A 56,180-nucleotide genomic window follows, 5' to 3' on the forward strand; every position below is an offset into this window, starting at 1 on the left:
CATTTCGGACACCTGCCTTCTCTCAATTAGTTTACACAATCAAGATTTTTGTGTCCACTTTTTCATACTAACACCAGTATCGAATTTCCCGCTGTAATGAAGCTTTGAATAATAGATATTTTTCTTTACATAATCCAACCCTTTTGTATGGATGTATTTTCTGATAAGTTCATAAGCACCGTTACGGTTGGAAATAAGACTCTCGATATCCTCCATCATTTTTTCCGCCTGTGTATCCAGCTGCATATTGAGCTTATCTTTGGCATACAGACGAAGTCCGATGATTTTTCGGTTATTTGATACTTTTATCTTTTCATATTCTATTTCAATATTGCTGATATCTTTTATCTCTTTGATAACAGGGAGCAAAATATACTTTTCAAAATCATAGAATCTGGAATAATTCTTTTCGATCTCAAGAGTTTTTTTCAGTTCTGCCAGAGAAATATCAACAAAATTATTTAAAATATTTTTCTGAGTAAGCATCATAAAAAAGTTTCTGCTTGTGGAATCGCTGAACTGAAGCAGGAGATTAAATCTGTATACTTTGAAATCATTGGATTCTTTATTGAATACCTTATAAAAATCCTCGGAAAATGTAATCTGATACTTGTTGTTTATTATCCGGTAAGAAGAAATAATGTAAAATACGCCGTCATATTTTATATAATCCAGTTTATTATAGCTGTACAAAATTTTCTTTTTCATAAAGTTTTCAAAAAAGTTTTTCATATTATTATTCTGATCAAGTTTTATGAGTTTTTGCAGTTCATTTTCAGAAAATTCCATATATTGACTGTTATTTAAGAGTATGTGTTTTACGATTTTTTTAAATATAATATTTTCATTTGTACTGAGTTTTTTGTTAAAAGAGATAAAAATATCCTCTTTATCAAAAATTTTTTTCATAAAATTTTTTAACTCCTCCCGTAAAAGATCATTTTTTTGATTTTGATAACGAAAAAATGAAATATTTTTATATATATCAAATATCATAGCATTATAAAATATAGTTGTAAACAGATAATTTTTATAAATATATAAATTTTGATAACGAAAAAAATAAAAAATTTGACATGATGGAATTTGGAGGTATAGTAATACTGTTTAAGACATGTCGGAGAAAATTTGAAAGGAGAAAAAAATGGCACTAAATATTTTACTTACAAGAATAGATAACAGGCTGGTACATGGTCAGGTAGGAGTTACGTGGACAAGTTCCCTCGGAGCGAATCTTCTCGTAGTAGTGGACGATGAAGCGGCTTCAGACAGACTGCAGCAGCAGCTCATGACAATGACAGCAGAGAATGCAGGTGTAGGAATAAGATTTTTTACTGTAGAAAAAACTATACAAATAATAGGAAAAGCTTCAGACAGTCAAAAGATATTTATAGTATGTAAAAATCCGGGAACTGTAAAAAAACTCATAGACGGCGGTGTACCTATAGAAAAGGTAAATGTAGGGAATATGCATCCCGCAGAAGGAAAAAAACAGATAACAAAAAAAGTCCATATCAGCCCTCAGGAAGAAGAAGAGATAAGATATATAGCATCAAAAGGGGTTTATGTATTTTTTCAGGAAGTGCCGGAAGAGCCTGTTTATGAAATAGGTATTCTGGATTAGAATCTGGTTTCGTCAGTATTTTAGTATTTAAATAAATTAATATAAAAGATGGTTTTTTAAAAACAGAAAGGGAAATTATGAATGAAATAACATTGATGCAGGGAATCCTCATAGCTCTTATGGGTGTTGTGGTAGGGCTGGATTCTTATCTTGAGGCTTTATTTATTTTCAGACCGATTATAGTTTGTACACTTACAGGTTTGATTTTGGGTGATTTAAGAGTAGGACTGCTTGCCGGCGGTCTCGTAGAATTATCATTTGCAGGGCTTACGCCGGTAGGAGGCACACAGCCGCCGAATCCTGTACTGGCTGCGGTTATGACAACAGTACTGGCACATTCTACCGGTTTTGACGTAAAGACTACCATAGGGCTTGCACTGCCGTTTAGTTTTCTTATGCAGTATATAGTTTTATTTTATTACTCTTCATTTTCATTATTTGTTGCTAAATTTGACAGATATGCGGAAAATGCAGATGTAAAAAGATATAAGCATTTATCGAATATAATTATGGTTATTGTTTCGCTGACATATGGTATCGTAATATTTTTATGCGTGTATGTAGCTCAGGAACCAATGAAGATACTTGTTAATTCTATGCCTGAATGGCTGTCGCACGGTTTTGAGATAGCGGGAGGAATTTTACCTGCTGTAGGATTTGGACTGCTGCTGAAGATAATGTTCAAATTCGAATATCTGCCGTTTTTGATCATAGGATTCATTATGTCTATATTTCTGCATTTTTCAAACCTTTTACCGGTAGCGCTTATAGGTACAGCAATAGCAATTTATAAATATTATGATGATATAAAACGTGAAAAAGAGCTGGAACAGATTTTGAGTCTCGGACTGGCAAGTAAAGACAAGGAGGATTATAGCGATGGAATATAAAAAAATATTGAATAACAGCGATATAAAAAAGCTGGCAATGAGATCCGCCTTGCTGCAGTCTGCATTTAATTATGAGAGAATGCAGGGAATGGGATGGACGCATGCGATGCTTCCCGCTCTTGAAAAAATATATAAGGATGATAAAGCCGGTCTGGCTAATGCAATGAAGGATAATTCTGGATTTATAAATACTAATCCAACTGCTTCTGCATTTCTTATGGGACTTATTATTTCCCTTGAAGAAAAAAAAGAAGACAGAAACCTGATAAATAGTTTGAAAATAGCACTTTTTGGACCATTGGCAGGTATAGGTGACGCGCTTTTATGGTTTACACTGCTTCCTATTGTAGCGGGAATATGTTCTTCGTTTGCACAGCAGGGAAATCTTGTAGGGCCTTTAGTATTTCTGATTGTATATATAGGCGTGTTTTTATCAAGAATATATCTGGTTAAGATAGGGTATAATATTGGTTCCAAGGCAATAGACAAACTGAAAAATGTATCAAAACACGTATCAAAAGCGGCAACAATTCTGGGGATAACTGTTATCGGAGGATTGATTGCCACATATATAAATATAGATGTACTGCTGAATATACCAATAAATGAAGGACATACAATTTCTATACAACAGGACTTTCTGGATAAAATTCTGCCGAAACTGGTACCGTTGGGATATACATTTTTAATGTATTATCTGATGAAATTCAAAAAGGTTAATCCGGTAACATTGATTATTACAACATTTGTACTGGCTGTAATATGTTCATTTTTCAAGATACTGTAGATTTTTCAGAAAGAAGTGTATATTATGAATAAAAATATTATTATTGTTACAGGTCATGGTCATTATGCCACGGGGATAAAATCATTTTTAAAAGAAGTAGCAGGGGAGATCACGAATATAGAGTTTTTGGATTTTCATTCGGATATATCCGTTGATGAGCTGAAAGAAACTTTTAGGAAAAAATCAGAGGAAAGGAAGGGTTGCGGTGTATTGTTTATAACAGATATTATTGGAGGGACGCCGTTTAATAAAGCTGTGGAAGTATCTGAGGGAAATCCGCGCATATCTGTGGTAGCAGGCTGTAATCCGGGTTCTATTCTTGAAGCCTGCCTTACTAAAGATGAGGTCAGTCTGGAAGAATTAAGTTTGTCAGCAGTAGAAAATACCAAAAATAATGTTGTTAAATTTGAAATAGAAATATTGAGAAATACAGAAAGCTGTGAAGACGGGATTTAGTAGAGCAGTTTATACACAGATTTTTATGATTGTAAAATGAAATGGAACTAAAGAAAAATGTCAAAAATACAGGGCAGTTTTTCTGACAGTTCCATTTTTATTATATGTTTCAAATGAAAAATTTTCAGCAGTAATATATAGGAAAGTTTATTGACTTAATATGATTTATAAGTTATTATCAAATAAAAGTAAAATCAGGTTTTAAATGGATAATTATGAAAAAGAAGGAGTGAAAATGAACTTTAGAATAACAGGAATAAATCATATAACTTTTTCTGTAAGTGATTTGGAAAAATCATGCGAATTTTATGAAAAAGTATTTGGGATAAAACCGTTATATAAATGGAAACAAGGGGTATATTATGATCTTTGCGGTTATTGGATTGCTTTGAATGAAGAAAAAGACATTCTGCGGAATGATATAAACTATTCTTACACACACATGGCGTTCAGCGTGCCGGAAGAAGATTTCGACATGATAAAAAATCATTTTGAAAAATACGGGATAGCTTATTCCAAAGGAAGAACACGAGATATAAAGGAAAAAAATCAGTTTATTTTCAGGATCCTGACGGTCATAAATTTGAATTTCACTGCGGGACAATAAATGACAGACTGGAATATTTTAATGAAATAAAGAAATAAATATAAAAAAGGCCGGATAAAATCGGAGCAGCTAAACTAAAGATATTTTAAATACTTTAGAAGTATCCGGTTTTAAACAACCTTTATTTTTATATAAAGCTAAATTTTTTTAGGATTTGCATATTGTATTTTTCCGTTTCTATAGATGGCCTCACCAATTTCAAATTTATATAAAAGCCAGGAGTACTGGAAAGTCTCCAGAAGACTGTTATGCTCACCGGCAAAAAATAAATAGGAGTTCTGAATATAGTCAAGTATTTCCTGCGGGGAATCGGAATATTTAGGGAATTTGAGATCGCCGGCAATATTAGTAGCAAGCTCTCCAATAGGTGTTTCTATATTTTTAAATAAAGTAATCCAGTTATAGTAAGAAGCATAGAGAGGTTCTTCAATTATTGCAGCCATGGTACACCTCCTTTCCGAAAAAGAATAAATACATTTATGATTGAGAAAGAGGAGGGGCAGGGAGAAAGGATGTTTGCCGGACCTCTGCATAACCGCAGAGGCCGTATAAAGGAATTTTAAGGGTGGGAAACAAAAACTTTTAGTTTATTACTGATAAATTCAATAGAAACATCTTCATTTTCGCCTTCTTCACCGTCAATACTTACATTAATATCTTTTTTGATCTTCTTTATTTCACATTTTTTGGCTGTAAGAGTTCTTACAAAATTATTATTAACCAGATTATTATTCATCAGGTCAAAAAGTATGGTAGAAAGATCAATTGCCGATTTGGTTTCTTTTATAATGATAATATTCATAAGTCCGTCAGACATGTTGGCAGAATTATCAAGTCCGTCAAAGCCGCCTGCACCTTCACCGTTAAGAATCACATATAAAATAGCTTTTTCCTCTATTTCAATATTATCATCGAGTTTCATGTGAACCCTGAATCTTTTTATATTGATAAGTTCATTAATACCGTTAATAAAGTAGGCAAGTTTGCCTATGTTTTTCTTCATATTTTTATCAGTAGAATAGGATACTTTTGTAAAGAGTCCGCCTGCATATGAAGAAAGGAATACGGTTTTCCCGTTTATAAGCCCGAAATCCACATTCTGAGTGCTTCCTTTAATGATATTATCTATCCAGTCATCAATATTTTCGCCTAAATGAAGACATCTTGCAAAATCATTACATGTTCCCAAAGGGAATATACCTATTTCAGGGAGGTCTACACCTGCATTATAAAGCTGTGTAATAGTTCTGCCCAGTGTTCCGTCTCCGCCGGAAAGTATAAGTATGTCGAATTCATGATTTTTCATGACATCTATAAGACGGTTATATTTTTTGTCTATACTGTATAAAGTAAGAGATATATCATTTTTCAGAAATTTTCTGGTGATTTTATCAAAATTTTCCAGAATAACTCTGCTGTTGCCGGAATTCGGATTATAGACCAGTAATGCTTTTTTCATGGAATATCACCCCGATAGTATAGTGTTTTACATTAATATTATAACATATTATTATATAAAAAAATAATAACTTAGTAAAAACTGATGCATGCCGTCCTTAGTTTAGTACAATAAATCTAAATTTCCCAGCCTATTTTCGTAAAAAATAAAAAATGCTTAAAAATCATAATTTTTCTGATTTAGAATAAAGAATAATTTTTATGCTGAAAATATACCAAACAATAAATATATACACTAATTTAAGAATATGATATAATTAGGCTGGATATTTTAAAAATAATTTTGGAGGACCATAATATGAAAAAAGTTAAGATAATTTCATTAATGTCAGTAATAATATTGTTGAGTTCTTGTAATTCTATTACATCAACATTTAATACAGCAAGTACAACATCTACTATGCCTATGGTAACAAACGACCTGAAAATGGAAGTGGCTAAAAACGTTAATACAATAACTGAGCTATATGCTGCAGGAAAAAGTAAAATAGGAACAGAAGGAGAGGAAATCGCAAGAAATAAAGCGGAAGTCCTTGCCAAAGATGCATTAAGAAAGTCGATCCGTTCAGAAGCTTATAAGGATATAAGACAGAAACTTGATGTTGCTAATTTGAAATCAGGAGATTTTAGTGATTACAGCGTTAATAATTATGCAAATGAAATAGCAGTAAGACTTTTGAATGAGTCCGAAAAGAGAGCGGAATTTCAGACAGGAAACGGTGAAATTGGTGTTATTTATGTAATATTAAAAGATAGAGTAAAATCAGAAACTGATACCTTCTTCCAGGAAAAGCTTCAAGGTGAGATTGACAGGCTTCAAAATATAAAAACAACAAATTAAGTTGACATTTTTCAATTTTTGTCATAAAATAATATTATAATGATTACAATTTTAAAATTATTTTAGGAGGAAGTATGGATTTTAATTTAAATCTTGGATGCATAGATGAAGGAAACTTGTCAGGAATTTCAGAAGATAAATTATACGATGTACTCGTGGTGGGTACAGGGCCGTCAGCAGTTGCAGCTGCAGTTTATGCCGCTAGAAAAGGGCTTGATACTGCAATGATAGGTCTTAAAATCGGAGGACAGGTTTTAGATACAAGAGAGATAGAGAATATCATTGGAACAGCTAAAACTACAGGTTCAGAATATGCAGAAAATCTTGAAAAACATTTGAAAGAATATTGTGTTGCCTTCAAAGAGGGAACATATGTGACAAAAATAGAAGAAGACGGAAAGAATAAACTTATTACTACAAGTGATAAAAAAATATATAAGTCAAAAACTGTAATTATCGCAACAGGTGCAAAATGGAGAGAGCTTAATGTTCCCGGCGAGCAGGAGTATAAAGGGAGAGGCGTTCATTACTGTGCAACATGCGACGGACCATTCTACAAAGGACTGGATGTAGCAGTAGTAGGCGGAGGTAACTCCGGTATAGAGGCTGCCCTTGATATGGCGGGAATAGCCAAGCATGTAACTGTGGTGGAATTCATGCCTGAGCTGAAAGCAGATAAGATATTACAGGATAAGCTGAATGAGAGAGACAATATAAAAGTTATCACAAATGTTGCTACTACAAAAATATACGGTGAAGATTTTACAAAAGGAATGGAATACAAGGACAGAGCTGATGAAAGTATACATGAATTGAATATTGACGGTGTATTCATAGAAATAGGACTTACACCAAACAGTGAATTTGTAAAAGATATAGTAGCTACTAATAAAGTCGGAGAAATCATAATTGATGAAAATAATATGACTAATGTAAAAGGGATATTTGCATCAGGTGATGTAACAACAGTAAAACAAAAACAAATAGTCATATCTGTAGGAGAAGGAGCAAAGGCTGCTCTGGGAGCTTTTGATTATCTTCTGAAAGAATATTAGAGGTTAGAATAAAAAATCGGTTTTTTTAAAACCGGTTTTTTATTTTATAAAGGCATGGTATAATAAAGTAAGGTTTGAAAAGTCTTTATTTGAAAATAGCTGCCTGTTTTTTATGGATTGGAATTAAATTTCGGGACTATTTTTAGAATTCTTATATCAATTATTTTTCTTTTCAGTTTAATTTCATTTTTAGCAAAGTACCTTCTAATAGGTGTCTGTTACACTTAATATACATAATAAAGTAAAAAGTGGAGGAGATATGGAAATATCAGTAATTGCCCCTGTATATAACGAGGAGGAGAATATTCACAGATTAATCGAGAATGTGGAAAAAGTCCTGAAAGGCAATTTTAATAGCTATGAAATGGTTTTAGTCAACGATGGAAGTACTGATAAAAGTAAGGAGATACTGGATAGTCTGGATAATGAAAATGTGAAGGTTATACATTTTGAGAAAAACTGCGGACAGACAGCGGCAACAGCAGCAGGGTTCAAGTATTCCCAAGGAGATATAGTAGCAACTATAGATGCTGATCTGCAGACTGATCCAGAGGATATACTGGTTCTTTATTCATATCTTGAAAATTATGATATGATAAACGGACGGCGTGCTACCAGAGAAGACGGAATGATAAAAAAAGTTTCTTCATGGGTAGGCAACGGCATGAGAAATATTATTACAGGTGATGATATAAAAGACACGGGCTGTCCTTTGAAGCTTTTTAAAAAAGAAGTAGTAAAATCTTATTGTTTATATGAAGGGATGCATAGATTTTTACCTACATTGGCAAAAATAAACGGATTCAGGGTAATAGAAGTGCCTGTGCGGCACTATGACAGAATGTTCGGTGAATCTAAATACGGAGTATGGAACAGACTTTTTAAAGGCTTGAAAGATGCCTTTGCAGTAAGATGGATGAAAAAAAGACATATAGATTATATAGTGCTTAATGAGGGGAGATAAATGGTTTTACGAAAAGACAAGTATATTTATCTGATAGCAGCAGCGGCATTATTATTGTATGTTCCGTTATTTCTCTTCAGGGACTTTACTCCTGTGAATGAATTAAAATACATAAATATAGCAGACCATATGCTTAAGTCCGGCGACTGGATAAAGCTTCAGTTCAACGGTGCACTTTATAGTGACAAACCGCCTCTGTATTTTTGGATAGTGGCTTTGATAAGAGTGATAACAGGTAAGTATACATTATTTTCTATAGGATTTATTATATGTGTACTGCCGGCAATAGTGACAGGGCTGGATATATACAGATTTCTTGGCGAAAATAATTATAACAGAAAAAGAGCTTGTACAGTTGTATTGATTTTATATACGATTTTATATTTTGCAGGATCTGTTTTAGTAATTCGTATGGATATATTGATGACTATGTTTATAGTAAAAGCGTTAATATCTTTTTATAACAAAGTCGAAAAGAATATCGGGAACCCTTATATTCCGTACGTTTATATGGGATTTGGATTTCTGGTAAAAGGACTGGCAGCTGTTTTTATACCAATCAGCGTTATTATAGTATATCTGCTTGTGAGTAAACAGAGCTGTAAAATCAAAGAATTAAAATTTGGAAGAGGAATTATTATTATAATTTTGTTTGCACTTATCTGGCTGATTCCTTTAGCAGTGAGTCTCGGAGTGAATTCTACCATAAACGAACTGCTGTTGAAACAGACAATGAACAGGGCTGTAAATACCAGCGTACACAAAAGGCCGGTTTATTATTATCTGGTCAGCCTGTTTCCTAACTTATTTCCATGGACGTTATTTTTCTTTGCATCTTTGGTAACGCTTATTTTTAAGATAAAAGAACAGGGGAAATTTATAGTTTTTATATTATGCTGGTTTATAATGCCTTTTATTATATTTTCACTGGTCAGCAGTAAGCTTAATATTTATCTGATACCTGTATATGGTGCAATAGCTGTAATTACAGAAAGAATACTCAACAGTAAATATGTGAAGATCAGAACAACAACAGGAATATTAACAAGTATACCTTACTTTCTGTTTCTGGCAGCAGCTTTTTCAGCTAAGAAGCAATTAGCAGAAATGGATCCTTTTTTATTCAGGCTGGTACTGTTTTACGGAGTGTTTTCCCTATTAACAGCAATAGCAGGAATATATTTCTTAATAAAAGGGAAAGTTTATAATTACGTCTGCAATATTGTCATAAATATGATAATCCTTCTGACGGTACTTACTGTGTCTGCACCGGTAGTAAATGAATATATCGGTTTTACCAAGTTTGCCGGAATCATAAAAGCGGAGCGGGAAAAAAACAACAGCCTGAAAATTTTTGGATATAAAGAAGGCGAAGCCGACAGAATGGCATATATAGTAAATGATGATACAATAAGTAATATTGAAAATCCTGATGAAATGAAGCAGATAATAAATAAAGAAAATGTAATAATTTTATTACAAAATAAAGATATGAAAGATTTACCTGAAAACTATGAATTGATATATTCAAACAGTAAATTTACCATAATTAAATATATCAGGAAAGAAGGAAGAAATGAATAATTTAAGCGGATATTTTACAATGGATAAGATATTTTTATATATCGGATTATTCGGACAGCTGTGCTTTTCTATGAGATTTATAATACAATGGATATATAGTGAAAAAGCTAAAAAAAGTGTAATACCAATAGCATTCTGGTATTTTAGCCTTTCAGGAGGAATAATACTGCTGATATATGCTATTTACTACAGAGATCCTGTTTTTATAATGGGACAGGCACCGGGAGTGATTATATATTCCAGAAATATATATTTGATACACAAAAATAAAAAAGAAGAAGCCCTGCAAAGTGAAGGGGAAAAAATAAAAGAAGTCCACAATAACAGCGGATATCATCTGCAGCAAATTACAGAGGAAATGAAGCTGAATTAATTTTATATCAAAAATTGTGTCAAAACATAGTTTAGTTTATGACACAATTTTTTTATTATTTATAAATTATAAAAATATATTTCAGTATCCAGTCCGTTATCCCTGTTTATTAATTTGATTTCAGCATTATGAAGTTCTATGATTTCTTTTATTATGGAAAGTCCCAGCCCCAGACCGCGGGTGTTTTTAATATCCTGTTTTTCTATGCGGTGATGTCTTTTGAAAATATTTTCTATATCTTCGTCGGAAATATGTTCTCCAAAATCTCTTATGGTTATTTTGATAAAAGTATCCGTACTTTCAACGATTATATGAATCTTTTCCCCTGTTGAATATTTTATGCTGTTGTCTATGATGCCTCGTAAAGCTTCGAAAATAAGGTTTTGATTCCCGTAAATAATGGTGTTTTCTTTACAGCTGATAATAAGTTCTTTATTTATCTTTAAAAGTCTGTAGTCATTTTTCAGCTTCCCCAGCAGCAGAGAAAGGTTTATTTTTTCATTTAATGTTTTCAGCTTTTCTGCCTGTGATAAAAACAACAGATTTGTAATAAGTTTTTCAATATTTGCGATCTCAGTTTCCATATTTTCCAATGCTTCATCAAGAAGAACAGGATCATCTTTTCCCCATTTCAGTATATCAAGGTATCCTTTCATAATAGCAACAGGTGTTTTTAATTCATGAGATACATTGCTGGAGAAATTTTTCTGATTCAGGAGTATTTCATGCATTTTTGAAAATAAGTTATTAATGACGTCTATCAAGTCGCCTATTTCATCATCCCTGATTTTTGGAAGTTTTATATTCAGATTTTTATCATTTATTTTTTCACTTTCTTTTATAATATAAGTAACAGGTTTTAGTATATTTTTGGTCATATAATAAGAAAATATTATTATAGAAACTGCAAGAAGTATAAACAAATAAAATATAATTCTGCTGGTCTGTATCACACGATCATATGAGAATTTTCTTATAAAAATAAATTCAATATTATTTATATTTTTTTCTTTAAAATGAAGAGCATATCTTTTCTTTAAAAGCCAGTTATTTTCCGGTATTTCGTTATAAGAAATATCCGAATCCCCCAGTTTTACTATATGGCCGTCAGGGTACTTTACAGAAATAAGAATTTCATCCTTATCACCGAATTCCAATGACTGATAAAAATTGGAAATGTGGCTTTGCGGAACTCTTTGAAGAGTTTCTGTGACGCCGTTGGCGATATTATCAAGTTCGTTATTTTCTTCCATGACATATTCGTTTATAATAAAAAACCATGTCACAAAACCAATAAGTAATGTACAGAAAAGTATTCCCATAGTATTAAAAATTATAATTTTATGAGAGATTTTTTTTATTTTTATTTTCATTACTGCTCCCTTTTAAGTGAATATCCGATTCCTCTAACTGTGACAATATAATTTTTTCCGAGTTTTTGCCGTAAATTTTTCATTGTTACATCAAGAAGATTGCTGCTGGCATTCCAGCCCCAGATTTCATTTATGATTCTTTCACGTTTAAGAAGTGTATTCTGATTTTCAAGAAATAATTTTATCATATCAAATTCAGTTTTACTCAAAGAAACAGGAATACCTGATTTGGTAAGAGTAAAATTATTCGTATCCATCTCCAGATCCATATATTTTAGGATATTAGACAAATCCTTTTTTAGATGAACATTTATTCTGGCTTCCAGTTCCAAAATGTCATACGGCTTAGTTACATAATCCACGGCACCTATAGTAAGAAGTTCCACCTTCTCTTCTATGTGGCTTCTTGCAGATACTACAATAATAGGTGTCTGGATAACAGAACTTATAGCCTTGCACACGCGGTTCCCTTCGATATCGGGTAGTCCTAGATCAAGTAAAATAAGATCTATAGTCTGATCATTCCCGGCTTTTTCTACTGCATCAAGTCCTGTATAAACATTCTCTACCTGAAAACCTTTATGTTCCAGTTGTATTTTTAATATTTTGGCTAATTTTTCATCATCTTCGACTACTAATATTTTTGACATGATTTCACCCTGTTTCTGATAAATTATTATATTACCTTTGTATTTTAGCATATTTTTCAATTAATTAGGAATATAATTTATAAATAAAAAAAGGTTCTTCCATTCAGAAGAACCTGATTCTTTACTCGGTTATATCATAACCCAGATTCAGATAATATCTTATTTTTTCTCCTTCAGCTTTTGAACCGCCGATATAGCTCGGCCCTAAAGGAGTTTTTATTCCTATTCCTATATCATAACTTTGCTTTGTAGTGTCACCGTCTATGGAAAATGCAGTATCAGATATTGCAGCATATGAAATACCTGCATCGACATAAATATATTTATTAATACTGTACTGCAGCTTTAGATTAGCAGTGGTAATACTCTGCCCTTTAAGGCTGTTTTCTTCAATTCCTCTGAATTCCAGCGAATGATCCCTTGTCTTATACCCTCCGAGTCTGGGCTGATATGTTTCCGGAATATCGTCTCCAGAAGCACTGAGATATTCAACAGTAGGGATAATAGTCAGTTTTTTTGTCAGCGGGAAAACTCCTCTTCCTAGAAAACTAAGTGAGCTGAAATCTGCTTCTGATGAATTCCCGTAAGCATATGTTGTGTTAAAATAATATCCTTTTGTAGGATAAATATATGAATTTCTAGTGTCGTATATAAGCTGGGCAGTATATACAGGGTAATGCATTTTCTGATTTTTAGAATTATCTTCATTCTTATAAACACTCGATTCCTCAAAACCGGCGCCTGCTATAAGAACAAGATTTTTATCCAGTTCGATACCAAAGCCCAGATTTACATTTGATACTTTATTTTCAAAATCAAATTTTCTGCCGTTATATTCCTGATTTTTTATAATATCATTCTTAATGTGAAAACTTGGCATTATAAAGACTTTAGAGTCAAGACCGGTACTTAATACAAGCTGCCCGTTCAGAGCATATTCCTGACTGAGGATTCCAACAAGGGAGTATCTCAGCGATGTAGAGTCAAAGGATTTATTTCCCTGAACACCTATTGAAATAGTAGCATAGTCCTCTGTATTCAGGTTTCCGCCGAGTGTAAGATAATTGCTTGCTTTTTCCTGAACCACAAATGTAAGATCGTCGTTTTCTATTTCATAATATACTGTTAAAAAGTCACCGTTGGAATATATTTTATTTACAATGCTGTCAATATCTTCTTTTTTCAAGGCACTTAAATCCTTAGGAATAAACTTGTTAAAGAATTTTTCGTTATATCTTTTATTTCCTTCGAATTTTACACTCTTTATAGAGTATGTATCTCTCCATGTTTTTCTGAATTCTTTTCTCTTTTCCTGAATTTCTTCAAATTTTGCCGGATCGCTGAGTTTTCTTATTTCATCAATGTTCTTTCGCGCAGCTGCTTCACCAAGGGCTATTATAACTTCCGCTTTGGAAAAATCAGGAGATGCGATATCAGCAACATCAGGCTCTATATATAAGTCCAGCATTCTGATTTGTCTTTCTACTTCACGCTTACCGCCTATAGTAAGAGCATTTTCGGTGATATTGACAAGATTCATCTTGTTCTCGTCAAGTTTTGAAAAACCTTCGCCGACATTTACTCCTATTGTGTAGTCTGCTCCCAGTACTTTTACTTCCTGAACAGGAAGATTTCTCACGATTCCGCCGTCAATAAGCAGTTTACCCTGATATCTTACAGGGGAAATAACAGTAGGAAGTGACATGCTGGCTCTTATAGCTATAGGAAGAGAGCCTTTGTCTATCATAACAGCTTCTCCGCTCTCAAGGTCAGTGGCGACCAGAGCGAATTTCTGAGGGAATTTTCTGAAATCATTAACATCTTCCACTCCGTACAGCAGATCATTTAAATTACCGCTGATACTCTTTCCGCCTATGGCACCGCTGGGGAAATTAACAGAAAATCCCTGAAACGGCAGTGCAATTGTATTTTTATCTTCAAAATAGTTTCTTATGGCACCTTTTTTGTCTCTGGGAATATTGTCCGTAAACATAGCAAACCAGTCAGTTTCTACTGCGAATTTCTCAATTTCCTCCACAGTATAGCCTGCTGCATAAAGTCCGCCTACGATACTTCCCATACTTGTTCCGGTGATATACTCAACAGGAACTTTTTCTTCTTCCAGTACTTTTAAGACGCCGATATGTGCGAGTCCTTTGGCTGAACCGCCGCTTAATACAAGTCCTATCCTTTTATCTTCGCTAAAGCTGTATGAAAAAAGAACAAGAAAGAGAAAAAGTCTCTTAATTGTACGTGTGTACCTGATATTTTTTTGCATAAATCCTCCAATCAACTAAATACAACAAAAAGAATACAGTATTTACCTAATTTTTCTATGATGATATTTCTTGGTTTTTAATCAATTTTACCTTTTTTCAGGTCTTTTTTCAATAGGAAAATATTAAATAAATTCAGAATTATATTAATAGGAAAAAATACAGAAGTTTTTAGAAAAATTATGATTTTTTTATTGTAGAAATATCATATTTAAAAATAGAAAATGACAGTATTATATTTTTTGATATTTATAAAAAAAATAGTGATTTATTTCAGTATTTACAGGTGAAATATTCTCCGAGGTTTTTCTGGAATAAAAATATATTGACAGGATAAAAAAAAAAAGTATACTATTAGTAAATTTTTTGTTTATTATATTTTTCTTTTTTCGTTTAGTGTAAATAGATTTATTGCTTAATTTTATGTTATTTATTTGCCGGAAGAAAAGATATTGAATATATGGGGATTTTGTATTTTTATAGTAAATAACAAGCTAAATAAAGGGATTATAATTTTAAAAAAAATAAAAGTCTAAAATGAGCTTGTTTATTTTTTTGAGAAAAAGTATATTTATACTAAACTTCTAGTTTAACAAAAATAATTATATGGTTTAGTAAAAATAAACTTTTAGTTTTTATAAAAGGAGATTACAGACTGTTATGGAAAAAATGCCTATAAAAAAAGCTCTTACAGATTATGTGAATAAAGGTTTTGTTTCGTTTGATGTTCCCGGACATAAAAAAAATAATATTAATACGGAAATGACAGAATTTTTTGGAGAAAATGTTTTGAAACTGGATGCGAATTCTATGAAATGTCTGGATAACCTCCAGAATCCCATGGGTGTAATCAAAGAATCCCAGCAGCTGATGGCGGAAATTTACGGTGCGGACAGGGCCTTTTATCTGGTGAACGGTACCACTTCTGGCATTCAGACTATGATTTTTTCAGCTTTGAAACATGGGGAAAAGATTCTGCTTCCCAGAAATGCACATAAATCAGTTATAAATTCACTGATTCTCGCAGGAGTCATTCCTGAATATCTTGAATTGGAATATAACAGGGATTTTGACCTGTTTACAGGAATATGTGTAAAAAAAATAGAAGAAAAATTTCGAAATGATGAAGATATAAAAGCAATATTAATAATAAACCCCTCATATTACGGAATATGCTGTAATATGGAAGAAATAATAAAAACAGCAAAAAAATATAATAAAATAGTTCTGCTAGACGAAGCACACGGAGCACATTTCAGATTTAACAGCAGACTCCCGAAATCAGCAATTGAACTGGGAGCGGATATGGCAGCTACAAGTCTTCATAAAACAGGAGGTTCTTTGACACAGTCGTCTGTCCTCCTTTTGAATAAAGGGAAAATAAGAGAGGAAAAGGTAGAAGAAACCATAAATATTTTTACTACCACAAGTGCGTCGTATCTTCTGATGTCAAGCCTTGAAATAGCCGGGAACTATCTCAAAAATAACGGAGAAAAGCGTTTGGACACTATTGTGGATTTTGCAGGTTATTTTAAGGAAAAGATAAAAGGATATTATGATGTTTTGGACATAAATATTCTTAATGACAGGACTGTGAGCGATTTTGACATAACAAAACTGGTAATAAACACTTCAAAATATAATATCACTGGATTTCAGCTATATGACATATTAAGGGATGAATACTGCATTCAGGCGGAATTAGCTGATTTCCATAATATATTATGTATTTTGTCTATTGGTGACACAAAGGAAAATATAGATAAACTGCTGAACGCACTTATTGAAATAAGCAAAACACTTCCAAAAAGAGTCAAAAAATCAGAACATAAAGATTTTGTAAGCATACCAAAACAGATTATAGCGCCGAGAAATGCTTATTACAAAAAGAAAGTGTCTGTGGAACTGAGAAAATCCATAGGAAAGCTTTCAGGGGAAATGATAACTGTTTATCCTCCGGGAATACCAATAATATCATACGGCGAACTTATAGAAGAGGAAATAGTGGAATGCCTTGAAAGACTGAGGGATAATAACTGTGTGGTAGACGGCATATCAGATAAAGAAATAAAAAATATAAAGATAATAGAGGAGGATTAAAAGGATGAAATTAGATACACTGGGAAGACATATTTTGGTGGAATATTATAACTGTAACGGGGATATTCTGAAAGATCATAAAAAAATAGAGGAATTGTTAAACGAGGCTGCGGTACTTTCGGGAGCCACAATAGTAACATCCACATTTCATCACTTTAATCCGTGGGGTGTAAGCGGTGCGGTGATAATATCAGAATCACATCTGACAATACATACATGGCCTGAATTCGGCTATGCTGCGGTAGATTTATTCACATGCGGAGATAAGGTAGATCCCTGGATTGGTTTTGAATATCTTGAGAAAATGCTTGGGGCAGAGAAAAGCGAATCATATGAACTGTCGAGAGGCAACACAGATAAGATAAAAAGACACAATCCTGCAATTACGGGAAATATTAATTTTAAAATGGAAGAAACAGAAGATCTTTCTGAAAGATCAGTAATATAAATATCTAACTAAGGAGGAAAAAAATGGAATTTTGGTATTCGGAATCTTATTCAGACAATGTAAAACTCTCTATAAAGGTGGACAAACAACTTCACGGAGAGCAATCTGACTTTCAGAGAATAGACTTTTTTGAGTCAAAGGAATTCGGAAGATTTTTTACGCTTGATGGTCTTATGATGGCAACTGAAAAGGATGAATTCATATACCATGATATGATCACACATACAGCACTTGCAGTTAACCCGGGGATAAGAAACGTGCTTGTAATAGGTGCAGGAGACGGCGGGACTGTGAGAGAGCTTACAAGATATAAAAATATAGAAAAAATCCACATGGTGGAAATAGATGAGAGAGTAGTAAGATTATGTGAGGAATATCTGCCGCTTACTGCATCAAAGCTGAAAGACAGCAGAGTTTCCCTTTATTTTCAAGACGGACTGGAATTTGTAAAAAAATCACAGGAAAAATATGATCTGATAATAGTAGATTCCACAGACCCTATAGGTCCGGGCGAAGGTTTATTTACAATGGATTTTTATACTGACTGCTATAATCTTCTTTCAGATGAAGGAATTCTGATAAACCAGCATGAAAGCCCATATTATGATAAAGACAGAAAAGAACTGATACGTACAAGACAAAAGATAAAAAAGATATTTGAAATAAGCAGGGTATATCAGGCACATATTCCTACATATCCGTCAGGACACTGGCTTTTCGGCTTTGCATCGAAAAAATATGATCCTGTAAAGGATATAAAGGCTGATGAGTGGAACAATATGGGGCTTGAAACAAAATATTACAATACAGACCTGCATGTGGGGTCGTTTGCACTTCCTACTTATGTAAATGAACTTATGGAAGAAGAATTATGAAAAAAAATATATCGACTTTCATAGGATTTGATTCGGATTATGATAAGGCAGAACTGGTACTTATGGGAATCCCGTACGACGGAACGGTTTCGTTTCGTCCCGGTACCAGATTTGCGCCTTCTGAAATAAGAAATAACTCTTACGGACTGGAAATATACAGCCCGTATTTTGATAGGGAGCTAACAGACTATAATTTATTTGATGCCGGGGATATAGAGCTTCCTTTTGGGAATACCCAAAAAATACTGGATATAATAAGAGAAAATGCAAAAAAAATTCTGAATGACAACAAAATACTATTTTCTGCTGGCGGGGAACATCTGGTAACATACCCGCTTATTCAGGCATATTTTGAAAAATACGGGGAAGATCTTCATATAATTCATTTTGATGCTCATACAGACCTTAGGGAAGATTATATGGGTGAAAAACTGTCGCATGCTTCTGTAATAAAAAGAATATATGATATCACCGGGAAGGATAAAATATATCAGTTTTGTATAAGATCAGGGGAAAAAGAGGAATTCCGATATAAAGATAAGGGTATATTTCAGGAAAAATTCACATTTTCCAGACTTCCTGAAATAATTGAAAAGCTGGCGGGAAAGCCTGTATATGTGACAATAGATCTTGATGTACTTGATCCGTCTGTATTTCCGGGAACAGGGACTCCTGAGCCGGGAGGAATAAATTTTAATGAAATGTTGAATTTGATAAAAATCTTAAAAAATGCTAAAATAGTGGGAGCGGATATTGTAGAATTGTCCCCGCACTATGACCAGAGCGGAGTCTCGACAAGTGCAGCATGTAAAATAATAAGGGAAATGATATTTGCTATATTAAAATAGAAAGTTGGAGATTTCTGTGAAAATCGGTGAAAAGCTCAAAAGCTTAAGGCAGGAAAAGCTTTTAACGCAAAATGAATTAGCAGATAGATGTGAATTATCAAAAGGATTCATATCACAGTTGGAAAGAGACCTTACTTCCCCGTCTTTATCCACTTTAGAGGATATACTGGAAGTTTTGGGAACAAATATAAGAGAATTTTTTAATGAAACACAGCAGGAAAAGATCGTATTCGCTGATGAAGATTTTTATGAATTTCAGAATGAAGAATTAGGATATGAAATAAACTGGATAATTCCAAATGCACAAAAGAATAAAATGGAACCGATTCTGATAACTCTGGAACCCGGAGGAAGATACAAACTTGAGGTGGCACACGAAGGCGAAGAGTTCGGATATGTGCTGTCAGGCGCTGTTAATATACATCTTGGAAATAAGAAATACAGGGCAAAAAAAGGTGAAAGCTTTTATTACAAGCCAAGTGTGGATCACTATATCTCAAATGTATCAAAAACAAGCATATCAAAAGTTTTATGGGTAGCCACTCCGCCGTCATTTTAAAAAAAGATTGACAAAGAGCAGAAAAGTTAATATTATATAAAACAATCGGGAAGTGAAGTAATTTGATCAGTAGTTTAATTTATTAGATTATTTTTCAAATGGTTGTTTTTATTTGTATATATAAATACATTAGGAGGATTTGGCGTGAAAAAATTTTTGATTGCAACTATGGCAGTATTTCTGATTTTCAGCTGTGGAAAAAAAGAAGAAGCAGCCGGTACTGAAAAAACAACTGAAACAAAAGAAACAGCGGTTTCGGAAAAAGAAGCACCTAAACAGGAAAAAGTTCCTAAAAGTGAAAGAGTAACTGTAGACGGTGTAGAAGTAACAATAGAAAATAAAAGAATAAAAGTAGGGGATAAATTAGAAGATGCAGAATTAATTGCCCCTGTTAATGAATTTAATAAAATGAAAAAAGTGAGACTTTCAGATGATAAAGGTATAAAATTAATTTATACTGCACCGTCACTGGATACTCCTGTATGTTCTCTCCAGACAAAAATGCTTGATGAAAAAGCCAAAGAACATGCAAATGTATTTTTTTATTCGGTAACTGATGATTTACCTTTTGCCATGATGAGATTTTGTTCTGATAACGGTATTGCTAATCTGAAGACTCTGTCTGATTTTCAGACACATGAATTTTCTGCTAAGAACGGATTTCTTATGAAGGAATATCAGCTGCTGACAAGAGCTGTAATAATAGTAGATGAGGATAATACAGTAAGATATGTGGATTACGGAAAAGAAGTTACAGATCAGCTTGATCTTGAGAAGGCAATAGATTTCTTGGAAAAAGAAATGTTAAAAAAATAAATTTTAGTGAGGTAAAAGATGAAAAAGTTAATAATGTTAATGATAGGAATGCTATTTTTGATATCATGTTCTGGCGGAGCACCCGGGAAATTTCAGGTGGAAGTAGCAGAAGGCGTTAAATTTCCTGATTTTCAGGTAAAGTCAGTTGACGGGAAAGAAACATTTAAAAGTACAGATATTCTGAAAAAAGATAAGAAAACTTTGTTTGTTATTGCAGCTGAATGGTGTCCGCACTGTCGTGACGAAGCTATTGAAATACAGGCATTTTATGAAAAGCATAAAGACGAAGCTAATGTAGTAGTCATATACAGCGCGCATAATTCAAGCCCTGAAGTGGTAGCAGAGTATCTGGCAAAGAATAAATATACTTTCCCTGCATATTATGATTATAATAATATATTTCTGGATGGTACAGGTCTGGAAGCGTTTCCTTTTAATGTTATAATAGGAAAAGACGGGAAGATAGCGGAAGTAGTGGACGGCGAACTAAACTACGACACTCTGGTAGAAAAATTAACTAAATAAATATATGAAAAGACTGCTTTAGGGCGGTCTTTTCTATCTTGGATATATTTTTAAATTTTAAAATCTGTGTAGGGTATTCATGAAATTTAATATTAAATACTCAAAAGAGAAGTGCTGTAATTCAGTATTTTTCTTCCTATTATTAATTTTGACCAATAAAACAGAGACTTTCAGCTATTAACTGTCAGTCTCTGTTTTTAATACTAAAAGACTCTGACTCTAAATATAATTTTACAGCATGCTGTACTCAATTTGCGGGACTATTTCAATTAATTTCAATTTATCATTTTGCAGCTTAAATATATAATATACACCACTACTTGCCTGATCGTCATATTCATAAACTGAAACTAAAAAAACATCATCTTTTGTAGATATTAATTTGTAAAAGTCTGAATCATCTGTATTTTTTCTGCTTATGAATTTAGCATACATTTCTAAATTAAATTCATACAAAGTATCGTTTATTTCTTTATTATAAGTAAAAGTATTTTCAACTTTTTGAGTATCTATTTCTATTTTATCTAAATATTTCAAATTATAGTATTTATCAGCATTATCATAATGCTTTAAGAAATTTTCCCTGTTAATTTTTTTAAAATTCATTTCAGCCGGAAAAGATATATAACTAAGTATTTTAGATTTATCGTTTTTTTCCACTGACTTCTGAAATTGTTGGAATTGCTTTAAAATTTTTATTTTATCCGCTGTTGTATAATTATTTCCATAAGAAATTGACATCATGAAAATCATTAACAATAAAAAAGTTATTTTTTTCATATTATACCTCTTTTCAATTTTTAAATTAAAGATAATCTGTATTTTTTAGAATAAATAAAAAATATATGCTTATTAATATATTATGTTTTATTTAATCATTTATACTGTATGCTTAAAATCCTGATGCCTCCATTTCATACATAACTAATTCTCCATTTACATATTTAAATTTCATTTCATTGAATTTTCCTGCTGCTGCGTCATATCCGTCTCCCCAGTCACAAGTAATAGTTAACTCTCCATTTTTATATTCAGGGTAAATAGTTATATATACATAATTTCCTAATTCTTCAAATCCTGTTTCATTAGGGACTTTTATTTGATTCTTCAAAAACTTGGTTTTTTGTTTATTATACTTTACATTTTTTATAATATATTTCATATCATTAAATGTACCTTGATTTTCAGCATTTGATAATTCCTCTGCTTTTTCAAATTTCATTATTGTCTTAAAATTATCATTTTTTTCATTTTTTATATAAGATTGTAAAGTTATGATACTTTTTACATAATCACTTTCTTTTTTATTACCTAAGGCAAATGTACACATAAAGCTGAACATTAATATCAATATTATTTTTTTCATATAATTCCTCCTTTTTTTAATAACCTAAGTCTTTTAATTCATTCAACATATTTTCAGCTTTAGGATGATTTTTCTTTAATGCTAAATTCGCGTAATATTTTGCATCTTCATATTTTTCCTGTTCTTTAGAGAGAACACTCATTCCATACAATCCTTCAACACTATCATTTGCTATTGCTTTTTTTAAGTATTTTTCTGCTAGATCATATTTTTTTTGATTTTTATAAAGAAACGCCAAGTTTAGTATACCGTCAATCTGATCATCAATATCAGCTGATTGTTTTAAATATTTTTCTGCTAAATCAAGCCTGTCTGTTTCTACATATAAAAAACCTAAATTACTTGCTGCTGCTGTGTTCCCCTTTTCTATAGCCATTTTCAAATATTTCTCTGCTAAATCATACTTTTCTTGCTCTGTATATAATAATCCTAAGTTGTTTAAAGCGTCTGTATCTCCTTTAGATACAGCCATTTTCAAATATTTTTCTGCTAGATCATATTTTTCGTCCATCAGATATGACATTCCCAAAATATTCGCCGCAAAGACATTTCCCCTTTCAATGGCTGCTTTTGCATACTTTTCGACTAACTCCATTTTCCCCTGGCCATAATACAAAAGCAATAAATAATTGTACCCTTCATCTGAATTGTTTTCTATTGCTTTCAAATAAAGCTTCTCCGCTTCATTTATATTTAACTGGGCTGTGTAAATTGTTCCTAAATTGAGCATTGCTTCTACTGACCCTTTATTTATAGCCTTTTTGTAATATTTTTCAGCTGTTTTGAAATCTCCTTTTCCCATGAAATCTTCAGCGGTCTTAATATTATCATTAGAAAATGACATTAATGAAAAACTTAATATCAAGATAAAAATCCAATTTTTTTTCATATTACCTCCTATAATTTTATTATCGATACTTTAAAAATTTTATCATGTTGATGTGAATTATATGTGAAGAAAAATTAACTGTAATCATAAAATAAAAAAATAATTTGAGTGTTCACTTAAACTTCACAATAGTGATGTATATTAAAACTAGGAATATTTTTAGGAGGTTACCCATGAAAAAAATCTTGATTACAATTTTGGTTATAATGCTTAGTTTTAATATAAGTTTTTCCGACAAAAGAGGCAATTCTAATCCTTATTATATAGATACTTTCGATGTTTATTATAAGGGAAGCAAAATCAGTGGAGCGAACGCTTATTCTTTCAAAATTTTAGATAACTGGTATGCTAAAGATAGCTTTAATGCTTATTATAATGGTAATAAGATCAGCGGTTCATATGGAAATTCATTTATAGCTTTGGATTATGGATATGCAAAAGACAATTATAACGCTTACTATAAAGGAAATAAAATTAACGGGGTATTTGCCAGTTCCTTTATTACTCTTGATCAGGGATATGCCAAAGATAATTACGGCGCTTATTATAAAGGAAATAAAATTAACAGTTCGCACGGGAATTCTTTTATTATTTTAGACCACGGGTATGCCAAAGATAATTATAATGTATATTATAAGGGAGAGAAAATTAATGGTGCACATTCTTTTTCTTTTAAAGTAATTAATAAGGAATATGCAAAAGATGCTTTTAATACATATTACCGCGGACAGAAAACAAACCGTTAAATATTTTCAGAATAATGTCAGTTATCATGTTTTTATATAAAATTAAAAAAACAGATATTATATAAACGGTCTGTCTGTCCTGCATTTGATAGTTCTGCCTTTACACGGCAGAATTTTTTATTTGACAAAAAAATGAAATAGTTGTATCATATTAACATAGGGTATGGGGGTATACCTAAAAGGAGGAAATATGACAGAGCTAAATGAAAAAAGACAGATTGTGCTTGAAGGAGCGCATAATGTAAGAGATATAGGCGGTTATAAAACTGAAAACGGCAAAGTAACGAAATGGAAAAAATTTATCCGTGCAGATGGTCTTGAAAGTCTCAGCAGATCTGATATAGACAAGCTCCTTGATTATGGACTTAGTATTGATATAGATTTAAGGTCGGAAATGGAATATGAGTCATGGGCGGATGTTTTACAGCATTGCAGCGAAGTGGAATATTATCAGATTCAGCTGCTGAAGGATCTGAAAATGTCTTCCGGTTCACTGGGAGGAATATATGTGAATACTGCTGATTCGTGCCAAAAAGACTTCTATAAAGTATTTAAGATAATGGCGGATAATCCGGAAAAAACAATTTTATTCCACTGCGCCGCAGGAAAAGACAGAACAGGAATGACGGCAGCCCTTCTTTTGATGCTCGCAGGAGCGGCGAAAGAAGACATAATAGCAGATTATACCGTAACTACAGAAAATTTATATTCTGTTTTGGATAGATTCGCCAGTGAAAATGATGAGAACCTGAAAGATTATCTCGGCTCAGAAGGCGAATACATAGAAAAGTTTATTAACCACATAGAGAAAAAGTATCACGGGGCAGAGGCCTATATGAAAAAAATAGGACTTAAAGAAAATGAAATAAAAACGTTAAAGGAAAGTTTTCTTGAAGATATTTAACATATAATCAGAACAGGAGGATAGAATGAAAACTGAATTATACGATGTAAAGGGAATGACATGTACAGCATGTGCAGGCGCTATAGAAAGAGGTCTTGGGAAGCTGGACGGCATAAAAGAGGCAAATGTGAATTTTGCCACTGAAAAATTAAAAGTAGAATATGATGAAACAAAGTATGACTTTGATAAGATAAAAAGTGAAGTAAAGAAGATGGGATACGATCTCGCAGATAATGAAAATACAAAGAAGGTTTCAGTATCAATAAGCGGTATGACATGTTCAGCATGTTCGGCAGCTGTAGAGAGAAGTGTATCAAAATTAGAAGGAATAAAGAAAGCATCTGTGAACTTTGCCAATGGTACAGGATATTTTGAGTATGACCCCGAGACAGTGAGCATAGGCAAAATAAAAGAGAAGATAACAGAAGCAGGTTACACACCGCTGGATGCTGATATGAAAGAAGAGGAAAAGGAAGATTTATATAATAAAGAGATTAGAAGTCTGGGAATAAAATTTATTATTTCACTTATATTTGCTGTTCCGCTGCTGTATGTGGCAATGGGGCATATGATGGGACTGCATCTTCCTGATTTTATAAATCCTGAATTCAATCCGGGGAACTTTGCTATTACTCAGGTAATTCTTGTAATTCCTATACTCATAGCGGGAAACGGATTCTTTATAAGAGGATTCAGAAATTTATTCAAAAGAAGTCCGAATATGGATTCTTTGATAGCGGTAGGGACTTCGGCAGCAGTATTATACGGGTTGTTTTCTGTATACCAGATATTTACAGGGCATGTGCATTACGCTATGGATCTTTATTTTGAATCAGCAGGGGTAATAATTACTCTTATACTTTTAGGGAAATTTCTAGAGGCGAAAACTAAAGGAAAGACTTCTTCTGCAATAAAGAAATTAATAGGACTGCAGCCGAAAAAAGCAGTAATAATGAAAGACGGCGAGCCGCATGAAGTTCTCATTGAGGAAATAAATACAGGAGATATTATCCTTGTAAAACCGGGAGAAAAGATACCCGTAGACGGTATAGTGGTAAAAGGTCATACCAGTGTTGATGAATCTATGCTTACAGGAGAAAGTATACCTGTGGGGAAAAAAGAAGATGACAGGGTAATCGGCGGAAGCATGAACAAAAATGGAAGTATAGAGTTCAAAGCTACAAAAGTAGGAACAGATACAATGCTTTCACAGATTATAAAGCTGGTAGAAGAAGCACAGGGATCAAAGGCTCCTATATCAAGAATGGCTGATACTATTTCGGGATATTTTGTTCCAATAGTAATGCTTATAGCAGTATTAGCCGGATTAGCATGGTATATAAGCGGTTCAGGGCTTGTGTTTGCTCTTACGATATTTATAGCAGTACTGGTAATAGCCTGCCCGTGTGCATTGGGGCTTGCGACACCTACAGCGATAATGGCAGGGACTGGAAAAGGTGCTGAAAACGGAATACTTATAAAAAGCGGAGAAGCTCTGGAAACTACGCATAATATAGACACAATAATATTCGATAAAACAGGAACAATAACACAGGGGAAACCAGTAGTAACAGATGTTATTGCAAATAATGAAAATATTTTTCTGCAATATGCGGCAAGTGCCGAAAAAGGTTCGGAGCATCCTCTCGCAGAAGCTGTAATAGCTTACAGCAAAGAGAGAAATATAGAATTATACAATACAGAAAAATTTGAAAATATTCCCGGTTACGGAATAAAATGTGAAATTAACGGAAAACTGGTATTTTTGGGGAATAAAAAACTGATGACTGAAAATGCCATAGATATAAATGAGTTTGAGAAAGATTTTGACAGACTCTCCGATGAAGGAAAAACAGTAGTTTTCCTTGCCGCAGACGGGAAAACAGAAGGAATAGCAGCGATAGCTGATGTAGTAAAGGAAAGCAGCGCAAAAGCAGTAAAAGAACTGCATGAAATGGGAATAAAAGTAGTAATGCTGACGGGAGATAACAGAAAAACCGCTGAATATATAGCGAAACAAGTAGGAATAGACGAAGTTATAGCAGAAGTTCTTCCTGATGAAAAATCAAATGCCGTGAAGTCTTACCAGAAAAAAGGAGATTTCGTAGCAATGGTTGGTGACGGAATTAACGATTCTCCGGCTCTGGCTCAGGCAAATGTGGGAATAGCAATAGGAAGCGGAACTGATATAGCAATAGAGTCAGCAGATATAGTGCTTATAAGAAGTGATATTCTGGATGTAGTTAATGCAATAAAATTAAGCAAAGCTACTATCAGAAACATTAAGCAGAACTTATTCTGGGCATTTGCTTATAATACTTTAGGAATACCGTTTGCAGCAGGAATATTTTATATATTCGGCGGACCGAAACTTGATCCTATGCTTGCAGCACTGGCAATGTCGCTGAGTTCTGTGTCAGTATTGACGAATGCCCTCAGGCTGAAATTTTTTAAAGCCGAAAATTATAAATTTAGAAAAAAAACAAAAAAATATAAAGGAAGTGAGAATTTTATGGAAAAAGAACTAAAAGTAAATGGTATGAGCTGTGAACATTGTGTAAAGAGAGTAAAGGCAGCTGCGGAAAGCGTGGATGGTGTAAGCTCTGTATCGGTGAATCTGGATTCGGGAACTGTAAAGTATAGTGCAGAAAAAGATGTTACAAAGGAAGTTATAGAAAAAATAAAAGAGGCAGGATATGAAGCAGAATAAGGAAACTGAGAATAAAGAAGAAAGAAAAGCAGAGCATACAGACGGCCTGAAAGATTCCCTTGTAAAAAGACTGAACAGAATAGAAGGGCAGATAAGAGGAATAAAGAAAATGGTAGAGGAAGATGTATATTGTGATGAAATACTCCATCAGATAATGTCTGCCAAAGCCTCATTAGACGGTGTATCAAAAGAACTTCTGAAAGCACATATAAACAGCTGTGTGGTAAGACAGATAAAAGAAGGCAAGGAAGAAGTAGTAGACGAACTAATGGTTACCATAAAAAAAATGATAAAATAATAAATAAATAGAATACAGAAACTGACTTGTGAATTTTGACCTTTTTTGGAAAAACAAGTCAGCTTTTTGCGTAAAATATTAATATTCAGAGAAAGCAGATCTGCAAAAGATTTTGTATTTCCGGCGTTAAATGTGATATAATATCTTACTTATCAATTTTAATTTTAAAAATAAAGTATATAAAATATATAATGAGGGAATGATACTATGTCAGTAGGAATATTTGATTCTGGTCTGGGAGGGCTTACGGTATTAAAGGAAATAAGAAAAATATTTCCAAATGAGGAAATTTTTTACTTTGGCGACACTGCACGTGTTCCTTACGGTGAAAAGACAAAGGATTTAATAGTGAGATATTCAAAAGAAATAACTGATTTTCTTTTGACAAAGAATATAAGCGCGCTTGTGGTAGCGTGTAATACAGCAACGGCACTTGCCATAGAAGAGCTGAAAGCTGATTATGACATACCTGTAATAGGTGTAATAGAAGCAGGTGTGAGAGGTGCGCTTTCAGTAACCAAAACTAATGAAATAGGTGTAATAGGGACGAAAGCTACCATAAATTCAGAGAAGTATAAACAGGAAATACAAAGTAAAAATAAGGATATAATAGTATATCAGAAAGCATGCCCTTTATTTGTACCAGTGGTGGAAGAAGGACTTCTTGAAGGGGAAATCATAGAGAGTATTATAAGACATTATCTCGGGGATTTTGATGACAAGGTAGACACTTTAATTTTAGGCTGCACACATTATCCGCTTTTGAAAAAAGAGATTCATAAGCTTTATCCTAATCTGAATCTCATAGATCCGGCGATGGAAACTGCTCTTGATCTTAAGAGAATACTAACAGATAGTGATGAGGCTGAAAATAAGACAGGACATACAAAATATTATGTATCGGATGGTGTACAAAATTTCAGAAATATAGGAAGTATGTTTTTGGAGGAAGAAATCGAGGACATAGAACTGATAAAACTTTAGTATCTATTTCTGAATATGTTTTAGAAAACAGAACATGAAAATAAGGAGTATATTATGTTTGAATATATAAAAGGTGAGCTTACTGTAAAAAAAATAGATTATGTAGCTCTTGAGGTAAACGGTGTTGCATATAAAATATTTATTTCGCTGAAAACTTACGATAAACTTACAGAAAATATTGAAAAATTATTTATCTACACTAATGTAAAGGAAGATGATTTCTCACTATACGGTTTTAAAACTGAAAGTGAAAGAGAGCTGTTCAAAGCACTGGTAAGTATAAGCGGAGTGGGACCTAAACTCGGGCTGGCAATACTTTCTACGTTTAATACAAAAGAAGTAATAGACATAGTAATCGAGGAAAATGTGAAGTTTCTTGTGAAAGTGCCGGGACTGGGACAGAAAAAAGCTCAAAAATTAATTGTAGACCTTAAAGATAAGGTGAAAAAACTAAATGTAATAGAAATATCACAGGACGGAAGCCATGATGCAGAAAGCAGTGTATCAGCTACAAAAGCTCTTATGATGAAAGAAGATCTGAAACTGGCACTTGAATCTCTCGGATATTCCAATGCAGATGTATCAAAGTGGATAAAAGACGAGGAATTGGAGAAATATGAGCGTGTAGAAGATGCCATAAAAGATATTTTACAAAAAATACAATCAAAATAAAATATAAGTCTCTGGAGAAATTCAGAGATTTTTATTTTAAAAAAACTTTTTATTGATTTTTGTTGAAATATATATTAAAATAAATAAAAAGGGAGGAATGATGAATAAAAGGGGATATACAATAATAGAGGTATTATTGTTTTTAGGGTTAGTGAGTATGTTTTTTTGTTTTACTGCTTATTCTATGGAAAAGAGAAAGAGAGCAGAGTCATTTGGAAAAGTAAAAACAGACCTTTCATTATTTATAAGGAAAATACAGAAGTATGGTTTTCAGAATGAAAGTGAGTATTATCTGGAATTTAGCTTTTCCGGGAAAAAAGTAATATTCAGGGAAAAAGACGGTGAAGTGATAGAAGAACTGAAGCTTCCTGAAAATATAGGGTATTTTTCCAATAATTCTGATAAAAAAGCTGATTTTTCCAGAAAAACTACCAAGAACGGTAATTTTGACAAGGGATTTTCTATATTTTTAACAGACAGGAATATGGGGAAAATATATTATAAAATATCTGTAAGCACTGTAAATACCATGAAATATCCTGTGATAAGCATATATAAAGCTAAAAAGCCGATGAAGTCCGAGGAAAACTATCTTGATTACAATCTGTGGAATGAGGAATTGTAATGACAGAACTGGTTAGGATATTTTTGGTTTTGGTATGTGCGGTATTTTTGTATTTGAATTTTAAAATAACAGGAATTATAGTTGTTCTCTTGATTTTGACAGTTTTATTTTACATTGTCACAAAGGAAAAGAATATTATCTATGTAATTTTATTCTTTATTTTTTATATTTATCTGAATTTTGTGACATATAACGGGAATATAAGCGGGGAAAAAAAGCTTTATGTGAAGTTTGACGGGAAAACAGGGACAGTATTGAGAATAGAAAACAGATATACTGATAAAAAAATATTTCTTAATAATACAGGTTATTCGTACGGTTATTACAGATTAATATATAAAATACAGCATGTAAAAGAGAAAAACGGAATATTTACAATAAATGGAAAAATAAAAGGTATCAAAGAAGGAAAATTGAATTTTGTGAGGAACTTTATGCTGCTGAAACTGGAGAATATTTTTGACGGCGAGTATGATATCGGTGTATTTGCCAAAGCGGCGGTACTTGGTGAAAAGGGAAGTATTGACGAGGATTTTAATAAAATGTTCAAAAACACCGGACTCTCACATTTGATAGTAATATCAGGGCTTCATATAGGGCTTATAATTATGGTTTTTCTGAAAATTTTTGATAATACGATACACTCTTACAGGATAAAATATATTTTCACGTGGATATTTCTCACTATTTACTGTTTAGTGGTGGGATTTTCGGTTTCTGTACTGAGGACATATATTACGGGAAGTATTATGATAGCTTCAAAAATATTTTTTGAGGAGAAAGACAGCAGAAAGTCTTTTTTTATATCCCTGATAATTACAATGACAATACTTCCTTATTCATTGTTTGATATATCATTTCAGCTTTCATACGGGGCAGTGGGAAGTATTCTGTTTGTATATCCTGTTTTTGAAAGACTGTATACTGCTAAATGCAGAGTAAAGGATAATCTGGCTGATTATATTCTGAAAACGGCACTTTTAAGTCTGGTAATACAGATAATGACATTTCCTGTATTTCTGTATAATTTTCAGACAATGCCTGTATTTTCATTTATGTGCAATGTAGTAGGAATACCAGTGGGTACTTTACTGATACAGCTGGTATTTATGACATTGCTTCTGAATATTTCCGGAGTGGAAATTTTTAATAAAATATTGCTTTTAATAATAAAATTCATATTTAATGCCTTTGAGACAATTATATATTTTCTGGATAAAATTCCGCTGCTGCAGATAAATGCCGGATTTGAGACACACTGGGTGATTATAATGCTTTATTACGCTGTAATTACAGCAGGAATATGGTTTTTAAAGTATTATGAAACAAAGCTATAAAAAACCTTTCTCATTAAAGTGAATTATTTTTGTCAGTTGCGGTCATTTCTGCTATAATGTAGAAAATATATAAAATTTTGGAGTGATAAAATGAAAAATATCATATTTGATCTGGGGAATGTGTTAATATTATTTGATCCTTCGGGATATGTAAATAAATCAGTAAGTCCGGAGAAAAGAGAAAAATTTCTGGATGTGGTATTCAAAAGCACTGAATGGGAAAAGCTTGATCTGGGGACTCTTTCTTATGATGATGCCAAAAAGATATTTAAAGAAAAGCTGAAAGACTGTGACAGAGAAATTGACATGCTGTTTGGCGATAATCTTTACAGCCTTTTGAAACCAATAACGAAAAATGCAGAACTGCTGAAAAGCCTGAAAGAAAACTATAATTTGTATATTTTATCGAATTTTCATAAGGAATCTTTTGAGACAGTAAGTTCAAAACATGAATTTTTTGGTTACTTTGACGGCGGGATTATTTCGGCGTATTACCAGTGTGTGAAACCTGATGAAAAAATATACAGACTTCTGCTTGATAAATATGATCTGAAGCCCGAAGAGACTCTGTTTATTGATGATATAGCCGAAAATATAGAAGCTGCCGGGAAAATCGGGATAGATACAATACACTTAACAGATTATAATGCTCTTTCAGACAGATTGAGAAATAAGAATATAATATTTTAGAACAGAGGAATAAAATGAAAAATTTTTATAAAAAATTTAAAGAGGCAAACCCGAATTCTTCCGGGATAAAACTTCTTTTTGTAATAGCATTGCTTGTCTATGCAATTGGAAATACATTCAGGTCATTTGAATTTTCCATAGATTATATCATTGTTTTTGCAGCATTTATTATAGCTGCTGTGTCACATGAGGTAGCACACGGATATGCAGCATATCTTTTCGGCGATGATACAGCGAAAAAAGCCGGCAGATTATCTTTTAATCCTTTGAAACATATAGATTTACAAGGATTACTGCTTCCTGTACTTCTTCTTTTATGCGGCGTAAAATTTTTGATAGGATGGGCGAAGCCTGTTCCTGTGAATTTTAACAGACTGCGTCCTTACAGAACAGGATTTTTTGTAGTGTCTATAGCAGGAATTTTTGTAAATTTAGTTTTGGCTTCAGTATCTCTTATTTTGTTGAAAACATTCTTTGCAGATTCGTATCATATTTTTTATGAAGATATAATGGTGAGAGGAGATTTTTTACATGAAATAGTCGTGAAGTTTTTTATCTACTTTTTCTTTATTAATGTCCTGCTCGGAGTCTTTAACCTGATTCCGATTACACCGCTTGACGGCGGAAGAATAGTATACTCATTTGCACCTAAGCCTGTAAAAGATTTTTACGACAGAATTGAAAAGTACGGGATACTGATAGTATTTGCATTATTATGGGCCGGTTTATTCAGTAATGTATTTGAAAAAGTATTTGATTTCTTGATAAAGCTGCTTGGAGGATAAAATGAATACTGTAAAAAATGAGACCATTATAGAATTTGAGGAAAAGAAATCCAGATTTATAGGTTATATAAAACCTGTGAGCAGTGTAAAAGAGGCAGAAAAATTTATTAACGGAATAAGGGAAATGCATCCTAATGCTACGCATAATGTTCCTCTTTACAGAGTAGTGGAAAACGGACAGGAATACTTTAAGTATAATGATGACGGCGAACCAAGCAATACTGCGGGAAAGCCGATGGCTGAGATATTGAACATCCTTGATGTATATAATGTGGCTTTAGTGGCAACGAGATATTTCGGCGGCATAAAGCTGGGAGCCGGAGGGCTTATAAGAAATTATGCCAAGACTGCCAAACTGGCTGTGAATGAAGCAAAAATCACAGAGTACAGAGAAAAAGTAGTTTTTATTCTGGATTATGATTATTCCATGACTTCGGAGATGGAAAGTTTTTTTGCAAAAAGTGATATAAAAATAATTGAACAAAATTATCTGGACAGGATATCGGTAAAAATAGAAGCTGACAAGGAACAGGCAGATGAAATAGAAGCTTTAAACGGTGTCATTGTAGTTAGATTATGATATTAATATATAAAAAAAGTGAAATGCTTATTCTGATTTCACTTTTTTATTTAGGAAAAATTTTATTGGTATGGTGTGTTCTGCTGTTGTTTCACCTGTTTTAGATATTCTGTTTTTGCAGCAGCTCTTTCGAGTGCAATTTCTTTATTGATTTCCTCTACTTTTGTCCAGTCAGGCTCGCTTTTAGCCAGTTCTTTTTCTATCTCAAGTCTTTTTTCATCTGTTTCGATCTGTTTTTCAGGATTAAAATCCGGATTTCTGCGGTCTTTCATGTGTCTGTTTCTGTCAGCGGCAAATCCCGGTCTCATATTTTCTATTACTGGTTTTGGTTTTGAAAAGTTCCCGATCGCAAAGCCGCCTGCGAATACAAGGCATAAAGCAGCTATTCCGGTCAGAAGGTATTTTTTGTTCATTATTACTCACCTCCTTTGTTAGTAGTATAATATCATCATTTTGTGTCAGCATGATGACAAAGGTTAATATAAGTTTTGGTACGTAGATTTAAGTATTCGAGGAGGAGCAGAGTTGATAAAATAAGTCTTATATGGAATAGAAAATTTCTGTTTTTTTATTTAAGAGAAAAAATTAAGTACAAAGTATTCAAGGTAAAATTTTTTATATATTGAAAAAATCAAACGGATAAACATATAAAAGCCGGAAGTAATTTGCCGGATATCCCAGTTTTTATTTGATTTTTTAATCTTCATATACTATAATGGTAAGAAGTGAAAATGAAATTTTTTAATTTATTCTGTTTTTACAGATTTTTGCCGTTATGTTAACAATCCGGGGATTTTTTCATAACAGGCATATATACAGTATATCTGAAAATCAAGGAGTATTGCAGATGACAAAAAGAGAACGTTTTAATAAGGTATTTCCTATCTTGGAGCAGAAATTTCAAAAGCCGATCACTGCTTTAAATTATGAAACACCTTATCAATTATTGATAGCCGTTATTTTATCAGCACAGTGTACAGATGTAAGGGTAAATATAGTTACAAAAGAATTATTCAAAATCGTAAAGGGTCCGAAAGATCTCGCTGAAATGAGTCTGAAAGAGATAGAAAAGCATATAAGGTCAACAGGTTTTTATAAAAATAAAGCTAAGAATATACAAATGTGTTCAAGACAGCTTCTGGAAAAGTATAACGGGGAAGTTCCCAATACAATGGAAGATCTGAGAGGACTTGCAGGTGTGGGGAGAAAAACTGCCAATGTTGTTTTGGGGGATATCTGGAATATACGTGAGGGTATTGTTGTGGATACTCATGTAAAAAGACTTTCTAACAGAATAGGATTCGTTACAAGTGATAATCCTGAGATTATAGAAAAAGAGCTTATGAAATTTATTCCAAAAAAATACTGGTTTGAATACTCGCATTATCTGATTCTTCATGGAAGAGACAAGTGTATAGCCAGAAAACCTAAGTGTGAAGTCTGTGAAATAAAAGATTATTGTAAATATTATGAAACAAATATAAAAAAAATTAAGGAGAAGTCATGAAGAAGAGATACTTTATTGTTCTGGCAATGTTATTTACCCTTTTACTTGCCGAAGGAGAGCCGACAGCTGGCAGCGGCGGGGGAGATACAGGAACGGAAACCGTAAAACCAAAATCAAAAGAAAAAACAGACAAAGAAAAAAATCAGGATGTTAAAGACAGTATAAATAAAGCAGTAAAAGAAGTACAAAATGAAAATACAGGGAAGCCTGCTGCTACAGATACTCAGGTAACAGATCCGGGAACTGACGTACCGAATACAAACGGGACAACAGGGGTAAATGGAACTGGAAACGGTGAAACACCTGCTGTTCCAGGAGACGGGACCCAGCCTGCAACTGTGGAGCAGCCTGCAGTTAAGGTGAAGCCTGCTGCTGTAAAAATAGATCCTAAGAAGCCGGTAAAAAAGGCAATTGATAAAGAGCAGGAAGGGCCTACTTTTTATAAAGGCGAAATTTTAAAATATATAGCAACAACAGACGGATATGTAATAAAAACAAATGGTTCTGATGTGGTTCACCCGATAGCGTCTATTACTAAGGTTATGAATATATTAGTTGCTCTTGATCAGGTAGATAAGGGGAATAAATCACTGGATGACAAAGTGTGCTTCGATCAGGCTACAGCCAATGTAGGAGGAAGCTGGCTGAATGTAAAGGCCGGAGAATGTTTTACATTAAAAGATCTTTTGAGAGCCGAAAATATATATTCTGCCAATAATGCAGCCTATCTTGTGGCAAAACACGTAGGAAACGGTTCTATAGATAAATTCGTAGAACTGATGAATGAGAAAGCTAAAGAACTGGGAATGAAAAATACTAAATTTAATACTCCGGCAGGGCTTCCCACTTCTATGACAGGAAGAGCGCTTGATACATCGACTGCTGATGATCTTTATCTTCTTGCTATGGCAGCCATAAAAGATACGAGAATAAGAGAATGGGCAAGTGAAAAAGAGCTTATTCTGGAGAACAGTCTGGGTGAGCAGATAGTTTATCCAAGCAGAAATCATTTACTTGAAAAATATGGAATATGGGGATTAAAGACCGGGTTTCATAATTTGTCAGGATATAACATAATAACAACGAGCAAAAGAGGAAATGTTGAGATAATAGCTGTGGTACTGGGAGAAGTAACAGATCCCGCCAGAACAAAGCTGCTTACAGAGGAATTTGCAGAGATAGAAAAACAGCTGACTGTAGTAAAAAAAGCCGGTACGGATATGGGCGGATTTAAGCTGAAAGATGGTAAAAAGAAAGAAATAAACGGTGTTCTCGCAGAGGATGTCTATGAAATAAAAAATAATCCTTATGAATATGAAACAAGAGACCTGAATATAAAAGCACCTGTACAGAAAGGAACTGTAATAGGCGAGCTGGTTATTAAAAAAGGCGGAAAAGAGATATCAAAGGTCAATATTATTTCAAATGAAGAAGTAAAAGAATTAAGCGGATTTGGTAAGTTTTTAAGATTTATCACATTTGGCTGGCTATAAAAATTAAGAAAGCAGGAATTTTCAGAAATTGAACTCCTGTTTTTTTATTTGTGAAAATATATTGACTTTTATATAATAGTGAAATATAATTCATTTATTATTTAATAAAAAATAAAGGAGTGAAAGCATGAAAAAGTTAGTAATGATACTATTGTTGTTTATCAGTGTGTTTTCTTTTAGCGATGAAGGTTTTACTGAGAATGAAAAAAATACTATTTTAAAACAGTTTACAGAATTTCAAAAAGCAGTAAAGAACAAAGATGTAAATACTTTGAAAAAATTTATTGACGGTTCTGTGTATGGTCTTGTTCTGAATGATGGTCCGGTTTACAGATTAAATACCGAATCTGTGAGTTATGATGAAATAGTCAAGTATAAAAATGAATTTTTCAAATCAATGAAAGAGATAACCCTTGTAAAAGCAGATTTGAAAAATAATGAAGTAATAAAGTATGCGAAGGGAGAAGATACAATAACCGGAGAATTCTTTATAATGGAAGAAGATAACTATATCTGGGGATCTAAAGGAGATAAAATGTTTGAAATTGCTGCTTCTTATGATGATCCTGAATATCCGTCCACTGCTGAGTATATTTTTAAAATGAAGGGTAATCAGTTAAAGTTTATCTCTGTATACAGTATGCCGTAAGATTAAATTTATTAATTAAAGAAATAAAATAGTAAATAAAAGGAGTAAAACTATGAAAAAGTTAGTAATGATACTATTGTTGTTTATCAGTGTATTTTCTTTTAGTCAGGAAAATTTTACCGAGAATGAAAAAAATATCGCTTTAAAACAGTTCGTAGAATTTCAAAAAGCATTGAAAAATAAGGATATAAATACTTTGAAGAATTATATCGATAATCCTGTGTATGGTTTTAACCAGATAGACGGAAAGTCATATCAGGATTATGAGGTGCCGGTGAGTCATAATGATATAGTTAAGTATAAAAACAGATTTTTAGATGGAATAAAGGAAATGGCTCTTCTAAAAGTTGACTTGAATTCTAATACAGTGAAAAAATATAATAAAGGGAACCTTGAGATAACAGCGGGATTTTCTACAGAGGAAAGCAATGAAAACTGGGGGCTTGACTCTGATGAAAAAACATTTGAAGTTTTCTACTCTTATGATGATCCTGATTATCCTGGTTATAATCGTTATGTTTTCAAATTTGAAAATAATAAACTAAAACTTCAGGCACTATATGTAGGGCCGTAACTGTAAAAATAAAAAAACTGTCTAAATTCAATATGAATCAGACAGTTTTTTATTTTATGGAAGTTCTACTTTTTTTACTAATTTTAATTCTTTATTTTCCAGCTGGAAAAAATATGTGTTGTAACCTGCACAGCCGTCTATAAGTTCAGTATCATCAGATTCAGTGAAATAGCTCGCAGTAACTACAAAATATTTCCCTGTATCCACTCCGTAATTTTCCAGGAAATCAGTGTCATCAGATGAAACAAACTTATTTGTTACTTCAAAATCACATGTTTTTGAATTTCCTTTTTTAGTGTACTTTGAGATTTTGTTTGTTTTAGTATCAACTTTTGGAAGAGTAAGGTCCTTCAGGCTTTTGAAAAATTCGCTTTTATTTTCAGAAGCAGTTTCCACATCTTCGAATTCATATGACAGAGGGAAATATACTGTCTCTGCCGTTTTGGGTAAATTTTTTCCTTTCAAAGCGCTTTGGAATACAGCGAACTGTTTTATGATTTCACGCTGTTCGGCCTTTGTATATGTCTCTGCAAAAGAAACAAGACCTAAAATAAATAATAAACATACTAAATATAACTTTTTCATCTTTATCTCCAATCTAAAAATAATTATTATAGATTATATAACAATATTTTTAAAAAGACAATCAATAAAGTAAATAAAAAAGAAGTAAGCTATAGAAACTTACTTCTTTATTAATTATTAGAAAATAAAACTTTAGATAACTTTGGACTTAAGTTATTTTTATTTTCCATTAGAATTTTTTTCACTTGATCAGGGTTTTTCCCTTTTAGTGTTTTCATCGCTTTTGTACAAACTCTTACTCTAACTTCTTTACCGTCTACATTTATTGACATAACTTGCAGATTCGGTCTCCATATTCTCTTAGTTGAACGATGTGAATGGCTGACTAAATTACCATGTCCGACTTTCTTTCCAAAAACTTCACATATTTTCATTTCCGTTCACCTCCTTTTATACAATCGAAGTCTATTATACCACTAAAATTTTAAAATTACAAGAAAAAAAATAGAGTATTGATAATGAAAGATCAGATATTAATAAAATTACAAAGCTGCAGAAAGATTTTTTTTTATAAAGTACTTAAATTTTTATATGTCGGGACATGATAAATTAAAATAGAAAAAGTATAGAAAATATGATATAATTTATCGGAAATCTTACATGTGGAATGTTATAGGAGAAAAAATGGAAAATAGAAGTTATGAAGTTTTGGAATTTCATAAAGTTGTTAATAAAATGATAGATTTAGCAAAGCTGGAAGCTACTAAAGAGAAGTTTCTGGATTTGGATATTATGAAAAATAAAGGTGAACTGGATAAGGAAATGGCTCTTTTGATAGAGTTTATTGATTTTTATAAATATGATGACGGACTGGAGCTGACAAATCTTTCTGATATAGGTAAATTCCTTAGAACGATAGATTTGATAGGATCCTATTTATCTGTAGAAGATCTGGCGGAGCTAAGAAAAAATATGGCTGTTTACAGAATTTCCAAAAGCCGTGCCAAGAATATAAAGGATAAATACGGGCTTGTATGGAATATTTTTTCTGATACTGAAGATCTGAAAGATATTGAGGATTTTATTTCCGAAGCAGTAGATGATGAAGGAAATATGAAAGATACAGCGTCATTAGGTTTGAGAGATTTAAGAAGACAAAAAAGCAACATAAATGTCAATATAAAAGAAAAATTTGATGAAATAATGAATAACAGGGACTTGCAAAAAGCGATACAAGACAAGATTATTACTAAAAGAAACGAACGTTATGTAATACCTGTAAAAACAGAGTTCAAATCTTTGATAAAAGGGATAGAACATGACAGATCATCAACAGGAAGTACAGTTTATATAGAGCCGCTGAATACAGTTTCGTTAAATAATAAACTCAGGGAATACGAGGCTAAAGAAAGAGAAGAAATCAGAAAGATTCTTATTCGTATTACAGAACTGGTCAGAAACAAAAAAGATGAGATAGCTTTGATAAAAGTCCTCCTTGAGAGAATAGACTTTATTAATGCAAAAGTTCTCTATTCTGTAGAAAATGACTGCCGTGTTCCAAAAATAGTAAATAAAGAGTATCTAAAACTGGTAGTAGCGAGACATCCCCTTATAGACAGGGAAAAGATGGTCCCTATTAATTTTGAGCTCGGGGACAATGACAATATAATGCTTATAACAGGGCCGAATACAGGCGGTAAGACAGTAACGCAGAAAATAGCAGGACTTCTTACAATAATGGCCTTGTCAGGAATTCCTATTCCTGCAGATGAAAAGACAGAGATCGGATTTTTCGGAAGTGTTCTTGCAGATATAGGTGATGAACAGAGTATAGAGCAGAATCTGTCTTCATTTTCGGCACATATAAAAAATATAAAAGAAATACTTGAATCTGCAAACAGAAGGTCGCTTGTACTGATAGACGAGCTGGGGAGCGGTACTGATCCTATGGAAGGATCGGCTTTTGCCATGGCGGTAATTGATTATCTGAATCAGAAAAATGTAAAATCCATAATCACTACACACTACAGTGAAGTAAAGGCGCATGCTTTTAATACAAACGGCATAAAGAGTGCTTCAATGGAATTCAATGTAGAAACACTGCTTCCTACATACAGACTTCTCGAAGGTATTCCCGGTGAGAGCAACGCTCTGATTATCGCGGGGAAATATGGTATAAACGAAGAGATTATCAGTAATGCAAAATCATACATAAGCGAAGAAAACCAAAAAGTAGAGCAGATGCTTATATCCATAAAAGAAAAAACAGATGAAGTGGAAAAGCTGAAAATTGAGCTGGAAAATGCAAAAGAAGAGATGGAAAGCAGAAAGCAGAAGTATGAAGCTGATATAGTAAATCTGGAAAACGAGAAAAATAAAATAGTAAAAGAAGCATATGATGAAGCTGACAAATATCTCCGTGAAGTACAGGCAAAAGCTAAAAACCTTGTGGATAAAATAAGTCAGGACGAGATGAAGAAAGAAGACGCGAAAGAGACACAAAGAAGTCTGAATATGCTTCGTGAATCTTTCAGGCTCGAAAAAGAACAGAATGTAAAGAAAAAAATAAAAACAAATAAAAAGGCAGATTTCCAGCTTGGTGAGGAAGTTTTTGTAAAATCGATAAACCAAAACGGAAAAGTCCTGAGAATAATTGAGGAATCAGACAGTGTGCAGGTACAGGCAGGAATACTGAAATTAGTGGTAAGCACAGATGATATACAAAAAATAGAAAAGAAAAATAAAAAGAAATTAGGCGGATTTGCATCATTAAAATCAACTAATGTAAAAGGAGAAGTAGATTTGAGAGGAATGACCGGTGATGAAGCAATGACTGAACTGGAGCTTTATCTGGACAGGGCAATGCTTACTGGATATTCGGAAGTATACATAATACACGGAAAAGGAACTATGGCATTAAGAACGAGAATACAGGAATATTTGAAAAAGTCTAAATACATATCGGAGTATAGAGATGCAAATCAGAATGAGGGAGGGCTTGGCTGTACTGTCGCTAAGTTAAAATAAAAATGAAATATTATTTTATTGTTCCTATCGCAGGACTGGGTAAAAGAATGGGGCTGAATATCCCAAAACAATATTATCGGATAAAAGAAAAACCGATTTTTATATCTACTTTGGAAGTAATAGAAAAAAGTAAACTTGTGGACGGTATATATATATCTGTAAACAAAAAAGATATCAAGCTCGTGGAGGCTTATCTGCGTGAATTCAAAATTACCAAAGTAAAAAAAATAGTGGAGGGCGGAAGCGAAAGACAGTATTCCATAAAGAATGCACTTGACCACATAGAAGAAGATGCCATAATAGCCGTACAGGATGGAGTTCGTCCCAATATAAGAGAAGAATATATAGAGAATACCTACGAAATTCTTATGGCAGAAGAAAATCTTGACGGACTTGTAGTGGGAGTTCCTGTAAAGGACACTGTTAAGGTAATTGATAAATACGGATTTATAGTAAGTACCCCTGAAAGAAAAACTTTATTTTCTGCACACACACCACAGGTATTCAGAAGTGCTATCCTGAAAGAGGCATATGAAAAAGCTGAAAAAGATAGTTTTTTAGGGACTGATGATTCATCCCTTGTGGAAAGAATAGGCGGAAGAGTGCAGGTTTACGAAGGGCATGCTGATAATGTTAAGATAACAACTAAAGAGGATCTTAGATATTTTGAATAGGTGGTAATATATGAAATTTTATAATACTTTGACTAATCAGGCAGAAGAATTCAGACCGATAGAACCGGGCAAAGTAAGAATGTACGTGTGCGGACCCACTGTGTATAATTATATACATATAGGGAATGCCAGACCTATTGTAGTTTTCGATATGCTGGCAAGGTATTTCAGACATAAAAACTATGTGGTGGAATATGTACAGAATTTTACTGATATTGATGATAAAATGATAAATAAAGCTAATGAAGAAGGAAAAACCGTAAGTGAAATTGCAGACAGATATATAGAGGCCTTCTTTGAAGACACTAAAAAACTGAATATTTCTACGGATATAATCCGTCCTAAGGCAACTGAATATATAGAGGATATGATAATAGCAATAGAAACTCTTATTGATAAAGGATATGCCTATGTGCTGAATGGTGATGTCTTATTTGATGTTACTAAATACAGTGAATACGGAAAGCTGTCTAATCAGAGACCTGATCAGCTTGAAGCAGGAGCAAGAGTAGAAATAGGAGAAAATAAGAAAAACCCTCAGGACTTTGTTTTATGGAAAAATAAAAAAGACGGGGAACCGTTCTGGAAAGCCCCATGGGGCGAAGGAAGACCGGGTTGGCATATAGAATGTACTGCTATGAGTCATAAATTCTTTGGTGAGAGCTTTGATATCCATGGAGGAGGTCAGGATCTTATTTTTCCCCATCATGAAAATGAAATGGCACAGTCAAGATGTGCTTACGGCGGAAACTTCGCGAATTACTGGCTTCATAATGGATATATACAGCTGGACGGAGAAAAAATGTCAAAGTCAAAAGGAAACTTTTTTCTTTTGAGAGATGTTTTGGAAGAATTTGACGGGAATGTATTCAGATGGTTTTTAGCAGGGACTCATTACAGAAAACCAATTAATTTTTCAAAGGAAGATATGCTTGCTGCAAAGGCTGCACTGGAAAAAATAAACGGAGCACTTTTACGGGCTAAGGATTTTATAATTGAAAATAATACAAAATATGATAATATATTAGAAGAGTCTATAAAAGAATTTACAGAAAAATTTGATCAGGCCATGGAAGATGACCTGAATACACCTTTGGCAATATCCCAGATTCATGAATTTTTAAAAGATATAAATAAATTTATTGATAATTATGGAAAATCTGTTATAATAAAAGAAGCGATTTCTGTTATTAATGACAGAATGAAAAATGTACTGGGAATAGAGTTAAAAGAAAGCAGTCTGGAAGATTTAAGTTCAAGTCTGTTAGACTTATTTATCTATATAAGAAAAGAAGCCAGAAGCGAAAAAAACTTTAAGTTATCTGATTTAATCAGGGACAAACTTGCTGAACTTGGAATAGAATTAAAAGATAATAAAGACGGGACAACGAGCTATATAATAAAATAATAAAAGGAGAACTAAGAATATGGGATTTTTTTCTAGAACATTCAATTTTTTTAGAATAAAAAAGAGTTTGGCAATTGATTTGGGAACAGCCAATACGCTGATTTACGACAGACAGAAGAAGAGGATAGTGCTTAATGAGCCGTCAGTTGTAGCGCAGGACAGAAAGACAAAAAAAGTTATAGCAGTAGGAAAAGAAGCAAGAGAAATGTTAGGGAAAACACCTGACAGTATTATTGCGGTAAAGCCTCTAAAGGACGGAGTAATAGCTGATTTTGACGTTACGAGAGAAATGCTTAGATTATTTTTACATAAAATTTACGGAAGATCGCCTTTTAAGCCGGAAGTGATGATATGTGTGCCTTTGGAAGTGACTTCTGTAGAGAAAAAAGCCCTGTTTGATTCAATTACCGGAGCTAAAAAAGTGTACATAATAGAAGAGGGAAGAGCAGCAGTTCTGGGATCGGGAGTAAATATTTCCGCACCTGAAGGGAACATGGTTATAGATATAGGAGGAGGTTCTACTGATATAGCAATTCTGTCTCTTGACGAGATAGTAGTCAGCAAGTCTCTGAGAATAGCGAGTAACACATTTGATGATGATATCATTAAGTATGTTAAGAAAAAATACAGCCTTCTTATAGGGGAAAGAACAGCAGAAAAGATAAAAAAAGAACTTGGTACTGCAATCCCGCTTGAAGAAGAAGAAATAATAGACATAAAAGGAAGAGACTTAATTACAGGACTTCCAAAGACTGTAAAGCTTTCTTCTAATGAAATATATGAAGCAATAAGAGATTCATTATATGAAATTATAAATAACACAAAAGAAGTATTGGAAAAATGTCCGCCTGAACTGGTTGTTGATATTTTGGATAATGGTATAGTTATGACAGGCGGAGGTTCGCTTGTAAGAAACTTTACTAATCTTATGGAAGAAGAGACAAAGATAAATGTATTCCTTGCTGAAAAACCGCTGGAATCAGTTGTTCTGGGCGGAGGACTGGCATTTGACAACAGAAATCTTCTGAGAACTCTTCAAATGAAGGAAAATACATAGAATGAGCATAAAGGATCTTAAAGATACTTTTTTAATAGACAGACTGATTAATGAGGCTGCTAAAGATAAAGAAAGTGCAAGTTATCTTTTTTATGGTGATAAAAGAGTAGACTTGCTTTTTTATGCTTTGGAGTTTTCAAAACTTTTTTTGTGTGAAAATTTAAAGGATAATGATTACTGCGGTGAGTGTAATGTGTGCAGAAGTATTGATAATTACACATATCCGGATATAGAGATAATAAATAAGGATGAGCAGGGTGTAAAAATAGACGATGTACGGGAAATAATCCTGAATGCCATAGAATCGCCGTATAAGGCTAAGAAAAAGGTTTATATCCTGAACGGATTAGAAAAACTGCGTAAAGAATCAGCAAATGCATTATTGAAAATAATTGAAGAACCACCGAAAAATCTTTACTTCATACTCCTTTCAAAGAGCCTGAACATAATTCCAACCATAAAATCGAGAGTTATGACTTTTGTAATAAAACCTCTTGATATAGAAACTCTGGAAGTAGAAAAGGAAGTCTACTATTTTTTTGACGGGAATGTAAAGGATATAGAACTGTGGAAAAAAGAAAAACAGGATATAAATTATAAACAGATTCCGCTTGAGGAGCTTTTTAGAAATATTGAGATATTTTATCTTTATAATGAGCTTACAGAACTGCTAATGAGAGTTCAGATGGAAAAAATATTTAATGATAAAAAGGAATTTATGAATAAGCCGGACTTTAAGACTTTTAAGGATTATACAAAGGAACTGATAGAAATATACGAAGATACAGAAGATTCTTTTGATGTGGAAAAACTTAAGAATAATGACGACTTCGCCCTTCATCTTCCAAGCATAAATCTGTATCTTAAGGAAATATATCTGAAAATAAAGATAAATTATATACAAAGTATTGAAACTCTTGGTAAAAATTATAAATATTATAAAAATTCCGAAAAAATAGAAGTTAATCAAAAAATCAACGATATTTTTACAAAAAATAAAAAAGATCTGAAGAATTTTTTAGACAGATTGATTTTTATAAGAAAAAATAAAATTAAAAATCTGAAAAAGATAATAGAAATAAAAAATAGTATTGATAATAATGTTAATATAAGAGCTTTAATTTCCAATTTTTTTATGTTTTATGAATAATACCAGACTTTATAATTGAATTGGTCATGAAGTACAGGTATGATTTGGCAATGAATCATCTGAAAATTTTGTATTTTCCATTTTTCAGCAGGGAAAATCCGGAATATCATTGTCTAAAAGTGCCGGGAAAGGAAGTCAAATGGTAAACAGAAAGCAGTTTTACGGGATATTTGCTGTGATTATTCTGATTTTTATTGCAGTTGTCTTTATTTCAAATTCCGGGGCAGAAACTGTTCAGGGGGACAGTCTGCAATATAAGGACGGAATATTTTTTACAAAAGACGGAGGAAAATACACAGGAAAGGTGACAGAAACAGAAGGATATAAGGCAAAAATAAACGGTATTCAGATAGCAAAAGGATTTGTCACGGTAAAAAAGGGTGTGTTAAACGGAAAGTTTGAATTTGTGTCATTTAATGAATTCTGGAACGGTGCAGAAGTAAAAGGTAAGGTTAAAAATGGTGCTGTAACAGAACTTAATATAAAAGATTCTGAAAGAACACTGACTTTAAATAAAGAAGAAGCGGAAAAGTATATCAGAGAAAAGGCCCATGAAAATCAAACTGCTCAAACTGCTGTTTTATCTGCACTTGGGATATATGAGAGTGCAGACAAAGAGGATTAACAACAGAAAAATAAAACTTTTTGAAATAAATGCTTGCAAAATTTGAGAAATTAAGATATAATGTTTGAGTATTATGGATGAAGGTCGCTTAGCTCAGTTGGGAGAGCACCTGCCTTACAAGCAGGGGGTCACTGGTTCGAGCCCAGTAGCGACCACCATTATTTTTTTGGGGGTGTAGCTCAGCTGGTTAGAGCGCTGGCCTGTCACGCCAGAGGTCGCGGGTTCGAGCCCCGTCACTCCCGCCATACAAGCCCAGATAGCTCAGTCGGTAGAGCAAGGGACTGAAAATCCCTGTGTCCGTGGTTCGATTCCGCGTCTGGGCACCATGTAGAATTTTTGATAATGGCGACGTGGTCGAGAGGCTTAGGCAGAGGTCTGCAAAACCTTGTACACCGGTTCGATTCCGGTCGTCGCCTCCATTATTTTAACAGGATAGATAAGCTATTCTTTTTTTATTTACAGATAAAAAAGGATTTATAATAAAGTAATGTTTGAAATATAAAATGCTTCCTTGACAAGGTAGGGATTTCCTGCCTGTCAAAGAAGCATTTTTTAGTTATTGAGTCTTTTTATAATATCAAGTGTTCTCTTCTGGAGTTCTTTCCCTGTGGTAGGAAAACTTTCGCCATCAGGATTTTCTTTTGCTACCTTGCAAAAGGCATCTGCCATCTGCTGTGTAGCAAAAGAAGCATTGGAATAGCATTTTTGTATAACATCATCTTTATAAAGCATTATTATGTCCAGTACGGAAATTTCACCATTCAGCTTTCCATCTGTGACATTATATATAAAATCAATGTCAGAGGCTAGAAGCTCTACTTTTCCGTCGACTATTCCGTTTTTTATTTCAGCTTTGAATCTGGCAGAATTGTTATTTATATCTGTTCCGCTGATTATACCTGTATATAATTCATTTTTATAGTAGACAGTGTTGTCTTTTATTTCCAGATTTTTATCAGGAAGCTTCACTGTTCTGCTGTTTGAACAGGTAAGTACCAGTAAATAAGTCAGGAAAATCAGTAATAATTTTTTCATTATAACCACCTTTTGTGTTTTATAAAATTTTTTTAATCATATAAATTATAGCATTTTGGTATTTGAAAGTAAAATTACAGGTTTGAGATATTTGACGGTTTCGAATATATTTAGTATAATACTATAAAAGCTTATAAGAGGTGAAATGAATGAGAAATGATGATTTTGATAATTACAGATCGGGTTCCCTTGATTATGATGAAATAAACAGAATTGTAGCTCAAAAGATGACAGGGTGTATACTTTGGATGGTTGTAGGGCTTTTAGTATCAGGGATAACTGGATTTTTCGTATTAACAAATGTTGAAATAATGAGACTTGTATTAGGGTCGAACTTATATTATGTACTGATTTTATTAGAACTGGGTCTTGTATTTATGTTTTCTATGATGTTAATGAGGGCTTCCGTTGGAGCATTGCGTGGAATGTTTTTACTATATGCTGTATTAAATGGAGTAACTCTGAGTGTAATAGGTATTGTTTATACAGGAGAATCAATTATTTATGTATTTTTAGGAACAGTAGTGTATTATGTTTGTCTTGCTGCATATGGTTATCTTACAAGAGACAATCTTGGAAGATATCTGCCTTATGTAATGGGTGGTTTAATTGCTCTTATAGTGGTATCTGTAATAAATATTTTCTTGAAAAATGATATGTTTTACTGGATAATGTCATATGCAGGAGTAATAATATTCTCAGCATTTACAGCAATAGACATGAATATAATCAGACGTAGATTTACAGCTTACGCTATGGAAGACAATACACTTTTAGACAGAATACAAATAGCAGGAGCATTAAATTTATATCTTGACTTTATAAATTTATTCCTATATTTATTAAGACTTTTCGGAAAAAAAAGATAGATTTTCTGATAAATACAGTTTTAGGCGGGTATAAACCTGAATAAAACTGTATTTTTTAATTATGATATTTTTTGGCAGGGAGATATTTCTTTAGCTGTTAGTAATTCAGAATGAAATAATAAAAAAAATAAATATCAAGCTACTTGAAAAAACATTAATCGGTGTTATAATTAATTAGAAGGAGTTAATTTTAGGAGGTAGATTATGAAAAGAATAATTTTGTGTCTAATATTTGTAATATCAGTAATTGGATTTTCTGAAGAAATTCAGCTAGAGAAAAAATATAACAAAAGCAGTACATGGAGTATTTGTGTTTCAAGTGATTCTACTGCTAAAAAAGACTGTAGTATCATATTTAAGGGAAATCCTTACAAAGAATTCAAAGTATTCAAAAATGAAGACGGGCATAATGGAATGTACATAAAATACAGAGAAATGATAATAGTAGATTCAAAAGAAGGGGATTTACAATTAATAGAAACAAAAACAAAGCCAATGCCGAAAAAAACAAGACCTGCTGAAATAGACCCAAATCTTGCTGATGTTAATACAGTGGCAGTTACGTCTGAGAACAGTGAACTAAAAGGACTTTTGGTTCCTGATGCACTTTCAGCTCTAAAAGCATATGGAAAGAATGTATACTATATCAAAATGGCCTTCATAAACTACACTGTTGGAAGTGAAACTGCAGAAGAATAATGAAAAATATGATAAATAAAAAACAGGACTGTGTCTGTAACAGTTCTGTTTTTAGTTTATTTTTGTTTATAAAGGTTGGCAGCCTTTTTTATTCTTAAAATAAATTCATTTCTTATATTTTCCGGTTCCAGAATTTCGCATTTATCAATGAATCCCATCAAAAGACGGTAGCTGTATTCATTGTCTGCAAACGGAATTTCAGCAGTATACCTGCTTTCCGTTTCTGAAAGAAAGCACTTTTCACCATACAGTTCGCTGAATTCCCCTCTTAATGACTTATCAACGGATACTTTCATTTTTATTATCTTTTCCTGGATAGGACCGTTTTCCGGATCAGATTCGGGAATTTCTCTGGGAATAAATGATTTATTAGTGATTTTTAGTCCGGATATTCGAGATAATTTAAAATATCTGAAATCTTCCCGGAGAATACAAAATCCCTCTACATACCAGTCGCTGCCTTTAAGTATAATTCTGTAAGGTTCTATTTTACGTGTGCTTTTTTTACGTTGCCTGTCTTCATATTTAAAAGTCAGGATTTTGTTTTTATCCATTGCAGACTTAATATTTTTCAGGTCAGAACTGACATTGTTTGAATTTTTCCACGGAGTAATATCTATAATTATTCTGTTTGTTTTCTGTTCTATCTCTTTTAGTTTTTTCTGTGGGATGATTCCTTTCAGCTTAATGAGGGCATTTGTAATTTCTGAGCTTGAAAAAGTAGAATTAATACTGCTCAGCCCTGTAAGAAGTGATGCAAGGTCTTCCGAAGTAAATAAGTTTTTTTCTATTTTAAATTCTTCAAGGATTCCCACACCGCCGTTAACTCCGGGATAAGTGATAATAGGAATTCCAGCTGCATTGAGCGTATCAATATCCCGATAAATAGTACGTGTAGTAACTTCAAAAATTTCTGCCAGCTTTGGTGCAGGAACTTTTTTTCTTTCCAGAAGAATAACAATAATGGATAGCAGACGTTCTATTTTCATAAATAATTCTCCTTAATTTTTATTACTATTATAAAACCATGACATAATGATGTCAAGTTTTTGTGATATAATATTTATATAAAATATTTAGGAGGAAGTAAATGGAAAAGGATTTTGAAAAGGAAAAAGAAGAATTATTCAATAAAATAGGGAAAACGTATAATATGGTTTTATCTACTTCGGATAAAGAAAATGTGAGTTCGCGTATGGTATCTTTAATTTCGTATAATGAAAAGTTCTACATTACATCAATGCAGAATGAGAAACTGGAACAGATAGAAAAAAATCCCAATGCAGCACTGTGTGCAGATACTATGCAGATAAAAGGGAAGGCAAAAGTCTTGGGTTCTGTTTCAGAAGAGAAAAATAATGAAATTATGATGGAGTATAAAAATATACTTCCTGCTTCATATGAGCGTTTCGCGTCGAATCCAAAGGCAGTATTAATAGAATTCACACTTACAGAGTCTAAATGGTGGAAAAATATACAGGTCATGGATGGTGTAATTATAGATTTTATAGATAAAAGAGCAGTTTCAAGAGTGTAAAATAAAAAGGCAGGTGTCGTAAAGCATTATAGACACTCTGCCTGATTTCTTATAGAAAAAGAACAACCGCAGTACTGCTGTCTGTAAAGATCATATTCTTTGCTGATTTCCAGTGATCTTTTGAAACCGTTATTCTTTTTAAAATCAGAATATAAAAATTTAACATTATATATTTTTTCAAGGTTCGCACCAATCAGATTAATCCTTTCAGCATTTTTGTGAGGGCTGATAGTAAGGACAGAGCCAAAGTAGTCAAAATCACCCTCTTTTGCCTTTTCTGCTGCTTTTTTTAATCTCATGTGGTAACACAGGGAACAACGTGAGCCGCCCTCGGCTTTGTCTTCATAATTGTGTATATTATCAAAAAATTCTGAAGGAGTGTATGTTTCGGAAATTATCTCTATTTTACCTTTGTAGACTTCTTTTGTAAAATCTTTTAATTCGTTAAATCTTCTGATATATTCACTTTCAGGGTGTATATTCTGATTGTAATAATATAGTGTAATATCAAAAGCAGATGATAAATATTCCAGTACATATGAGCTGCATGGTGCACAGCAGCTGTGAAGCAAAAGCTTAGCCTTTTTTCCGGCTAAGCTTTTTATAATTTCTTCCATTTTTTTATTATAATTTGTTTTATTCATGGTTTTTACCTCTTTACATTCTGTCTACAGTTTTAATTCCCAGAAGATCCAGTCCGGCTTTCAGAATATGTGCAGTTTTGGAAGCAAGAGTTATTCTTGAGTTTCTTAATGCAGAATCAGTCTCATTGGCAATATGTTTCTGATTATAGAAAGTGCTGAAAGTCTTCGCTGTCTCAAATAAATAATCTGCAATCAGGTTTGGTCTGTATGTTTCACCTGCTTTTACTGCTATATTCGGGAAATTCAGAAGCATCAGGGATAAATCTCTTTCTATATCAGATTCAAGAATAATTTCTGAATTTTCATTATATTCTGTGTTTTCTCCGTTAAGCTTTCTGAAAATAGACATAATTCTCGCATAAGTATACTGTAAATACGGCCCTGTATTCCCCTCAAAGCTCAGCACTTTTTCCCATTCAAATATAACAGGAGAAGTTCTGTTCTGGCTCAGATCAAAATATTTAATTGCTCCTATACCTACAATTTCCGAAATTTTTTCCTTTTCATCATCAGGGATTCCCGGATTTTTAATATCTATTGTTTTTCTTACTTCTTTTTTAGCTTCGTCCAATAGGTCGTTTAGTTTAATAATATTTCCTAATCGGGTAGAAAATATTCCATCTTTAAATCTCATGATTCCGAACCATACATGTACTTTTTCATAATCAAATTCATCACCAAGCATTTCAGCAATTTTGAATACCTGTCTAAAGTGATCCTGCTGTCTTTCATCAGTGATATAGATAGCTTTATCAATATGAAGAACTTCTCTTCTGTACTTTATTGTTGCCAGATCTGATGTGGAATACAGGAAACTTCCGTCTTTTTTCTGAACTATACAAGGGTGAAGTTTTGTATCCTCGTCAAAAAATACAACAAGGGCATCCTGATCCTCCTTGGCAATATTCCTAGAAATTAGTATATTTAGAATATCAGGCATCATGTCATTGTAAAATGATTCGCCGTTATATAAATCAAATGAAATATCAAGTCTTTTATAAATTTTGTCATATTCTTTAAGTGAAATATCAATAAACTCATGCCAGAGTTTATTATTTTTTTCATCTCCAGCCTGTAATTTTCTCAATTCTTCACGTGCAATATCCTCTAATTCTGGATTCAATTTTGATTCATCAGAGAATTTTACATAAATTCTTTCCAATTCCTCAATAGGGTCTTCTTCATAGTTTTTCTTATCCAGCCATCTGTCGTAGCCTACAATCAGTTTACCAAACTGTGTTCCCCAGTCTCCGATATGGTTATCAGCAAGTATCTCAAAACCGGTAAATTTCATAATTCTTTTTATGGAATCACCAATGATTGTACTTCGTAAATGACCTATATGCATTCTTTTAGCTATATTAGGTGATGAATAGTCAATGATTGTTTTCTTTCCATTATCAAGAAATGAAAAGTCATAATCCTCTTTACCTATTTTTTCAAATTCATTATTTATAAATTTACTTTTCAAAAATATATTTATAAAGCCCGGTCCAGCAATTTCGAGTTTTTCGATAATATCATTTTCTGAAAAATTATCTATTAATGTCTGGGCGATTTCTCTCGGATTTTTACCAAGTGTTTTTGAATTAACCATGGCAAAATTCGTAGCAAAATCTCCAAATCCTTTTTTGTTTGAACTTTGAATTTCTATGTCTGAATCAATATTAAAAATATTTTTAACATTCTCCTGTACCAGTTTTTCAAGCTGTTTATTAATAAGTTCCATAATTCACCCCAATGTTATATAATATAAGTAATTATACCAAAATATGTTCATAAAATAAAGTATTTATCAGAAAAGGAGCTGGCAATGAGGTTTGAGAGGGAATATTTTTTAAGAGATGCACTTGAAGTAGGACCAGAGATATTGGGACATTACCTCGTGAGGGAAATAGACGGCAAAATTATAAGGACGATAATAGCAGAAGTAGAAGCGTATGTGGGGCCTGATGATAAAGGTGCACATACTTATAAAAATAAAAGAACTGCCAGAACAGAGCCGATGTTTAGTGAGGGTGGCCATGCTTATGTATATTTGATTTATGGAATGTATAACTGCATAAATATTGTATGTCAACAGGAAGGAAAGCCTGAGGCTTTACTGCTCAGGGCTGTGGAACCTTTGAACGAGTTTGATATTCTTTTTAGTAACAGAAGTCCTGTAAAAAACATTCATAGTCTTAGTAACGGGCCGGGAAAGTTATGTTCGGCACTTCAAATAGACAGAACTTTTTCAGGGTATGATCTTATAAACGGGAAAGAACTTTATCTGGAGAAAAATAAAAACAGAGGAGATATAGGAATAGTTCGAGCTAAAAGAATAGGCATTGATTATGCAGAGGAGTATAAAGACAAACTTTGGAGATTTTATATTAAAAATAATAAATTTATAAGTAAAAAATAAATATTCGCACATTGTTAATTATGCGAATCATAATTAATTATACATACAAAAAATAAAATGTCAATCTATTTTTTTTGTATTATTAATATTTTTTAAATTGAATAATTATACTAAACTATTTGTGCTTGTAAAATCTAAGAAAAACTCGGATATTTATTTATGGAAAAGTTCGCATAATTAACAAAATGCGAACATTTATTAAAGGGGGGGAGATTCCAAGGGGTTGGATCTGGAAAAATGGACTTATGAAATTAGGGGGAGAAATAAAAAAAGGAATTATCTTAAATCTTTTTAGAAGATGATTCCTTTTTTGTTAGTTTTAAACTAATTTTTATTAATTTTTATTTTGTTCTTGTAAATGTTAATTCTGTACCATCTGAAGTAATCAGTTTTAACGTCTTTTCATCCACTACTTTATATGTAGCAGTTTCGGGAAGTACAGTAAGATATTTATATTCCTGCTCCATTACGTTTCTCGGACCATATAACTTAGTACTTGCAAGGTTCGAAAATGTAATGTTTTCACCATTTATCTCAAAGTTTCCGCTATAAGTATTTACACCTGAAAATCCTGATACCAGATTTTCTTTCTTGGCAAAATTAAGAGTGATTTCTCCTAAAGTTTTTGAGCCTATATATTGGTATATTAATGTTTCATTCTGAAAATCAGTTAATTTCCAAGAAGTTGACGATAAAGTTTTTATTTTTTTGAACTTTGTTGTTTTAGCTGACGATACAGTAAACAAAAACAGTACAGACAACATGATTAATAAAACTTTTTTCATTGTTTCCTCCTAATATAGATTATTAACAAAATTATATACTATATTGGAGAAAATTAAAAGCTATTTATTATAAAAAAGTATTTTTCTTTTGTTTATAAGGCGGGATTTTGTCATAAGGTATAGAGTTAAATAAAAAATACATAACACATACTATTTTTTCTTAATTATAAATATGTTATAATTTATTTGAAAAAGGCTGGGAAAAAATGAAGAGATTTATCAAAAAATATAAGCAGGTAAAATACAGATATTTCTGAAACGGAGGGAAATTATGAAAAAATTGATTATAATATTATTATTTATAATTACTTCAGGAATTTTTTCAAAAACAACTGATGAATTCTTACGTGAATTCGGAATTTTGGATAAATCAATAGAATATTATAATAAAGCTTTGAACATAAAAAGTATGAACGGTGGAATTCAGGAGATAAGAAGTGCATACAGAGACGCCGTAAAAGAAGATGAGCGAAACTATCTTGCACTTGACGAACTGGGGAATATTGCCAGAATGGAGGGCAATATAAGAGACGCGGGTAATTATTATCTGAAATCCATAGAGGTGAATCCTGATGGTTATGACTCATATAGCTATATAATTGATTTATACCGTTCAGAAGGAAACGCTGAGAAAATGAAGGAATACGCCGAGATGCTAGTGGAAAAACATCCAGATTATCCTGACGGGTACTATGTACTTGCTCAGATGTATGAAGAAGCGGAAAATAAGGACAATGCACTGAAATATTATTCTGACGCTTTGAAAAAATACGATAATTACAATACTGACAAATTTCCTGACAAGGCTGAAGTGGTGTTGGAAAACAGAAAGCTGGATTCCATTATAGGGATAGCGGATATTTATACTGACAGGGCTGAATATGTGAAAGCACTTGACAAGCTTCTGCTTATAAATCCCCTCAGTTCTAATTACAGCGATATAGAGAGACAGAATTATACTAATGCAGTGATAGAGAGTCTGGAAAAACTGAATAAGCAGAATAGAAAGCTCGCAGGACGGTATTTAAGAACATTTCAGGACAGAAATGTACTTCCGAGGGACTTTAAGTTTTAGTGTTTACTTATTTCAATGTTGAAAATGGTATTTTTGCAGTGAAGTGATTTTAGATTTAATAGATAAAATAGAGAATACTCTTGATTATTAAGGGTATTTTTTTGTTATGTGGGATAGAATATTGTTTTTTGTTAGAGTCTGATTGTTGAATTTTGATTACGTTTTTTATAAAACTGGATTGACATAATGGCATAGAAGTATTATTATTTATAGTAATAGCAGAGGGGGAATATATGGATAAAAGAATTTTGAAAATATCTTTTTCCAGAGGTGGTTCCGGAAGGAGCCTGTGAGAAGAAGTCTGTAAATAAAAAATACCCACTATGATAAAATAAAATCAGGAGGTTTTTTTAATGAAAAAGAAACAATTAAGTCCAAAGCAGGCATTGATAGCCCAAATGATAGAAATGTATGATATCAAAGATGCCAAAGATATCCACGAAGCCTTAAAAGATTTGCTGGGCGGTACAATTCAGTCCATGCTTGAATCTGAAATGGATGAGCATCTTGGATATTCTTCATATGAACGAAGTGACAATGAAAATAGCAGAAATGGAAAGAAAACGAAAAAACTTCGTTCACATAGTGGGGAATTTGAAATAGAAGTACCTCAAGACAGAGATTCTTCTTTTGAGCCTGTACTTGTCCCTAAAAGAACAAAAGATATCTCAGAAATAGAAAATAAGATCATTAGAATGTATGCCAGAGGTATGACCACTAGACAAATTTCTGAACAAATTCAAGA

General features: G+C 32.7%; 60 protein-coding genes, 4 tRNA genes and 1 pseudogene. 48 read left to right on the forward strand and 17 right to left on the reverse strand.

Annotated features, from left to right (window positions below; genetic code table 11):
* Positions 1-39 precede the first annotated feature (39 nt).
* Positions 40-909, reverse strand: coding sequence for a replication initiation protein (locus NK213_RS06830; RefSeq protein ID WP_253348145.1), 870 nt, complete (start codon positions 907-909; stop codon positions 40-42).
* A gap of 235 nt (positions 910-1,144) precedes the next feature.
* On the opposite strand from NK213_RS06830, the gene agaB reads away from it, so the two are divergent.
* The 5 genes and pseudogenes from agaB to fosB all read left to right on the forward strand — a co-directional run bounded on the left by agaB (position 1,145) and on the right by fosB (position 4,402).
* Entirely contained in the window at positions 1,145-1,624 is a 480-nt protein-coding gene (agaB, locus tag NK213_RS06835; protein WP_253348146.1) for a PTS galactosamine transporter subunit IIB, read from the forward strand.
* A 77-nt stretch (positions 1,625-1,701) separates the two neighbouring features.
* Positions 1,702-2,514: a PTS galactosamine transporter subunit IIC gene (agaC, locus tag NK213_RS06840; RefSeq protein ID WP_253348148.1), complete on the forward strand. Its 813-nt coding sequence runs from the start codon at positions 1,702-1,704 to the stop codon at positions 2,512-2,514.
* Positions 2,504-3,301 (forward strand): PTS galactosamine transporter subunit IID, encoded by a 798-nt coding sequence (gene agaD, locus NK213_RS06845; RefSeq protein WP_253348150.1) that lies wholly within the window; start codon positions 2,504-2,506, stop codon positions 3,299-3,301. The genes agaC and agaD overlap by 11 nt, the downstream gene beginning before the upstream one ends.
* A 24-nt stretch (positions 3,302-3,325) precedes the next feature.
* Positions 3,326-3,757 carry a PTS sugar transporter subunit IIA gene (locus tag NK213_RS06850; protein WP_253348153.1) on the forward strand — a complete coding sequence of 144 codons (432 nt, stop codon included), beginning with the start codon at positions 3,326-3,328 and terminating at the stop codon, positions 3,755-3,757.
* Positions 3,758-3,992: 235 nt separating this feature from the next.
* A pseudogene (gene fosB, locus NK213_RS06855) lies at positions 3,993-4,402 on the forward strand (metallothiol transferase FosB).
* 99 nt (positions 4,403-4,501) lie between these two features.
* On the opposite strand, the gene NK213_RS06860 reads toward fosB, so the two are convergent.
* Both NK213_RS06860 and NK213_RS06865 read right to left on the reverse strand, forming a co-directional pair.
* Positions 4,502-4,807, reverse strand: coding sequence for a sterile alpha motif-like domain-containing protein (locus NK213_RS06860; RefSeq protein ID WP_253348157.1), 306 nt, complete (start codon positions 4,805-4,807; stop codon positions 4,502-4,504).
* 116 nt (positions 4,808-4,923) lie between these two features.
* On the reverse strand, positions 4,924-5,823 hold the full coding sequence (locus NK213_RS06865) for a diacylglycerol kinase family protein (protein ID WP_253348159.1): 900 nt from the start codon (positions 5,821-5,823) through the stop codon (positions 4,924-4,926).
* Positions 5,824-6,120: 297 nt separating this feature from the next.
* On the opposite strand from NK213_RS06865, the gene NK213_RS06870 reads away from it, so the two are divergent.
* The 5 genes from NK213_RS06870 (at position 6,121) to NK213_RS06890 (ending at position 10,639) form a co-directional block, all read left to right on the forward strand.
* On the forward strand, positions 6,121-6,663 hold the full coding sequence (locus tag NK213_RS06870) for a hypothetical protein (RefSeq protein WP_253348161.1): 543 nt from the start codon (positions 6,121-6,123) through the stop codon (positions 6,661-6,663).
* A 74-nt stretch (positions 6,664-6,737) separates the two neighbouring features.
* Positions 6,738-7,718 carry an FAD-dependent oxidoreductase gene (locus NK213_RS06875; RefSeq protein WP_253348163.1) on the forward strand — a complete coding sequence of 327 codons (981 nt, stop codon included), beginning with the start codon at positions 6,738-6,740 and terminating at the stop codon, positions 7,716-7,718.
* A 259-nt stretch (positions 7,719-7,977) separates the two neighbouring features.
* Positions 7,978-8,682: a glycosyltransferase family 2 protein gene (locus NK213_RS06880; RefSeq protein WP_253348164.1), complete on the forward strand. Its 705-nt coding sequence runs from the start codon at positions 7,978-7,980 to the stop codon at positions 8,680-8,682.
* Positions 8,683-10,266 carry a glycosyltransferase family 39 protein gene (locus tag NK213_RS06885; RefSeq protein WP_253348166.1) on the forward strand — a complete coding sequence of 528 codons (1,584 nt, stop codon included), beginning with the start codon at positions 8,683-8,685 and terminating at the stop codon, positions 10,264-10,266.
* Complete coding sequence (locus NK213_RS06890; protein ID WP_253348168.1) at positions 10,259-10,639, forward strand: lipid-A-disaccharide synthase N-terminal domain-containing protein; 381 nt, start codon at positions 10,259-10,261, stop codon at positions 10,637-10,639. Before NK213_RS06885 ends, NK213_RS06890 begins: the two co-directional genes overlap by 8 nt.
* 59 nt (positions 10,640-10,698) lie before the next feature.
* On the opposite strand, the gene NK213_RS06895 is transcribed toward NK213_RS06890, so the two are convergent.
* From NK213_RS06895 to NK213_RS06905, 3 genes are all read right to left on the reverse strand, one after another.
* A complete protein-coding gene (locus tag NK213_RS06895) occupies positions 10,699-12,012 on the reverse strand; it encodes a cell wall metabolism sensor histidine kinase WalK (protein WP_253348170.1) in 1,314 nt (437 codons plus the stop codon).
* Positions 12,012-12,662, reverse strand: coding sequence for a response regulator transcription factor (locus NK213_RS06900; protein ID WP_253348172.1), 651 nt, complete (start codon positions 12,660-12,662; stop codon positions 12,012-12,014). The genes NK213_RS06895 and NK213_RS06900 overlap by 1 nt, the downstream gene beginning before the upstream one ends.
* A 121-nt stretch (positions 12,663-12,783) precedes the next feature.
* Entirely contained in the window at positions 12,784-14,940 is a 2,157-nt protein-coding gene (locus NK213_RS06905; RefSeq protein WP_253348173.1) for a patatin-like phospholipase family protein, read from the reverse strand.
* Positions 14,941-15,598: 658 nt separating this feature from the next.
* Here NK213_RS06905 and NK213_RS06910 point away from each other — a divergent pair.
* The 7 genes from NK213_RS06910 (at position 15,599) to NK213_RS06940 (ending at position 21,109) form a co-directional block, all read left to right on the forward strand.
* Positions 15,599-17,038, forward strand: coding sequence for an aminotransferase class I/II-fold pyridoxal phosphate-dependent enzyme (locus tag NK213_RS06910; RefSeq protein ID WP_253348175.1), 1,440 nt, complete (start codon positions 15,599-15,601; stop codon positions 17,036-17,038).
* Positions 17,039-17,042: 4 nt separating this feature from the next.
* Positions 17,043-17,486, forward strand: coding sequence for an adenosylmethionine decarboxylase (gene speD, locus NK213_RS06915; RefSeq protein ID WP_253348177.1), 444 nt, complete (start codon positions 17,043-17,045; stop codon positions 17,484-17,486).
* A 23-nt stretch (positions 17,487-17,509) separates the two neighbouring features.
* Entirely contained in the window at positions 17,510-18,361 is an 852-nt protein-coding gene (gene speE / locus NK213_RS06920; protein ID WP_253348178.1) for a polyamine aminopropyltransferase, read from the forward strand.
* On the forward strand, positions 18,358-19,209 hold the full coding sequence (gene speB, locus NK213_RS06925) for an agmatinase (RefSeq protein ID WP_253348179.1): 852 nt from the start codon (positions 18,358-18,360) through the stop codon (positions 19,207-19,209). The genes speE and speB overlap by 4 nt, the downstream gene beginning before the upstream one ends.
* A gap of 16 nt (positions 19,210-19,225) precedes the next feature.
* Positions 19,226-19,768, forward strand: a complete 543-nt coding sequence (locus NK213_RS06930) for a cupin domain-containing protein (protein WP_253348180.1) — start codon at positions 19,226-19,228, stop codon at positions 19,766-19,768.
* 144 nt (positions 19,769-19,912) lie between these two features.
* Positions 19,913-20,584 (forward strand): thiol peroxidase, encoded by a 672-nt coding sequence (gene tpx, locus NK213_RS06935; protein WP_253348181.1) that lies wholly within the window; start codon positions 19,913-19,915, stop codon positions 20,582-20,584.
* 18 nt (positions 20,585-20,602) lie between these two features.
* Entirely contained in the window at positions 20,603-21,109 is a 507-nt protein-coding gene (locus NK213_RS06940) for a TlpA disulfide reductase family protein (protein ID WP_253348182.1), read from the forward strand.
* A 231-nt stretch (positions 21,110-21,340) separates the two neighbouring features.
* Here NK213_RS06940 and NK213_RS06945 read toward each other — a convergent pair whose 3' ends face one another.
* The 3 genes from NK213_RS06945 to NK213_RS06955 form a co-directional block, all read right to left on the reverse strand.
* On the reverse strand, positions 21,341-21,889 hold the full coding sequence (locus NK213_RS06945) for a hypothetical protein (protein WP_253348183.1): 549 nt from the start codon (positions 21,887-21,889) through the stop codon (positions 21,341-21,343).
* 112 nt (positions 21,890-22,001) lie between these two features.
* Positions 22,002-22,475 carry a hypothetical protein gene (locus tag NK213_RS06950; protein ID WP_253348184.1) on the reverse strand — a complete coding sequence of 158 codons (474 nt, stop codon included), beginning with the start codon at positions 22,473-22,475 and terminating at the stop codon, positions 22,002-22,004.
* 16 nt (positions 22,476-22,491) lie between these two features.
* On the reverse strand, positions 22,492-23,364 hold the full coding sequence (locus NK213_RS06955; protein WP_253348185.1) for a lipopolysaccharide assembly protein LapB: 873 nt from the start codon (positions 23,362-23,364) through the stop codon (positions 22,492-22,494).
* Between the two features lie 173 nt (positions 23,365-23,537).
* Here NK213_RS06955 and NK213_RS06960 point away from each other — a divergent pair, with 173 nt between their 5' ends.
* From NK213_RS06960 to NK213_RS07010, 11 genes are all read left to right on the forward strand, one after another.
* The gene (locus NK213_RS06960) at positions 23,538-24,110 is read left to right on the forward strand and encodes a DKNYY domain-containing protein (protein ID WP_253348186.1); all 573 of its coding nucleotides are present in this window, start codon (positions 23,538-23,540) and stop codon (positions 24,108-24,110) included.
* 190 nt (positions 24,111-24,300) lie between these two features.
* Positions 24,301-25,014 (forward strand): tyrosine-protein phosphatase, encoded by a 714-nt coding sequence (locus NK213_RS06965; RefSeq protein WP_253348187.1) that lies wholly within the window; start codon positions 24,301-24,303, stop codon positions 25,012-25,014.
* A gap of 25 nt (positions 25,015-25,039) precedes the next feature.
* Complete coding sequence (locus tag NK213_RS06970; RefSeq protein ID WP_253348188.1) at positions 25,040-27,724, forward strand: heavy metal translocating P-type ATPase; 2,685 nt, start codon at positions 25,040-25,042, stop codon at positions 27,722-27,724.
* On the forward strand, positions 27,711-28,022 hold the full coding sequence (locus NK213_RS06975; protein WP_253348189.1) for a metal-sensitive transcriptional regulator: 312 nt from the start codon (positions 27,711-27,713) through the stop codon (positions 28,020-28,022). The genes NK213_RS06970 and NK213_RS06975 overlap by 14 nt, the downstream gene beginning before the upstream one ends.
* A gap of 207 nt (positions 28,023-28,229) precedes the next feature.
* Entirely contained in the window at positions 28,230-29,006 is a 777-nt protein-coding gene (gene murI / locus NK213_RS06980; protein ID WP_253348190.1) for a glutamate racemase, read from the forward strand.
* 54 nt (positions 29,007-29,060) lie between these two features.
* The gene (gene ruvA / locus NK213_RS06985; protein WP_253348191.1) at positions 29,061-29,678 is read left to right on the forward strand and encodes a Holliday junction branch migration protein RuvA; all 618 of its coding nucleotides are present in this window, start codon (positions 29,061-29,063) and stop codon (positions 29,676-29,678) included.
* A 100-nt stretch (positions 29,679-29,778) separates the two neighbouring features.
* Positions 29,779-30,303, forward strand: a complete 525-nt coding sequence (locus NK213_RS06990) for a competence protein ComGC (RefSeq protein WP_253348192.1) — start codon at positions 29,779-29,781, stop codon at positions 30,301-30,303.
* Positions 30,303-31,640, forward strand: a complete 1,338-nt coding sequence (locus NK213_RS06995; protein WP_253348193.1) for a ComEC/Rec2 family competence protein — start codon at positions 30,303-30,305, stop codon at positions 31,638-31,640. Before NK213_RS06990 ends, NK213_RS06995 begins: the two co-directional genes overlap by 1 nt.
* A gap of 90 nt (positions 31,641-31,730) precedes the next feature.
* The gene (locus tag NK213_RS07000; protein ID WP_253348194.1) at positions 31,731-32,330 is read left to right on the forward strand and encodes an HAD family phosphatase; all 600 of its coding nucleotides are present in this window, start codon (positions 31,731-31,733) and stop codon (positions 32,328-32,330) included.
* Positions 32,331-32,344: 14 nt separating this feature from the next.
* Positions 32,345-33,115 carry a site-2 protease family protein gene (locus NK213_RS07005; protein WP_253348195.1) on the forward strand — a complete coding sequence of 257 codons (771 nt, stop codon included), beginning with the start codon at positions 32,345-32,347 and terminating at the stop codon, positions 33,113-33,115.
* A gap of 1 nt (position 33,116) precedes the next feature.
* A complete protein-coding gene (locus NK213_RS07010) occupies positions 33,117-33,695 on the forward strand; it encodes a YigZ family protein (protein WP_253348196.1) in 579 nt (192 codons plus the stop codon).
* A 62-nt stretch (positions 33,696-33,757) separates the two neighbouring features.
* Here the strand turns inward: NK213_RS07010 and NK213_RS07015 are convergent, their stop codons facing one another.
* The gene (locus NK213_RS07015) at positions 33,758-34,108 is read right to left on the reverse strand and encodes a hypothetical protein (protein ID WP_253348197.1); all 351 of its coding nucleotides are present in this window, start codon (positions 34,106-34,108) and stop codon (positions 33,758-33,760) included.
* Between the two features lie 434 nt (positions 34,109-34,542).
* Here NK213_RS07015 and nth point away from each other — a divergent pair, with 434 nt between their 5' ends.
* From nth to NK213_RS07035, 4 genes are all read left to right on the forward strand, one after another.
* Positions 34,543-35,202 carry an endonuclease III gene (nth, locus tag NK213_RS07020; RefSeq protein WP_253348198.1) on the forward strand — a complete coding sequence of 220 codons (660 nt, stop codon included), beginning with the start codon at positions 34,543-34,545 and terminating at the stop codon, positions 35,200-35,202.
* Positions 35,199-36,695 (forward strand): D-alanyl-D-alanine carboxypeptidase family protein, encoded by a 1,497-nt coding sequence (locus tag NK213_RS07025; protein WP_253348199.1) that lies wholly within the window; start codon positions 35,199-35,201, stop codon positions 36,693-36,695. Before nth ends, NK213_RS07025 begins: the two co-directional genes overlap by 4 nt.
* A 127-nt stretch (positions 36,696-36,822) precedes the next feature.
* The gene (locus tag NK213_RS07030; RefSeq protein ID WP_253348200.1) at positions 36,823-37,344 is read left to right on the forward strand and encodes a hypothetical protein; all 522 of its coding nucleotides are present in this window, start codon (positions 36,823-36,825) and stop codon (positions 37,342-37,344) included.
* 52 nt (positions 37,345-37,396) lie between these two features.
* Positions 37,397-37,918: a hypothetical protein gene (locus NK213_RS07035; RefSeq protein ID WP_253348201.1), complete on the forward strand. Its 522-nt coding sequence runs from the start codon at positions 37,397-37,399 to the stop codon at positions 37,916-37,918.
* Between the two features lie 54 nt (positions 37,919-37,972).
* Here NK213_RS07035 and NK213_RS07040 read toward each other — a convergent pair whose 3' ends face one another.
* Both NK213_RS07040 and rpmB read right to left on the reverse strand, forming a co-directional pair.
* Positions 37,973-38,503 (reverse strand): hypothetical protein, encoded by a 531-nt coding sequence (locus NK213_RS07040; protein ID WP_253348202.1) that lies wholly within the window; start codon positions 38,501-38,503, stop codon positions 37,973-37,975.
* Between the two features lie 110 nt (positions 38,504-38,613).
* Positions 38,614-38,877, reverse strand: coding sequence for a 50S ribosomal protein L28 (gene rpmB, locus NK213_RS07045; RefSeq protein WP_253348203.1), 264 nt, complete (start codon positions 38,875-38,877; stop codon positions 38,614-38,616).
* 250 nt (positions 38,878-39,127) lie between these two features.
* Between rpmB and NK213_RS07050 the strand changes: the two genes are divergently transcribed.
* From NK213_RS07050 to NK213_RS07095, 10 genes are all read left to right on the forward strand, one after another.
* Complete coding sequence (locus NK213_RS07050; protein WP_253348204.1) at positions 39,128-41,470, forward strand: endonuclease MutS2; 2,343 nt, start codon at positions 39,128-39,130, stop codon at positions 41,468-41,470.
* 2 nt (positions 41,471-41,472) lie between these two features.
* Positions 41,473-42,144, forward strand: a complete 672-nt coding sequence (ispD, locus tag NK213_RS07055) for a 2-C-methyl-D-erythritol 4-phosphate cytidylyltransferase (RefSeq protein ID WP_253348205.1) — start codon at positions 41,473-41,475, stop codon at positions 42,142-42,144.
* A gap of 10 nt (positions 42,145-42,154) precedes the next feature.
* Positions 42,155-43,552 carry a cysteine--tRNA ligase gene (cysS, locus tag NK213_RS07060; RefSeq protein WP_253348206.1) on the forward strand — a complete coding sequence of 466 codons (1,398 nt, stop codon included), beginning with the start codon at positions 42,155-42,157 and terminating at the stop codon, positions 43,550-43,552.
* 19 nt (positions 43,553-43,571) lie between these two features.
* Positions 43,572-44,609, forward strand: coding sequence for a rod shape-determining protein (locus NK213_RS07065; protein ID WP_253348207.1), 1,038 nt, complete (start codon positions 43,572-43,574; stop codon positions 44,607-44,609).
* Position 44,610: 1 nt separating this feature from the next.
* Positions 44,611-45,759, forward strand: a complete 1,149-nt coding sequence (locus tag NK213_RS07070; RefSeq protein WP_253348208.1) for an ATPase — start codon at positions 44,611-44,613, stop codon at positions 45,757-45,759.
* Between the two features lie 139 nt (positions 45,760-45,898).
* Complete coding sequence (locus tag NK213_RS07075; RefSeq protein WP_253348209.1) at positions 45,899-46,384, forward strand: hypothetical protein; 486 nt, start codon at positions 45,899-45,901, stop codon at positions 46,382-46,384.
* A gap of 82 nt (positions 46,385-46,466) precedes the next feature.
* A tRNA-Val gene (locus NK213_RS07080) sits at positions 46,467-46,542 on the forward strand.
* Positions 46,543-46,552: 10 nt separating this feature from the next.
* Positions 46,553-46,629: transfer RNA gene (locus tag NK213_RS07085), tRNA-Asp, on the forward strand.
* Positions 46,630-46,634: 5 nt separating this feature from the next.
* Positions 46,635-46,710, forward strand: a tRNA-Phe gene (locus NK213_RS07090).
* 18 nt (positions 46,711-46,728) lie between these two features.
* Positions 46,729-46,803, forward strand: a tRNA-Cys gene (locus tag NK213_RS07095).
* 133 nt (positions 46,804-46,936) lie between these two features.
* Here NK213_RS07095 and NK213_RS07100 read toward each other — a convergent pair.
* Positions 46,937-47,419, reverse strand: a complete 483-nt coding sequence (locus tag NK213_RS07100; protein ID WP_253348210.1) for a hypothetical protein — start codon at positions 47,417-47,419, stop codon at positions 46,937-46,939.
* A gap of 149 nt (positions 47,420-47,568) precedes the next feature.
* On the opposite strand from NK213_RS07100, the gene NK213_RS07105 reads away from it, so the two are divergent.
* A complete protein-coding gene (locus NK213_RS07105) occupies positions 47,569-48,288 on the forward strand; it encodes a Bax inhibitor-1/YccA family protein (RefSeq protein WP_253348211.1) in 720 nt (239 codons plus the stop codon).
* 204 nt (positions 48,289-48,492) lie between these two features.
* Positions 48,493-48,987, forward strand: a complete 495-nt coding sequence (locus NK213_RS07110; RefSeq protein WP_253348212.1) for a hypothetical protein — start codon at positions 48,493-48,495, stop codon at positions 48,985-48,987.
* Positions 48,988-49,043: 56 nt separating this feature from the next.
* On the opposite strand, the gene NK213_RS07115 is transcribed toward NK213_RS07110, so the two are convergent.
* Positions 49,044-49,976, reverse strand: coding sequence for a YafY family protein (locus NK213_RS07115; protein WP_253348213.1), 933 nt, complete (start codon positions 49,974-49,976; stop codon positions 49,044-49,046).
* 101 nt (positions 49,977-50,077) lie between these two features.
* Between NK213_RS07115 and NK213_RS07120 the strand changes: the two genes are divergently transcribed.
* Positions 50,078-50,524, forward strand: a complete 447-nt coding sequence (locus tag NK213_RS07120; RefSeq protein ID WP_253348214.1) for a pyridoxamine 5'-phosphate oxidase family protein — start codon at positions 50,078-50,080, stop codon at positions 50,522-50,524.
* Positions 50,525-50,550: 26 nt separating this feature from the next.
* Here the strand turns inward: NK213_RS07120 and NK213_RS07125 are convergent, their stop codons facing one another.
* Positions 50,551-51,168 carry an epoxyqueuosine reductase QueH gene (locus NK213_RS07125; RefSeq protein WP_253348215.1) on the reverse strand — a complete coding sequence of 206 codons (618 nt, stop codon included), beginning with the start codon at positions 51,166-51,168 and terminating at the stop codon, positions 50,551-50,553.
* A 13-nt stretch (positions 51,169-51,181) separates the two neighbouring features.
* Complete coding sequence (gene argS, locus NK213_RS07130) at positions 51,182-52,897, reverse strand: arginine--tRNA ligase (RefSeq protein WP_253348216.1); 1,716 nt, start codon at positions 52,895-52,897, stop codon at positions 51,182-51,184.
* 84 nt (positions 52,898-52,981) lie between these two features.
* On the opposite strand from argS, the gene NK213_RS07135 reads away from it, so the two are divergent.
* On the forward strand, positions 52,982-53,575 hold the full coding sequence (locus NK213_RS07135; RefSeq protein ID WP_253348217.1) for a DNA-3-methyladenine glycosylase: 594 nt from the start codon (positions 52,982-52,984) through the stop codon (positions 53,573-53,575).
* 341 nt (positions 53,576-53,916) lie between these two features.
* On the opposite strand, the gene NK213_RS07140 is transcribed toward NK213_RS07135, so the two are convergent.
* The gene (locus NK213_RS07140) at positions 53,917-54,360 is read right to left on the reverse strand and encodes an META domain-containing protein (protein WP_253348218.1); all 444 of its coding nucleotides are present in this window, start codon (positions 54,358-54,360) and stop codon (positions 53,917-53,919) included.
* 271 nt (positions 54,361-54,631) lie between these two features.
* On the opposite strand from NK213_RS07140, the gene NK213_RS07145 reads away from it, so the two are divergent.
* Positions 54,632-55,435: a lipopolysaccharide assembly protein LapB gene (locus tag NK213_RS07145; RefSeq protein ID WP_253348219.1), complete on the forward strand. Its 804-nt coding sequence runs from the start codon at positions 54,632-54,634 to the stop codon at positions 55,433-55,435.
* Positions 55,436-55,788: 353 nt separating this feature from the next.
* Positions 55,789-56,180 (forward strand): transposase (locus NK213_RS07150; RefSeq protein ID WP_253348220.1); only part of this gene is annotated, 392 nt, incomplete at its 3' end.

Origin of the sequence: Sebaldella sp. S0638 (assembly GCF_024158605.1) — a bacterium.
Classification (GTDB): domain Bacteria; phylum Fusobacteriota; class Fusobacteriia; order Fusobacteriales; family Leptotrichiaceae; genus Sebaldella.

Excerpts from the sequence above, each read along its gene's own strand:
- NK213_RS06830 (WP_253348145.1), bottom strand. The coding sequence starts at position 909 with ATGAAAAAAATTTTTGATAAAGAGGATATTTTTATCTCTTTTAACAAA.
- agaB (WP_253348146.1), top strand. The coding sequence starts at position 1,145 with ATGGCACTAAATATTTTACTTACAAGAATAGATAACAGGCTGGTACAT.
- agaC (WP_253348148.1), top strand. The coding sequence starts at position 1,702 with ATGAATGAAATAACATTGATGCAGGGAATCCTCATAGCTCTTATGGGT.
- agaD (WP_253348150.1), top strand. The coding sequence starts at position 2,504 with ATGGAATATAAAAAAATATTGAATAACAGCGATATAAAAAAGCTGGCA.
- NK213_RS06850 (WP_253348153.1), top strand. The coding sequence starts at position 3,326 with ATGAATAAAAATATTATTATTGTTACAGGTCATGGTCATTATGCCACG.
- NK213_RS06860 (WP_253348157.1), bottom strand. The coding sequence starts at position 4,807 with ATGGCTGCAATAATTGAAGAACCTCTCTATGCTTCTTACTATAACTGG.
- NK213_RS06865 (WP_253348159.1), bottom strand. The coding sequence starts at position 5,823 with ATGAAAAAAGCATTACTGGTCTATAATCCGAATTCCGGCAACAGCAGA.
- NK213_RS06870 (WP_253348161.1), top strand. The coding sequence starts at position 6,121 with ATGAAAAAAGTTAAGATAATTTCATTAATGTCAGTAATAATATTGTTG.
- NK213_RS06875 (WP_253348163.1), top strand. The coding sequence starts at position 6,738 with ATGGATTTTAATTTAAATCTTGGATGCATAGATGAAGGAAACTTGTCA.
- NK213_RS06880 (WP_253348164.1), top strand. The coding sequence starts at position 7,978 with ATGGAAATATCAGTAATTGCCCCTGTATATAACGAGGAGGAGAATATT.
- NK213_RS06885 (WP_253348166.1), top strand. The coding sequence starts at position 8,683 with ATGGTTTTACGAAAAGACAAGTATATTTATCTGATAGCAGCAGCGGCA.
- NK213_RS06890 (WP_253348168.1), top strand. The coding sequence starts at position 10,259 with ATGAATAATTTAAGCGGATATTTTACAATGGATAAGATATTTTTATAT.
- NK213_RS06895 (WP_253348170.1), bottom strand. The coding sequence starts at position 12,012 with ATGAAAATAAAAATAAAAAAAATCTCTCATAAAATTATAATTTTTAAT.
- NK213_RS06900 (WP_253348172.1), bottom strand. The coding sequence starts at position 12,662 with ATGTCAAAAATATTAGTAGTCGAAGATGATGAAAAATTAGCCAAAATA.
- NK213_RS06905 (WP_253348173.1), bottom strand. The coding sequence starts at position 14,940 with ATGCAAAAAAATATCAGGTACACACGTACAATTAAGAGACTTTTTCTC.
- NK213_RS06910 (WP_253348175.1), top strand. The coding sequence starts at position 15,599 with ATGGAAAAAATGCCTATAAAAAAAGCTCTTACAGATTATGTGAATAAA.
- speD (WP_253348177.1), top strand. The coding sequence starts at position 17,043 with ATGAAATTAGATACACTGGGAAGACATATTTTGGTGGAATATTATAAC.
- speE (WP_253348178.1), top strand. The coding sequence starts at position 17,510 with ATGGAATTTTGGTATTCGGAATCTTATTCAGACAATGTAAAACTCTCT.
- speB (WP_253348179.1), top strand. The coding sequence starts at position 18,358 with ATGAAAAAAAATATATCGACTTTCATAGGATTTGATTCGGATTATGAT.
- NK213_RS06940 (WP_253348182.1), top strand. The coding sequence starts at position 20,603 with ATGAAAAAGTTAATAATGTTAATGATAGGAATGCTATTTTTGATATCA.
- NK213_RS06945 (WP_253348183.1), bottom strand. The coding sequence starts at position 21,889 with ATGAAAAAAATAACTTTTTTATTGTTAATGATTTTCATGATGTCAATT.
- NK213_RS06950 (WP_253348184.1), bottom strand. The coding sequence starts at position 22,475 with ATGAAAAAAATAATATTGATATTAATGTTCAGCTTTATGTGTACATTT.
- NK213_RS06955 (WP_253348185.1), bottom strand. The coding sequence starts at position 23,364 with ATGAAAAAAAATTGGATTTTTATCTTGATATTAAGTTTTTCATTAATG.
- NK213_RS06960 (WP_253348186.1), top strand. The coding sequence starts at position 23,538 with ATGAAAAAAATCTTGATTACAATTTTGGTTATAATGCTTAGTTTTAAT.
- NK213_RS06965 (WP_253348187.1), top strand. The coding sequence starts at position 24,301 with ATGACAGAGCTAAATGAAAAAAGACAGATTGTGCTTGAAGGAGCGCAT.
- NK213_RS06970 (WP_253348188.1), top strand. The coding sequence starts at position 25,040 with ATGAAAACTGAATTATACGATGTAAAGGGAATGACATGTACAGCATGT.
- NK213_RS06975 (WP_253348189.1), top strand. The coding sequence starts at position 27,711 with ATGAAGCAGAATAAGGAAACTGAGAATAAAGAAGAAAGAAAAGCAGAG.
- murI (WP_253348190.1), top strand. The coding sequence starts at position 28,230 with ATGTCAGTAGGAATATTTGATTCTGGTCTGGGAGGGCTTACGGTATTA.
- ruvA (WP_253348191.1), top strand. The coding sequence starts at position 29,061 with ATGTTTGAATATATAAAAGGTGAGCTTACTGTAAAAAAAATAGATTAT.
- NK213_RS06990 (WP_253348192.1), top strand. The coding sequence starts at position 29,779 with ATGAATAAAAGGGGATATACAATAATAGAGGTATTATTGTTTTTAGGG.
- NK213_RS06995 (WP_253348193.1), top strand. The coding sequence starts at position 30,303 with ATGACAGAACTGGTTAGGATATTTTTGGTTTTGGTATGTGCGGTATTT.
- NK213_RS07000 (WP_253348194.1), top strand. The coding sequence starts at position 31,731 with ATGAAAAATATCATATTTGATCTGGGGAATGTGTTAATATTATTTGAT.
- NK213_RS07005 (WP_253348195.1), top strand. The coding sequence starts at position 32,345 with ATGAAAAATTTTTATAAAAAATTTAAAGAGGCAAACCCGAATTCTTCC.
- NK213_RS07010 (WP_253348196.1), top strand. The coding sequence starts at position 33,117 with ATGAATACTGTAAAAAATGAGACCATTATAGAATTTGAGGAAAAGAAA.
- NK213_RS07015 (WP_253348197.1), bottom strand. The coding sequence starts at position 34,108 with ATGAACAAAAAATACCTTCTGACCGGAATAGCTGCTTTATGCCTTGTA.
- nth (WP_253348198.1), top strand. The coding sequence starts at position 34,543 with ATGACAAAAAGAGAACGTTTTAATAAGGTATTTCCTATCTTGGAGCAG.
- NK213_RS07025 (WP_253348199.1), top strand. The coding sequence starts at position 35,199 with ATGAAGAAGAGATACTTTATTGTTCTGGCAATGTTATTTACCCTTTTA.
- NK213_RS07030 (WP_253348200.1), top strand. The coding sequence starts at position 36,823 with ATGAAAAAGTTAGTAATGATACTATTGTTGTTTATCAGTGTGTTTTCT.
- NK213_RS07035 (WP_253348201.1), top strand. The coding sequence starts at position 37,397 with ATGAAAAAGTTAGTAATGATACTATTGTTGTTTATCAGTGTATTTTCT.
- NK213_RS07040 (WP_253348202.1), bottom strand. The coding sequence starts at position 38,503 with ATGAAAAAGTTATATTTAGTATGTTTATTATTTATTTTAGGTCTTGTT.
- rpmB (WP_253348203.1), bottom strand. The coding sequence starts at position 38,877 with ATGAAAATATGTGAAGTTTTTGGAAAGAAAGTCGGACATGGTAATTTA.
- NK213_RS07050 (WP_253348204.1), top strand. The coding sequence starts at position 39,128 with ATGGAAAATAGAAGTTATGAAGTTTTGGAATTTCATAAAGTTGTTAAT.
- ispD (WP_253348205.1), top strand. The coding sequence starts at position 41,473 with ATGAAATATTATTTTATTGTTCCTATCGCAGGACTGGGTAAAAGAATG.
- cysS (WP_253348206.1), top strand. The coding sequence starts at position 42,155 with ATGAAATTTTATAATACTTTGACTAATCAGGCAGAAGAATTCAGACCG.
- NK213_RS07065 (WP_253348207.1), top strand. The coding sequence starts at position 43,572 with ATGGGATTTTTTTCTAGAACATTCAATTTTTTTAGAATAAAAAAGAGT.
- NK213_RS07070 (WP_253348208.1), top strand. The coding sequence starts at position 44,611 with ATGAGCATAAAGGATCTTAAAGATACTTTTTTAATAGACAGACTGATT.
- NK213_RS07075 (WP_253348209.1), top strand. The coding sequence starts at position 45,899 with ATGGTAAACAGAAAGCAGTTTTACGGGATATTTGCTGTGATTATTCTG.
- NK213_RS07100 (WP_253348210.1), bottom strand. The coding sequence starts at position 47,419 with ATGAAAAAATTATTACTGATTTTCCTGACTTATTTACTGGTACTTACC.
- NK213_RS07105 (WP_253348211.1), top strand. The coding sequence starts at position 47,569 with ATGAGAAATGATGATTTTGATAATTACAGATCGGGTTCCCTTGATTAT.
- NK213_RS07110 (WP_253348212.1), top strand. The coding sequence starts at position 48,493 with ATGAAAAGAATAATTTTGTGTCTAATATTTGTAATATCAGTAATTGGA.
- NK213_RS07115 (WP_253348213.1), bottom strand. The coding sequence starts at position 49,976 with ATGAAAATAGAACGTCTGCTATCCATTATTGTTATTCTTCTGGAAAGA.
- NK213_RS07120 (WP_253348214.1), top strand. The coding sequence starts at position 50,078 with ATGGAAAAGGATTTTGAAAAGGAAAAAGAAGAATTATTCAATAAAATA.
- NK213_RS07125 (WP_253348215.1), bottom strand. The coding sequence starts at position 51,168 with ATGAATAAAACAAATTATAATAAAAAAATGGAAGAAATTATAAAAAGC.
- argS (WP_253348216.1), bottom strand. The coding sequence starts at position 52,897 with ATGGAACTTATTAATAAACAGCTTGAAAAACTGGTACAGGAGAATGTT.
- NK213_RS07135 (WP_253348217.1), top strand. The coding sequence starts at position 52,982 with ATGAGGTTTGAGAGGGAATATTTTTTAAGAGATGCACTTGAAGTAGGA.
- NK213_RS07140 (WP_253348218.1), bottom strand. The coding sequence starts at position 54,360 with ATGAAAAAAGTTTTATTAATCATGTTGTCTGTACTGTTTTTGTTTACT.
- NK213_RS07145 (WP_253348219.1), top strand. The coding sequence starts at position 54,632 with ATGAAAAAATTGATTATAATATTATTATTTATAATTACTTCAGGAATT.